Raw genomic sequence first — 57,671 nt, forward strand, 5'->3', positions numbered from 1 at the left:
AGTGTGTAGTGGGCGAAGACGGGAGTAGGTTAACCAAGGTGTATTGAAGTTTAGCTCTGGCCAGACTAGCTGAGCAGCTATCAATACGCCCAACGCCATACCGACGATACCCCAAATAATGGTCATGACAGTAAACTGCCGAACGACCTTCATATTATATTCGATCGGTTGTTGTGGAATTGTTTGACTCATCTTTTAAATCCGCAGTGATTAAGATCAGGAAAAAGGTGACTTTTACCAGACACGATCCATGTAAAAGTACGTGCATTTTACGTCTTGTGACTCAAAAGGTACAGGGTAGATTACTATTGTCCCTAGTCTTTTTAAGGTTATTTTGTTTTAAACCGGCTCACAAGTTGACTTAGATCAATGCTGTTTTTACTGAGATCCCTGCTTACTTCAGATACCCGCGTATTTGCGTCCTGGTTAGCATGGGAAAGGTCTGAAATACCCGTGATATTTTCATTCAAATCTTTAGTGACCCGACTTTGTTCATCGGTTGCTGATGCAATTTGGATGTTCATACTGGAAATATTGGCAACCGCTTCCTGAATTTGGCTGATTGCCCGTTCAGCTTTCAATGCCTCTTCGTTGGTTGATGCTGAGCGGTGCTCCACATCATTGATAATTTGACTAACCTCTTTAATTGCTCCCTGAATGCTTTCCACAATAGAGGATATTTCATCGGTTGAATGTTGGGTTCGGGTTGCTAAGGTTCTGACTTCATCAGCAACTACAGCAAACCCACGTCCGGCATCACCGGCCCGTGCCGCCTCAATAGCGGCATTTAACGCAAGTAAATTCGTTTGTTCAGCGATGGCAACAATAACACCGAGTATATTCCCAATCTTATCTGAACCGTCCTGTAATAACCGGGCTTTGTCGCCGGCTTTACCCAGTTCAGAGGTTAGTGCCTCAATATTATTGACCGATTCGCGAACAATAATTGCTGAACGACCAGCTTCTTCATCAGCGGTATTCGCTGAATCGGCGGCCTGACGAGCATGGTCGGCAACTTCCGAAGCCGATGAAGATAATTCAGTGATTGCTGTAGCGATGGAGCTTGTTTGAGAACTTAGTTCATCACTCTGTCGACTGCTCGTAGCCGATAAATCAGTGAGTTGACTAGCAGCTTCGCTTTCATGTTTAGCACTTTCCTGAACGCTTTGTACGAGTTGCTGTATTTTGTGTACAAAAGTATTGAAAGAGGTCGCTAATTTAGCGAGTTCATCAGAGCCAGAGTCATCAAGCCGCCGGGTTAAATCACCTTCACCTTCAGCAATATCAAACATGGCGTTACTAATCGTTTTCAAGGGGCGAGTAATACTGCGTATGATCAACACAAACAAAAGCAGGAGAGGCACAGCAAGAAACAGAGCCAACCCAGCTAACTTAAAGAACTCCTGCCACAACATGCTGGTAATATTATCGGTGTACTGACCTGTCCCCATAATAAGGTTCCAGGGTTCAAATACTCTTATTCTGCTAATTTTAGGGACCAGATTGTTGGCATCACTGCCTTTTTGCCATATGTATTCCACGGTAGCGCGGTCAGCTGAACGTGCTTTCTGGACCATTTCCTGAAACAGTCGAGTGCCTTCCGGATCTTCGTAGCTGGTTACATCTTTGCCGACTAATTGTTTAGAGAAAGGGTGTTGTACTAAAACACCGTCACGACTTAGCGTAAATATGTACTCCACGCCTTCGTAGCGAATGTTATCAAGGCGAGCATAAGCTTCCGTTCTGGCTTCAGATTCGCTGAGGTTACCATCCTGATATTGCTGGTGATAATGGCTGACTATGGTATGAGCTGCGTCAAGTACGGCGTTGAGTTTACGTTTTTCTTCCTCAACCAACAGGTTATTCAAAATGAACATCATAAACGCGACCATTAGTGCAGTACCTAAAGCGGCAATTCCCAGTAGTGAAACCAGTCTCTGCGTAATACTTAACTGCTGTATGATCTTCATTGATGATCCTTAGTCAACCGACGGAAAGCTTACTTAATAAGCTATCGGCAGTTTACAAAATATTTACAGTAAAAAAATAGAGCAAAGATCAATATTTTGTCTAAGAATTCACCCCTCGTTTTTTTAGTACCAGCGCAGATAGTGCAGGCAAAGTGAAAATAGTAACAAGCGCAGCACCTATGAGACCAAACATCACAATAGCCCCAACCCCGCGGTAAAGCTCTGTACCAGCGCCTGGAATAAAGACCAGGGGAGCAATACCACACAGTGTTGTTAAAGTGGTAATAGTAATAGGTCTGACCCGCGACAATAGACCTTCCTGAACGGCTCTCTTGATAGGGTAGTTTTCTTTATCACGTAGGTAGATTGCACGCTCCACAACCAAAATAGGGTTGTTGATTACCGTTCCCATAAGAATAAGAAAGCCCAGCATAGTGATCATATCGAACGGTTGATTTAGCGGTTGTAACCCAAAGACTGGCAATAGCTGACCAACACCATTCATCAGAGCCAAGCCGGCAATACCTGCACTGATCCCCATGGGAATAGTCGCCATAATAAGCAGGGGGTAACCCCAGTGAGCAAAAATAGCCACCATCAGCAGATAAATAATAGCTATTGAGATAACGTAGTTTTCGCTTAATGCTGCCTGCGTTTCTGCCAGTTGATCGGCAGCTCCCGATAACTGAGTGGAGATGTCTGCTGCTATAACGCCTTGCTCTCTTAAGTGCTGCAGCACTTGGGTTCGCACCATTTCAACACCGGACTCAAGAGCCACCGATTCTGGAGGTATAATATTCAAGGTTACGGTACGTCTACTGTCTACCCGGCGAACCGTACTGGTATCAACTATTTGGCGCACTTCGCTAATGGCGTTTAGTGATACCGGGCGGCCATTTACGTTAAGAACGGGTAAGTCATCCAGCATTTCCGGGGTTACTTCGGTACCTTTTTCGCTATAAAGATACATATCAATTTTATCGTCGCCCTGGAAATACTCACCGACAAAGGCACCGTCTGTCAGCGCAGAAACCGCATAACCAAAACTGTCTGCATCTAAACCTAACTCACTCATACGCTCCCAGTCGGGTCGTATTTCTAATAAAGGCTGTGCCAATGTGAGTGAATTAGGCGTTGACTGTATTCTTGGGTTATCGAAAACCTCCTGCGACCGGTTATATATTGCACGCGCAGCAGCATAAACTTCATTAAGCTCCCGACCACCAACATCAACATTAATGCTGCGGGTGCCGCCGTCATTACTGCTAATAATTGATCCTTTAGCGGCAAAAGCCCTCATACCCGGGTAACGTTCGTAAACCTCTGTTATCACGCTCATTAATTCGTCAATTCGGTTTTTATCACGAGTTTCGGCAATAATACGAATGTTTGACGGTGCCACACTAAGGCTCATTGTCTGAAGCGCAGGAATAGTGACGCCTGAGCGTGTTACTTCTGTCTCTTCTGTCATTAAAGCCGGATCAAAAATAGCTCTAATTTCGTCACCAATAGATGACATGGTTTTTAAGTTGTAGCCCGGCGGCGCACTCATTGTGGCGAAGGTTTTTGCTTCTTCACCCTCTGGCAGATACTCCGCGGGCGGCGTTAGAAACCACCAAATACCTACAACCGCAACGAAAGTAACGCCCACAGTGGTTAACTTGGAGTTCTTTGAAGCCAGTAACTTTTGACTCGCAGAGTCAATACGGTTAGTTAATTTGTCGGTGACCTTTGTTTTGGCTTCAGCAGGGAAGTAGGCCGCTAACAAAGGTACTAAAGTTACGGCGACAAACATGGATGCAATAATCGATGCAGAAATGGCAATAGCAATATCGGAATAGAGTTGACCGGCTTCCTGAACGATAAAGAGTATAGGAAGAAAAACCATCACAGTCGTAAGTGTTGACGTGAGTACCGCAGTCCAGACCCTCTTTACTCCCTCAATAGCCGCTTCTTTAGGATTTAACCCTTTACGTCGCTCCAGCTCGATACTTTCCAGCACAACAATCGTGTTATCCAGTGTCATGCCAATGGCAAAGGCAATACCGGCTAAAGAAATAACATTAATGGTTCTATCGAGTAACAGCAGCCCTAAAAAGCCGGCAAGGGTACAAATGGGGATACCAATTACGGCAATAAGCGTCGCGCGCCCAGAGCGCATCAGACCATACATGACTAAAGTTGCAAATAGGGCGCCCAGTAATAGGTTAAAGAGCACATTTTGGACTGAATTTTCTACATAGCGAACATCGTCCGAGTTTAATGTAATTTCCATTCCGGCAGGGCGAAGTAACTCCTCATTGATGCGTTCGACTTCGTCCATCATGGCATACTTAATATCAATGACATTAGAGCCAAGCTCACGTTGAACCTGCAAGCTAAGAACCTGCTGGCCTTTGAACCAGGACTCGCTGTTAAGCTCAAAGTGATTAAAATCGATGTCAGCCACGTCTTTAAGCCTAACGAGGCTGTCACCGGTCCGGCGGATAATTGTGTTTTCAATTTCTTCAAGTGACTCGAACCGACCAACGGTTCGCAGTAAAAAACGGCGTTTACCTTGCTCCAGTTCACCTGCCGAGGTGTCGCGGTTGCGACTACTAATTGCAGAGCGAACCTCGTTAACCGACACGTTGTATTGAATGAGAGCGTCTTTGTCCATCAAAATACGAACTTGTCGCTGAGCACCGCCGCTAACGTTTACCTGAGATACTCCTGCAACCGATGACATTCGCGGTCGTACATTATCCTCAATGTAATCTCGCATCATAACCATATCGATATTCTTCGGATTATCCTCAATAGGAGCGACGCGAAAGTACATGAAAGCATTACTTGAAAAAGACGCAGAGAAAATTCGAGGCTCATCGACATTCTCGGGGTAATCCGGAACCTGACTTAACGCATTGTTAACCAGGATTAATGTTTCGGTAACATCAACACCGAAAGGAAAGTCCAGTTCTATACTCGCCTCGCCATTACTTGCACTGCTTTCCATGCGCTGTAAGTTAGGTACCGTACGAAGAAACTCTTCCTGCTCTATAAGAATTTCTTTCTCTATGTCCTGAGGCGTAGCACCGGGCCATTGCGTCTGAACAGAAATGGTTCGAACTTCTAAATCCGGTATCATTTGTACGGGAATACGGAGCGCCGCAGTAATGCCCAGCAGGCAGAGGATCAAGATAGAGACTATCGTAACGTGCTTATGCTTAATAACCGCTTCAATCATAGTCAGCAGACTCCGTCAGTTCCAGTGTCTGCCCATCGGTCAGAGCCTCATTACCCCGCACTATCACGCGCTCACCATTATCGAGGCCTTTTTCTATTTCCACATAGCCGTTAAACCTCAGGCCAAGTTCCACCGGTCTTTCAATTGCCTGCCAATTATCATTCTCTTTTTGGGCGACCCAAACCGATGTACGGCCATCGCTGTAGCGCACTATAGCGTCCTGCGGCACGGCGGTTTGTCTGCGTTTTGTATCAATTTCAAAGGTTGCAGTTAAAGGTATGCCTACAACCCAGTCGTTCGGATAGTCGCCCGCTATGCGGACCCGAAAAGAGCGATCATTTCCGTCCACATAGGGCACAACTCTTTTAATACTAGCGCTAATAGAAGTTTCTTTGTGACTGAGTTTCACCAATGTGTCAGAGTCAATAGAAGGGTAATAAGACTGCGACAGAAAAACATCGGCGTAGCGGTCTTTGTCGGCAACTAACTGAAAAACATTCTGATCGACACCCAGCCATTCACCAAGGTCAGCGCTTCGGTTTGTGATAACACCATCATAAGGCGCTTTAAGTTCATGATATTCTTGGTTTACTTCGGTTTCTTTCAACAAAGCTCTGCTTTCAGCCAGTTGTGACTCTGCCACTTGAACCCTGGTACGCGAACGTCGTAAGTCACTTGCTGGTACAAAGTCCGTTTCAGCAAGTGCGTCTAATTCATTCAGTTGTTGTTTTTCATCTTCCAGAGTCGCCTGAGCACTTTGTACCTGCGCTTGCAAAGACTCTATCCGGGAGTTTATCTGACGCACATCTAACGTGGCCAAAACATCTCCCTTACTGACCGAGTCGCCGGTATCCTTTTGAAGCTCTAATAGTTTCCCTTCAACCGCAAAACCAAGCTGCGAGTTATTCATGGCTGAAAGGGTGGTTGGTACTTTAACTGTGTTTACTATCGGTTTTTTATTCGCCTCGATATACTCAACGGGTGTTTGAGCCTGCGTTGTACTAGCGACCAATAACGACGTTACTATTAAGGATTGTTTTAACCACGATGTCATCATTCGCACTCAGCCGGTTATTTAAATTGAATATTTTATAAGCTACGCAAAAGTTCAAAGACTCGATTACTATTGTAGACCAGAGCTTTAATTTAAGGTGCCTGCTATGAGTCTTACCGATCCAAAAACATTTGAGTGTCCTTATTGCATGACAATTAACGATATTGAAGTGGACTGGTTAAATGATATTGGGCAACAGCAGATTGTCGATTGCCAGGTCTGCTGTCAGCCAATAGAAATAGAAGTAATACAATTAGGCGATGAGATACAAATAAAAGCGCACCGCGATGACGAATAGGGTGGGCTTTATGAAGTTATATAGCAGCGATTTCTTTAGAGGCTTGCTCGAACCCTTGTTGACGGGGTTCATCGCCCATATTCATTCCTTCTGCACAAACTACAGTAACGTCAGTAATTCCGATAAAAGAAAGTGCCTGCTTTAAGTAACTTTCCTGATGATCCAATGCCTGCATATCACCCTCAGAATAAATGCCCCCACGGCCTGAAGCGATATAAACTTTCTTGTCCTTAACTAAGCCCTGTGGACCTTGTTCCGTATATTTGAAAGTTACTCCGGCCTGCAGCACCCGATCAATCCAGGCTTTCAACTGCGTAGGGATAGTAAAGTTGTACATGGGCGCACCAATAATAATGGTATCTGCATCAAAAAGTTCTTGTACCAACTCATTAATCAAAGGTTTATCTTCGGCTAAAAGCTCTTCAGCCGTAAGGTGATCAACCGGGTTGGCAACCAAGTCGCGGTACACAACCGTTGTTTCTTGGTTATTTTTAAGCTGAGAGAGAATGTCGCGAGTTAATTGGCGACTAACTGACTGATCAATAAAGATACCCGAATCTAAATGTAAGACTTTCATACAAACCTCATTATTCTCTTTTTTAAGATAGGCACAGTATAATTCGTTCCAAATACTTTAATAAGAAGCTAAAATGAGAACTTACGTTCCATTAACGGAACCTTGAGGTTTTTATGTCTTTTCCCGATGTCACAAATTACTATCTATTTGCCCAAGTTATCGCCTCCGGCAGTATTAGCGCTGCCTCAAGGGATTTAAGTCTGCCAAAATCAACCATAAGCCGGAAAATGACTCAATTGGAGGAGGAACAGGGCACAAGACTTTTTCACAGAAGTCGAAGCGGCCTTAAACTAACTGATGTTGGCCGTGAGTTTCTGGTGCATTGTGAACGCCTTGTCAGTGCTGCGGAGTCAGCTCAACAAGTCACTCAGCGTCTACTGGATAAGCCGCGAGGAAAAGTTGAAGTTAGCGCGCCTTATGCAATCAGTCAGAGTTTGTTAGTTCAGGTGTTACCAGAATTCATGAGTTTGTACCCGGAGGTCGAAATCCAGCTCGTGGTTACTAACCGTCCAGTGAATCTGGTTGAAGAGGGCATTGATGTTGCCTTGCGGGTTAGACCCACCATAGAAGACTCCAGCCTGATTGCCAGACCAATTAGCCAGGCACCTCAGACACTTTACATTGCGCCCGGCTTAATTCAGGACAAAGCCATTCTGAAACCCGAAGATTTACTAAAATTCGAGCATCTCAGTATGCACTACACAAACGGCCGCTATGGCTATGAACTGATTCACAGTTCGGGCCAGCAAAAGAATATCAGAATAAAACCACGGCTTATTACCGACGACATGATTGTGTTAAGAGAAGCCGCAATCAAACAATTAGGGATTGCCGCTTTACCTAATTACCTCTGTAACGAAGCGGTCAATAATGGCGACTTAGTTCCGGTATTAACCGACTGGCATTTGCCAATCGGAATTATGCATATGACGTACTCACACCGACGGGGAATTCTTCCCGCTGTACGTGTTTTTATCGACTTTCTTGCCGAAAAGCTTCCAGATCTAGCTCAGCAGCAGTTTTAAAAAGTAAGCACTTCGTAGGGCTGTTATACTGATATAGTTATGATTTAACATAATATACATTATACGCAATTATGTATTTGAAGCAGATACCTTCAAATTCCGCTATTTCTTTAGAAGGTTCTTCGGTGGTTCCCCGGTTGGCGTTGCCAAGGAATAAAGTACGCACCACCAATACAAGAAATTGAACTCTGGCATTGGTTATTTCTGGCGTCGTGACAAGATGACAAAACGACAACGTTACCGCCTAAGTTGTACATTTAGCTCTTAATCTGTCTAAAGCCTGTTGTCGACTTGCAGGCTGCATTGTTCTTCTCCGTTTTTTATTACCACAGCAAAACGCTCTCAATTAGCCATTTCTGTTATCATGTCTTTATTGCTAGTTAAGGAAGAACAATTCAATGAAATTAGATAATTTCGCATTGCAGCCACAAACAAATGAATGGCTGAATGAGCTGCCGGCCGAACTTAAAGAAGATGCATTAGTTGGACAAAGACGAGCTGTTAATGCATTGAACAACGCCTTGCGCCAACAAGGCACTTATTCAAATATCTATGCGTTGTTTCCTACAGGGCTTTTGAAGCGCGATCTTCTCGACTCATATTTTAACGACAACCATTGGGAATTTACGCAGTGGTATGACTGGATTTACCTGGCAAACCCAACAGATCCACTAAGGCCATTATGCGTGAATTTACCCTCAGGTAGCGCTGATGCCGCTATCAAAGCTATCTGGGGGTTTCTGCAACGTCCACTAGACCAGCGCGACGAGGCCTACAAAGCGATAATTGAGCAGTTTGATACCCATAATTTGCGTGATTATATGCAGCAGATTAGAGATAAAAAAGCCGAGGAAATTCAGGGTGAAAGTCTGGCTTCTGTTCTTGTAGGACATGAACACCCTGCCCCTTATTATTATTGCGACCGCGTAACCGAAGAGCGTTTGTTCGGACATATTGGGGTTCAATCCATTGAAGGCACGGTTAGCTCAGAGCTTCACCTTATTGAAGCGGGCTTACTGCACAAAGCAAATGGCGGTGTATTGGCCATTGAAGTTGCGCAATTGCTGGAAAATATCAAGCTCTGGAAACGTTTAAAAGACGTTATAGAAGGCGGTGAATTTGAATGGCCAAGACAGTCGCCTGATTCAGGTGCTGCTTTTTTCTATCGGCCTGAGTCAGTCCCTGTGAGCATAAAAATTGTTTTACTCGGCTCTCGCAACGAGTACGCGCAACTGCGCGAATACGACGAAGACTTCGACCATTTTTTCCCGTTTCTTGCGGACTTTCATGGTCATTACGCGACACAAAACGAGCCAGTAGCGCCCTACTTCAACTATTTACAGTATGTATGGCAACTGGCTGACGTGTTGCCCTTGAGCACCGACGGTTATTCTGCCTTGCTGCGGGTTTGTGCCAGATATACCGATTACCAGCAAGAATTGACACTTAATACAGTCAGTCTGCTCCAGCTTCTTCGGGAAGCCAATGATTGCGCGTTGCAGAATCAACACGCAAAAATTGATAAAGCAGCGATAGATTTAGCGCTTCAGCAACAACGCGATCGCGAAGGTAACCTTGCCGAACTCAGTCGACGCAGCATTCTTGAGCAGCAGGTTCGAATTGATACGCACGGCACCGCCGTTGGTCAATTGAACGGTTTGACCGTTGTGACTATGGGCGGCAGTGAGTTCGGCGAACCTTCCCGAATTACCGCGACCATTCACTACGGTGACGGCGACATTATCGATATAGAGCGTAAATCTGATCTCTCCGGTAATATTCATACCAAAGGCGTCATGATTCTAAGTGCTTATTTGGCTAATCAATTTGCCCGCCATGAACCTTTGTCAGTCTCAGCAACCGTTGTGTTTGAGCAATCTTACTACGAAGTTGATGGAGACAGCGCGTCACTTGGCGAGCTTTGCTGCTTAATTTCAGCCTTGGCAGAACAGCCCGTTAAACAGTCTCTTGCCATTACCGGCGCGGTTGACCAATTTGGCAATGTTCAGTCAATTGGTGCGGTCAATGAAAAAATTGAGGGTTACTATGCGCTTTGTGCACACCGGGGACTTAACGGTGAGCAAGGTGTCATTATTCCGCAGTCAAACAAACATCAACTCAACCTTAATGACGAAATCGTTGAAGCCGTAAAAAATGGGCAGTTTCACGTTTATACTGTTGAACATGTCGAGGAAGCCTTAGAGCTATTAACCGAAATACCAATTAAGACCCTTTTCCAGCACGTGCGAGACCGTACATTGGATAGTTCTGACAATGATCAACCTCGCAGCTTTTGGCGCCGTATTTTTAGCTAAGAAAGAACTTGTCGGATTTGTTTGGCGTACAGTTGTACGCTAAACTGCGCCCTAGTTTTTGAATAACTAAATTAGGGTATTTATGAATCAGTCGAGCTTTACTCGCGAAGAACTTCTGGCCTGCAGTCGCGGGGAAATGTTTGGTCCTGGCAACAGCAAGCTGCCAGCCCCCAATATGCTAATGATGGATCGCATCATTGAAATTAATGAAGACGGCGGTTCGGCCGGCAAAGGTTTTATCCATGCTGAGCTCGATATCCATCCTGATCTTTGGTTCTTTGATTGCCATTTTAAAGGTGACCCTGTCATGCCTGGTTGTCTTGGCCTTGATGCTATGTGGCAATTACTTGGTTTTCACCTGGCATGGTCTGGTGGACCAGGCCGCGGACGTGCATTAGGTGTTGGTGAAGTGAAGTTCACCGGGCAAATACTCCCTGAACATAAAAAAGTAAGCTACTACATTGATATGACGCGAGTCATTAAGCGCAAATTGTTCATGGGTGTGGGCAATGGACGCGTGGAAGTAGACGGCCGCGAGATCTATACCGCCAAAGACTTAAAAGTGGGTCTATTTACAGATACTTCTACTTTCTAAAACTCGTCTTAAACGAAAAAACGCCGATGCTTTTTTATATTTAAGCATCGGCGTTTAAATTATCTATCTATTTACTTCTGACACTTAGCGGAATAAGCCGGTATTTCTGGCCTCCATTGCATCTCGCCAACCTCCCAGCCAGTGGGATCTAAAATCATCTTGAGTTTGATAAGGACAGTGGTCTTTTGAGCGGCCATGCAAACCAGCTTTAAAGCCTTGAGTATGTGCTCTTTCAAAGCGATCACGCTTTTGTCTTTTCATAAATCTATCCCTCGCCTGTTATTCACAGATTATTATTTAGAGAGTTGAGGCGTTTTTTTGTTGCCTCATTACTATTGATAGACTTATTTCAGGAGAGTTCAATCGTAAAAGCAGCACAGTATCCATTGACTTTTTTTAACGGATTGAAACTGTGCTACTTTTTATTTTCTAAACGATTATGATTTTTTGGTCTTAAGGAAGGCTCTTCTGCGTATTGCGGTAATAAGCAAACCAAGTGAGCCTAAAGTAAGCAGTGAAAACAGGCCGGTTGACGCACCTTCACGCTCAATTTGATTCTCTTCCTGGCGGCAGTTATTCAGTTCACCATCAACAGGATCAAGCTTGATTGTTACTGCGACTTCCCGCGTTTGAGTCTCACCCGATTCGTCCTGATACTCTTGCTGTTTAAGGGCTGTAGCAAGGATAACACCGTTATCATTTATGCTATTGGCTTCTACTATATCGTAAGGACTATCACAGCTAATCGCGTCGTTTAAGTTAATAAACTCTGCAGCCTCATCGGTACTGTCATAAGCAAAACCAACGCGTTGACGAACGTTAGACAACGTTGCTTCAATCTCGCCTGTACCTACTGCCATGCCATTGTTGTTAATTGAATGAATAATGGTTGAGGATCCAGTGAAGAACCCGGGTACCATCGTCAATTCATCGAGATCAACATCATAAATGAAAGCTGTGTTTCTTAAGGTACCAGACAAGTTTTCAACTAAATAACCAGCCGCCTGGTTATTATCATTGATGTCTTTTGCTGACCCCCAGAAATATTTTTCATCTTCTGTCACAGGTACTGCTTCACCGTCGACAAAAATGGCAGGCATACGAATGGCGCCGCGCTGAGGATGGTAAGTCCAACTCTGGCCGACAGCAATACTGTTATTGTTGACAGCAAAAGCATAACTTGAGAAATCTCGATCATCTTCCTCGTTTCTTGGAACTAATGTCCCAAGCTCTTGCTGGCTAATAACTTCGCCACTAGCATCAAGCTGCCACAAGAAACCTCTAACATCATAAATTGAACGTCGTGCAGAAAAGCTAGATCTGCCTCCGCCAAAGCGAGGATTATAAAAAGGCTCTATATTTGACGCGCCGGTGCTTTTTGTCTCAAACCAGATGTTCCAGGCGCAAACCTGAAGTGGAGCAGAAACGATATCATCCTCATCTTCTGGTTCGCAGTTAGCTATGCGCTCTTCGGATCTTGGGCTTACACCTACACTGGCGTATCCCGCCGCTAGTCCACTATCGTTAATATCGAAAAGAGCACTTTCACCACCAAGATAATCCGTTGCTGGAGGCGTTATTGAAGTCGTTTCACCGTTGTTATACCAAACGCCCCGAGTAATGAAGTCTGAAACAAAAAATTCAGAAGTTTGCTCCTCACCTTCACCATCTGTATATGTGTATTCAATTAAACCAAACGGAGCGCTGCTGTAACCCACTGCCGAATTCTGATTATTTATTGAATAAAAATAGCTGTCGGTGCTGTCTTCTAACTGATCTTCGTTTGCGGGAAACGGAACAATGGACTGAACAGTCGTATCAAAATAATAAGAACGGTTAATGCCGACCCTTTGCTGCTGAGGTTCAGAGTTTCGCTCATTGGCTATTTGCTGAATTATGTATTCTCGTTGTTCCGGCGTTAAGGTATCAACCTCCTCTATGTCGGCGATTCCCGCATTCTGCAAAATAGCTGGAGATATCTTAGTCAGATCAAGTTCAACATCGGTCGGTAGGCGCGAAACACCGACAACAAACTCCTGAGCATTGATATCCTTCGCAAAACTGTGGCGAAAATTATCAGCGGTTGGAATTTCTTCAATTTCATATTTATCTGCTACAGCAGAGAAAGATATTGTCGACACTATCGCGACTGTGAGTGTTTTCAGCGTAAATGATTTCATTATTAACTAACTACTCTGTTCTGATAAGTTTTCCAGTTCTTCCCAGCGCTCCAGGTCCTGCATCAATTGCTCTTCAATACTGGCAATTTCAGTCATCACTGGTTCCGTTTTATCTAGTGGCTGTTCAAAGAACCCCGGTTCATTCATTATTTTTTGTAATTCTTCAAGTTTTGCTTCTTTGTCAGCAATAACCTTTGGTAACTGTTCTAGTTCGCGCTGCAGTTTATAGGATAACTTCTTCTTAGGCTTGTCTGAACCTTTGTCGGCCGTTTTCTGCTTATTTTGCGAACTTTTGTTGCTGTCTGACTCTTTTGACGATGCTTTGGTTCCGCTATTTGAAAATGAATTTTCAGCCTTAGCGGCTAAATAATGGTTTAGCTCAGTAAAACCACCAATTATTTCAGTAATAACGCCCTCGCCTTCAAAATACAAAACGCTAGTGGCGGTGTTATCGACAAACTCCCTATCGTGGCTGACTAACAGAACAGTCCCCTGATAATTTGCAACAATTTGCTCCAGTAACTCTAAAGTTTCGATATCAAGGTCGTTGGTCGGCTCATCCAGTACCAAAATATTGCTGGGTTTCAGCAAGATCTTAGCTAACAGAGCTCGGTTTCTCTCACCACCAGATAAGGCACGAACGGGAGTCCGGGATTGTTTAGGGCTAAACAGAAAGTCCTGTAAGTAACTAAGAATATGACGGCTACGTCCCTGAAATTCGATATCCTGCTTACCATCACCGACGTTATCCATCACGGTTTGTTCAGGATCAAGTTGCGATCGATGTTGATCAAAATAAGCAACTTCAAGGTTTGTACCCAGTTGAACTTTTCCGCTGTCAACGTCCTGCATGCCCAGAATAACCTTGATTAAGGTACTTTTGCCGCAACCATTCGGACCGACAAAAGCGACTTTGTCGCCGCGCATTAGCAATAAGTCCAAATCATTAATAATCGGTTTTTCACCAAAACGTAAGGACAGATCTTCCCCTTCAAAAACTTTTTTGCCTGAACGAGATGACTCATTAACAGACAGGTTCGCTTTGCCCTGAAGTTCTCGACGTTGCTGTCGTTGTTTGCGCAAATCCTGGAGTGCACGCACCCGACCTTCGTTGCGAGTTCGTCGAGCCTTTATTCCTTGTCGAATCCAGGTTTCCTCAGCAGCTAACTTTTTATCAAACTCGGCATTGTGAGTTGCTTCGACTTCCAGCGCTTCTTGCTTCTTTTGCAAATAGGTATCGTAATTTCCGGGGTAACTGGTCAAATGCCCACGATCAAGATCGATAATTCGGGTGGCCAGACGACGAATAAATGCCCTGTCGTGGCTAATAAATAGCACAGCACCAGAAAAATTAACGATTTGCTCTTCCAGCCAACGCACCATTTCAATATCCAAATGGTTGGTCGGTTCGTCCAGCAACAAAATGTCGGGATCAACAACCAAGGCACGAGCCAAAGCTACACGGCGTAGCCAACCACCAGAAAGTGAAGCCATGGTCTCATCGGCCGGCAATTGCAGTTTCGTTAAGACCTGCTCTATTCGCGTATTCACCTGCCACCCGTTAATGGCGTCCAATTGATTCTGCAATTTATCCATTTCATCAAGTGTGGCACTGCTTGGCGAGTCAGTAAGGCTGGCTGAGAGTTCATGATAACGAGCCAACGCTTTACCCGATTCCGCGAGGGCTTCGGCAACGTAGTCAAATACTCTCTGCTCTGACTGTTTGGGCGGGTCCTGAGGTAAGCGTGTTACCTTAGTATCTCCAACCCACTGTATTTGTCCCGAGTCCAGAACCACTTCACTGTCGATAGCTTTCAGTAAAGTTGATTTGCCCGCACCATTTCGGCCAACTAAACAAACCCTTTCACCCGCTTCAATAGTAAAATCAACACCGTCTAAAATGGCATCGGCGCCAAAGGCCAGGTGCGCATCCTGTACACGTAATAAACTCATTGCTCTACAAACTCCAGCAATTGATTAGCATCGAAAGGCCAACGCAGCTCGGCGTCGTCTTTTCCCCGAATAAATACTGGTACTAACCAGCCATACTCTTCTTGCAGCTCCTGCTGTTCGGCAATGTCGACTACTCCAAGTTCAACCGGCTCTTCCAGGTCAAGCGAATGCAATAACTGAATAGCCTGAGTACAAAGCGGACAGTTTGGTTTCGTAAGCAAATAAAACGCAGACATTAATTAAGCCCGTGAAATAATATAATAATGATGAATACCTTTATGGCGTTTGAAGTCCTCGGGTATTGAGGCCTGGGTCTGATCATTTACTTCAAGACCGGCTTTATCCAGGCCTTCGGTGTCGATGCGGAATTTCTTTCTATTGTTAGAGAATAGAATCACGCCATCCTCTTTCAACATTCCCGTGGCGGTTTTTATCAAACCGACGTGGTCACGTTGTATATCCAGAGTTCCGCTCATACGTTTTGAGTTACTAAAAGTGGGCGGATCAAGGAAAATAACGTCAAACAGTTGCTTGCCACGTTGTTCCCGCATCCAGCTAAAGCAGTCAGCCTGAATAAACTGGTAGTCGCCTCGTAAACGGTTTAAGGCAAAGTTACGCTCGCCCCACTTCAGGTAAGTTTTCGACATATCAACGGAAACCACTCGTGCGGCTCCGGCTCTGGCCGCCTGAACAGAGGCGGTGCAGGTGTAGGCAAATAAATTCAGCACATCCAATTCTTCGCATTTATCCAGTAGCTCTTTACGCACCAGTCTGTGGTCCATAAATAAGCCGGTATCCAGGTAGTCGGTTAAATTCACCTCAAACTTGGCGCCGTATTCATTAACCGTTAACACCGTGCTGTCCTGCGATTGTTTTTCGTATTGCTGTTTACCGCTTTGGCGCTGACGGCGTTTTAGAATAATTTTGTCTTCTGACACTGGCAAAGCTGAACTTAAGGACTCCAGCATGAACCACAAACGGTCATTGGCAACACCTTCCGGAATGTCTTTTGGAGCTGCGTATTCCTGTACAACGACGTAATCCTGGTAGATATCGATAGCGGCGTTGTACTCAGGAATGTCGGCATCATAAACACGCCAGCAATCCAGTCCTTCCTTGTCTGCCCATTTACTTAGTTTCGCGTAGTTCTTCTTAACCCTATTAACCAAGTCGTCTGCTTGACTCTCTGCGAAGTCAGGTTGCTCTTTAGTTAAGTCGTAAAGCGCCAGATTAACCGGAATTGCACCATTTAACAGCGGGTATTTCTTATGACTACGCAGTTTCAGACGTTTCAATAACTGCTCGTCTCCCGCCAGTACGGCTATATGCCAATTATGGAAAGTGTCTTTTAATTGACGACCAAAACGTCGGTACAAGAGTAAGGTTTCAACGGCCTCACCCAGACGTTCCCCGTAGGGAGGATTACAGACTAACAGGCCACTTTCCGCCGGTGCTTCACAGTTTGTCGCATCTGCAACTTCAAACTCTATCACTTCATGTAATAACACTCGCTTGGCGTTATCTTTAGCTTTAGCGACCAGGTGTGGGTTGTTGTCAGAGCCTTTTAACTGGCCTTTGAAGTTCTTCTTCCCTTCTTTAAAGCGTTGTTCTGCCTGCTCGAGTACGTCATGCCATAATTGCGGAGAATGCTCATGCCAATACAAAAAGCCCCAATGCGCGCGGCTCAAGCCTGGCGCGTGATCCATAGCCATCATGGCAGCTTCTATTACTAAGGTGCCTGAACCACAAAACGGGTCCAAAATAACAGGTTCATCTTTTTCTAATTCATTTTTGATGCCCGCACGAACTAATATGGCGGCGGCTAAGGTTTCCCGCAACGGCGCTTCCCCCTGCTGCAGGCGGTATCCCCTTTTGTGCATACCATCGCCGGTAAAGTCTAAAGACCAGGTTAGCTTGTCTTTATGCACTCTTACCGCAATACGAATGTCCGGGTCCTGCTTATCAATACTGGGGCGTTCGAACCCGTTATTCCGAAAGTTGTCGACAATGCAGTCTTTAACTAACTGTGCGCCAAACTGGGTATGGCGAATGTCGTCATTACCGCCGGAAAAATCAACCACGAAAGTTCTGTTCGCATCGAAAACCTTGCTCCAGGAGAATTGAGTCAATGCCAGTTTAATCTCATCCAGGCTGGAAACTTCCTTTTCACCCAGTTGTAATAGCATGCGGCTTGCTAACCTGGACCACATAGCCACGGTATAAGCCTGCTGCAAATCAGCCTCGACATAGCAGCCCGCAAGGGTTTGCTTAACATGACTTAAGTTGAATTCTTGCAGCTCATCAAATAAAAGCCCTTCAAGACCTTTGGAGCACGCAATAAAAAAACGATACATAGAAACTTCGCCTAAAAAATTAAGAGGACAATTATAACGGAGAGCTTAGTGGCTGTCTGTAATTGCAGCAGAAATAAGGGCATTACGCAGCGCAACGGCTAATAAAACAGCAGTTAAACCCTGTTTGTTTAAATACTATTCAATTGGGTCAAATAAAGCTTGCGTGATGCAAACTATGACTATACTATGCGCTCTCAATCGGACGCGGGGTGGAGCAGTCTGGTAGCTCGTCGGGCTCATAACCCGAAGGTCGTAGGTTCAAATCCTGCCCCCGCAACCAACGTCCGGACAGGAATACCCTTGTATTAATTCCCCAGAACACATCTGTACTTTCTGTACTTCCCTGAAAAAATTAATAAATAAACTTACTAAGCCAGCTGTTGGCTCCAGTTAGACTGCGCTGACATTGCTAAGTCGACTGTCGCAGGTAAAAGTCGATTTAATGTGACTTTTATAACGTAAAACTGTTTTAACGACTTAATTGCCGAAAGCTGCATTCCATCGCTTAATAATAAGCAGGTTGCAAATTCATCATCTGCATCAAGAATTAAAAATAACCCTTGGTCGAAGCCTGAATTTAACTCGCATAAGGTGCGCTCTGCCGGCCATTCATTAATGTCGGACTTTTGGAAATGCCAGCTTTGAGGCATTTGAGGACGACCAAAACGACTCCATGCAGTTGCATTGAGTGCCGCACTACATGGGGTACAGGGGATTTTATCTGAAGGATAAGACTCTAAAACCTCACTAACCTTTTGGAAGGTTGTAGCATCCTCAATATCCATTAGCTGTTCACTAAAGTGAATATTGACTAATTGACTCGGTTTGTAAGGTGTTTCAAAGACGCTGTCTTCGTTCAGCTTAATGCTGAGCTTGCCAGTTTCTGCATTGAACAACCATAGCCAATGGGATTCCGATTCCACAGTGTTAGCCTTTATAATTAGAAGAATTTAAGCCTTGCGATAAGATACTAAACTCGCACGGCTATTACAAGCGGTTAACAATTGAGCGAATAAGCCCCGGCCCCTGATAAATAAACCCTGTATAAATTTGCACCAGGCTAGCTCCAGCCCTGAATTTGGCCTGCGCCGCCTCGGGTGAATCTATGCCACCAACACCAATTACTGGTATCTGCCTTTGCAAAGTTTTACATAAGAGCTCTATCACTCGAGTACTTTTATCCTGTAGTGGTTTACCGCTTAAGCCCCCTGCTTCCTTAGCCTTATCATCACGCAAACCATCTCGCGAAAGTGTCGTGTTTGTGGCAATCACACCATCCATTTTATTTCGCAACAAAGACTGAGCCATGACTTCAACTTCGCTTTCTTCAAGATCCGGAGCTATTTTCACAACCAGCGGAACATAACGATCATATTTATTCGCCAGTTCAAGTTGCGACTCCTTAAGCCCGGAAAGCAAAGCATCAAGACTTGAACCATGTTGAAGATCTCTTAAACCAGGTGTATTAGGTGATGAAATATTAATTGTCACGTAACCGGCGTAAGGGTAAACCTTTTCCAGGCACGCAAGATAATCATCAAGGGCTCGCTCTTCCGCGGTGTTTTTATTCTTACCGATATTGATGCCCAGCACACCTTTATAAGATGAAGCCTTTACGTTTTCGAGCAATACATCCACACCGTGGTTGTTGAACCCCATGCGGTTGATAATTGCTTCATCTTCAACCAGTCGAAATAAACGCGGTTTATCATTTCCTGGCTGTGCTAAAGGCGTAACTGTACCAACTTCAATAAATCCAAAGCCCATTTGTGCAAAGGCATCGATACACTCAGCATTTTTATCAAGCCCCGCCGCTAAGCCTACCGGGTTAGGAAAGTCTATCCCCATAACCCGGACAGGTTTACTTGGTAGGTTTTGCTTCCAAAGCAAAGACAACAGAGTCCGATGCCATTTACTTAAGATCCCGAGCGTAAGCTCGTGCGTTTTCTCGGGATCTTGTTTAAACAACCATGGTCGAATCAGCTTATACATTAATTGACTACTTTCGGTGCACAGTTGTGGCTTAACAGCATCAGCTCTCTCAGAGCAACCGAGAACTTAGCAAACTCATGGCTCTTCGTTGTACGGAAATCCGATAACATCTGCTGCCAGCGGGAAAGCAAGACTTCATTTTGCTCTATCCACTCACTGATCATTTTCTCAGGATCGCTAACATCCGGTGTGGAACGCAGCACAACCTGAGTCAAAGACCGTTGCTGCCAATCCAGCTCTTCCCGGAACGCAGCTCGTGCCAGTGCCTGCCAGTGATTTGCAACAGGTTGATTATTAATTTGAGTTAAGAACCAGTGCAGGTTTATCTCTGCGCCCAAACGGAAATACAATGTGCCGACAGTCTTAAACGATTGGCCTGTTTCATTAGCCACTTCCGCTAAGTCCATAGCAGAGAACACCGTGCTCAGGCTGGCAACCTGCTTAGCAAGGTTAGCCGGGAAGCCATGTTCTTTGTACTTCTCAATGCTTTGCTCAATGACTTTCGCTTCCTCTTCCACCATGTACTTAAGGCTATTTTTGCGCAAGTCATCGAAGGCGCCCATATAGAAGTCCAGGTGTTCCTGCACACCACTTAATGCAGGGTTACGATGGCGCAAGAACCAACGCGTTGCCCGGCGTACCATACGACGAAGCTGGAATAGAACATCATTCTGAACTTCAGCCGGAACTTTGTTATTCAAAGCTTCAATTTGTTCCCAAAGCTCTTCGACTTTAAAACATTCACGTGCAACCACATAAGCTGATGCAATTTCTGCATACGATGCGCCGGTAGCTTCTTGCTTACGGAATACGAAGTTAGGTCCCATATCGTTAACGATATTATTAGCCAACTTAGTAGCAATAATCTGACCTTTTAGCGGATGTGATGTCATGCTATCCGCAAAGCTCTCACGCAATGCTTCCGGGAAAGAATCAAATAATTCGCGCATGTGATACGGATCTTCAGTAATTTCATCCGTAATCAGTTGCTCTTTCAGAACCATTTTCCCATAAGCCGTTATGGTGGCTAATTCTGGGCGTGTCAGGCCTTGGTTAGCTGCCTGACGTTCGACCAGTTCGTCATCATCGGGTAAAAACTCAAGCTGACGGTTTAATGCATGCTCCCGCTCGAGATGATGAATGAAGCGCTGGTATTCTTTAACCTGATCGGTACCGCGCAATGCCGTTACAGAAATAGATTGTGTTTGTCTGTTACAGTCATCAAGCACAATCTTTGCAACGTCGTCGGTCATATCATAAAGCAGCTTATCGCGTTGCTTCTTAGTAAGGTCGCCATTATTGACCAAACCGTTTAGCAAAATTTTGATATTAACTTCGTTATCCGAACAGTCGACACCACCAACGTTGTCGACGAAGTCCGTATTGACTCGACCGCCCTTCTGGGCAAATTCGATACGTCCTAACTGAGTAAAGCCTAAATTACCGCCTTCTCCAATAATTTTAGCGTTTAGCTCCCGGCCATTTACGCGTAATGCGTCGTTAGCGCGGTCGCCAACATCACTGTCCGTTTCGGCCTTACCTTTAACATAGGTACCAATGCCGCCGTTCCAGATAAGATCGACTTCCATTGTTAAGCAGGCTTTTATTAACTCGTTAGGGGTCATTGATTTTTTCTGGGTGCCCAGCATTTTCTTAATTTCAGGCGTTAGCTCAATAGCTTTCGCGCTTCTTGAGAATATGCCACCACCTTTTGAAATTAAGTCGCGATTGTAGTCGTCCCAGCTTGAACGAGGCATTTTAAACAAGCGATCTCGTTCTTCCCATGACTTCGCTGCATTCGGTTCAGGGTCAATGAAAATGTGCAAGTGGTTAAATGCCGCCTGCAAGCGAGTGTGTTTGGACAGCAGCATACCGTTACCGAAAACATCCCCGCCCATATCGCCTACAGCGACGCAGGTAAAATCGGTTGTTTGGCAATCGATACCCATTTCCCGGAAGTGACGTTTTACAGACTCCCAGGCGCCGCGAGCGGTGATACCCATTTTCTTGTGGTCATAGCCAACGGAACCGCCTGATGCGAAAGCATCACCGAGCCAAAAGTTGTACTCAGCAGAAATGCCGTTAGCAATGTCAGAGAAAGTAGCGGTACCTTTATCAGCTGCAACCACTAAATAAGAGTCATCTTCGTCGTGACGAACCACATCTTTAGGTGGAACAATCTCACCTTCAACAATGTTATCTGTGATATCCAGCAAAGCACGGATAAAGGTTTTATAGCACTCTTTGCCTTCGATCATCATGCCTTCACGGTCTTCTGGTAACGCTTTGCAAATAAAGCCACCTTTAGCACCAACAGGAACGATCACTGTGTTTTTAACCTGCTGCGCTTTAACCAATCCAAGCACTTCAGTACGGAAGTCTTCCCGACGGTCAGACCAACGCAAACCACCACGCGCTACTTTTCCACCACGAAGGTGCACACCTTCCACTCTCGGGGAATAAACAAAGATTTCGAACTTAGGCAACGGCAATGGCATTTCCGGAACAAGTTCAGGTAAGAACTTAACCGAAATATAGGGTTTATCGTTACCTTGTTCATCCTGTTGGAAGAAGTTAGTGCGTAACGCGGCATCAATGAGCTCAACATAGCGACGAATAATACGATCGTCATCAAGGTTTGCTACGTTATCCAGTTCCGTATTGATACGAGTATGAAGCGCTTCGATTTTCTTCTCTGCGCCTTTTGTTCCCGGCTCAAACTTGCTGTAGAACATTTTCACAACCAGCTTGGCCAACAGCGGATACTTACTGAATGTGCTCTCTATGTAACTCTGACTGAATGTCGTTCCAATTTGGCGCATATATTTGGCGAACATGCGCAAAATAGTTGCCTGGCGACCATTCATGCCGGCACCTAACACCAGACGGTTGAATCCATCATCTTCTAATTTACCATTCCAGACGAGTGCAAACGCTTCCTGGAAAGTTTCACGACTTTCTTCCAGGTTTAGTGAACCTGCGGTATGCAACATATGAAAGTCCAGCACCCAGTACACATCACCGTCGGCAGTTTTTATCTGATACGGACTCTCACCTATGACGCGCAGACCAAAGTTTTCCAACATCGGCAACACATCTGACAGATGAATCGGTTCATCTTTATGGAATAACTTCAGGTGTAAATGTTTGCTGTCGTCTTTTTCTTCCTGCGCACGGTATAAAACCATACCCAACTTATGTTCGTCATTTAGCGACTCAAGCTGCTTAATGTCTGATATAGCAACTGAGGGAAGTACGTCTTCTTTATAAGCTCGTGGGAACGCGGTGGAATAACGTTTGTTTAAACGCGTTGCATTGGCTTCCCCAAAGGTCGACTGCAAAATACGTTCGAAGTTATCTTCCCATGTGCGGGCCGCTTCAATTAAATTCTGTTCTAATTCTTTCACGTTCACATCCTGATGATCTTGGCTCAAACGCACTGTGTAATGTGTTCTCGCTAATGAAGACTCGGAGAAGTAAGTGGTAAAGTCCACGTCATATTCAGTTTTTAATGTACGGGCTAAAACGCTTTGAGTTCTCTGACGCAATAGCGTGTTATAACGCTCTTTTGGCACGTAAACCATGCAGGACATAAAGCGGCCGAAGATATCACGGCGCAGAAAAGCGCGGGTCATGTCACGCTCTTGCATTTGTAAAACGCCCAGGCCAACAGTCAGCAAGTCATCTTCTTCAGCCTGAACAATTTCATCTCGCGGATACGTTTCTAAAATGTTCAATAACGCTTTTGCGGCGTGGGACTGTGGAGCAAAACCTGACATCTCTAACACACGAGAGATTTTTTCGCTGACAAGCGGAATATCACGGGCGCTGTTATTGTAGAAGTTTGCTGAATAAAGACCGATAAAACGATCCTCGCCCACCACTTCGCCTTTCTCGTTAAATCGCTTAACACCGATATAGTCAGAATATGCCGGGCGATGCACCCGCGATTTAGAATTCGTTTTTGTTAATAACAACAAACGATCGTTTTGGGTTATTTCGCGAGCATCTTCGGGTAAACTTGAAACCAGACGGCCTTTGTCGCTGATGGAGTTTTTCATCAGACCCAGGCTCGAATCTTTCACTTGTTTAAGTTCGTAGTCCCCTTTTACCGGGGTTAACTCATACGAGCGATAGCCTGTTAACGTAAAATTATCGTTTGCCAGCCACTGTAAAAAACGCTGAATTTCTTTTTTCTCTTTTTTAGAGCCTGGGTAATAATCATTACTCAATTGTTCTGAAACCGCTTGTAGACGGCTGCGCATCGATTGCCAATCTTGCACCGCAAGACTGATCTCTTCCATGACAGAAACCAGTTCATTTTTTAAAGTCTTAATCTCTTTCTGGCTTGTCTGACGGTCTATTTCAATCAAAAACACCGTATCTACATAGTTGTCATCGCTACGTGTGCCCGGCTTTTGCAGTTCATTAACTTGACCTTTACTATCGCGTTTATGGCTTAAAGGCATATGCAACAACAAGTGAGAGGTGATCCCTAGCCTAGCCAACGCCATCCGTACAGAGTCGACCATAAAAGGCATGTCACTCTGAATGATTTCAATAATGGTATGCGGTGACTCCCAGCCATCGGTTGGAACTTCAGGGTTGTATACTTTAATCAGCGCTTTATCACCGGACTTATATTCATTAAAACTGTGCCACAGGCCTAAAACCGCACCATACATATCGCTGTCGTGGCGGTTAGTTAAGTCATCACTGGCAATATTACGATATAGGCGCTTGGCAAAATCTGCTACTAAGTGCGCCTGAGAGGAAGGAACTTTCTTATTTATCAATTCAACGACTTTTTCCAGTAAAACCGGAGATTGACTATCGACCAACGACATAATTACAGAGTCCTTGAGGTTGTTGGTGAAACGTCGTAGGCAAGCCCAAATGGGGCCCACGGCCAGAGAATATATGATTGATGTTATTGTCGGACATTTACGCGGGGGTTTCAACGCTTATTCTTGCTAAAAACAGGTGTTTAGACCAGATATGACGGGGAAGGAAATATAAGTATTTAGTTTAACTGAATGGACTCTATGTCAGACGCTTTAAACCCACAAATTTTTGCTGCTCATCAACCTGTAAAAGAAAGCGTCCGTGTATCCCCTGGGTGTCAATAAAAGGAATTAAACGACCCGCGGGAAGTGCCACCCGCGTGCCGTTTACCGTTGTAACAACGACTTGTTGATAACCCTTGCTGTAATAAACATCGCAGAATTCTTGATAGCTCATTCCCAGGTTAAAAACATATTCAATAATCACCGTCGCGTTATACCTTTAGATAATTATTCACTTAGACAACTTTCTATCTTTTCAAACAAATCACTCGCCAGGTTTGGCAGTTCTCGTAATGTCTCAAGCTCTTTACGCATAAGTTGCTGCCGGTTACTGTCATAACGTCGCCAGCTAACAAAGGCGGAAAGTAAACGCGAAGCAACCTGAGGGTTGCTGGTATTTAATTGCTGAATGACTGAGCCAATTAATTCGTACCCTGCTCCATCAGCTCTATGAAATTGCGACTGATTCTGCGTAAATGCTGCTAATAGAGAATATATACGGTTAGGATTTTTTAATGAAAAGTCCGGATGCGTCATTAAACTTTTAACTCGTTCAACCGTTTTTTCGTTGTTAGCAAGAGCCTGGGTGCTGAACCATTTATCCATAACCAGTTTTTCACCACGCCATTGTTCTTCAAACTGATTTAACAAAGGTTCCGCAACGACGTTATTCGCCCAGACAGCCGCCTGTAAAGCACCAAGCTGGTCGGTCAAATTATCAGCCTGGTTAAATTGTTGCTTTAAGCGATTAGAAGTTTTGTCACCAAGTTCAGCTAAGTAACTTAAACAAACCTGCTTCAATTGACGCTTAGCAATATCCTCGCCATTTAACTGGTAAGCTTTTTCAGAGACACAAACATCCAGAAGCTCTTTGAAGTCATCCTCTAAGGCTTCGGCCAACTGCAATTTTAACGACTTCAACTGAGCATTAATGGCTTCAACCGGAATAGTCTGATAACCATCAGCGATAGTTGATGCCGTTGGCAGAGTTAAGGCCAGTGCTTTTAAAGCCGGATCCGTATTTGCCTGAAGTAAGTTCCGGCACGCCTGAATGGTTTGTTCGGACAGTTCGGCGCTGCTATGAGTAGCAATGCCCTTTTCCACAATACGCGTAAACAGCGACTGGGCAGCATCCCAGCGGCTGAAGTCGTCTTCGCTATGAGCAAGTAATACTCTGAGCTCGCCATCGGTTAACGACCGTTTTACTTTTACCGGAGCCGAAAAGTTGTCAAATAAGGACAAAATCGGTTTCTCTGCAACATTGTCAAAAGCAAAAGTTGCTTCGGCATCTTTCAAGTGCAAGACGTCATCATCGCTTAATGACAAACGTTGACCCTGTTCGCTATAGGCGGACCACTTAACAGGAATATGGAACGGGGCCTTTTCCTCCTGGCCGGGAGTTGAAGCTGTTGACTGTTTTAATACTAACGTAAGACGTTTTTTGTTTTCGTCGTAAACTTCCTCAACGGTCACAACCGGTGTGCCAGCCTGCGAGTACCAGTTACGGAAAGTGGTGAAATCTTTACCGTTAGCATCTTCCATGGCTTTGACAAAGTCTTCGCAGGTAACTGCGTTGCCGTCATGACGCTCAAAATAAAGCTTCATGCCCTTCTGGAAACCTGCTTCGCCAAGCAGAGTGTGGATCATACGAATAACTTCAGCGCCCTTATTATAGACCGTTACCGTGTAGAAGTTGTTCATTTGAACCACTTTATCCGGTCTAATTGGGTGCGCCATAGGACCTGAATCTTCAGCAAATTGATGGCTGCGAATAACCCGAACATCCTGAATTCGGTTAACTGCGCGAGAGCCTAAATCTGAACTGAACTCTTGATCACGAAATACCGTTAAGCCTTCTTTTAAGCTCAGTTGAAACCAGTCACGACAAGTGACTCGGTTGCCGGTCCAGTTGTGAAAATACTCGTGCCCTATAACCGACTCAACATTGAGAAAGTCCTGATCGGTTGCGGTTTTTGGGTTCGCTAATACATACTTTGCGTTAAAAACATTCAGGCCTTTGTTTTCCATCGCACCCATGTTGAAGAAGTCCACAGCTACGACCATGTAGATATCAAGATCGTAAACCAGGTCAAAGCGCTCTTCATCCCACTTCATCGCGTTCTTAAGCGACAACATGGCATGATCAGCGCGATCAAGATTGCCCTTATCGACAAAGAGTTCTAAATCAACGGTTCGCCCTTCCCGGGTGGTAAACTCATCACGTAAAATATCAAAGTCGCCCGCAACCAGAGCGAATAAGTAACAAGGCTTAGGAAAAGGGTCTTGCCAGGTAGCCAAATGCTTACCGTTTTCAAGCTCAAGATGTTTGATCCGGTTACCATTTGATAGCAAGTACGGAAAGTCACTCTTATCGGCAATAACAGTCGTGGTGAATTTAGCTAAAACATCCGGGCGGTCAAGGTAGAAGGTTATTCTCCGAAAACCTTCCGCTTCACATTGTGTGCAGAACGTATTTTCTGCCAGGTATAAACCTTCGAGAGCTTCATTAGCCGTCGGGTTAACACGGTTCTCAATTTCTAAAGTAAAAGAGTTGAGAGGCGTTTTGAGGGTCAGACTATGCTCATCATGCTGGTATAAGTCTTCCGAAACCTCTTCCCCATCAACTTTGATACTCAGCAGAGTTAACTGTTCTCCATCAAGTACCAAAGGCTTTTCATGTTCGCCTTGTCGTACAACTTTTAAGACGCTCTTTACCCGAGTTTCAGTCGGATGAAGATCAAACGTTAAATCGACATCCGTTATTGTGAATTCAGGTTCTTGATAATCTTTACGATATTTAGCCTTTGGTAATTGTGTCATAGCTTCCTTCTGTATTGATTAAGCTTTCGCTGTCTCTTCTTTAGGGTTTAGATACAGTATCGTCCAACCCGTGTAAGCAAATACAATGGCAATAAGCGGTGTCAGATAGTTAAAGAACGCATAAATACCATATTCAAACGGGCTCACCGCAAGTACTGAGAACATATAAGCACCACAGGTGTTCCATGGAATAAGAGCCGAGGTGATCGTACCGCTGTCTTCCAGTGTTCGGGACAGAACGCGAGGGTCTAAATTACGGCGTTCATACTCTTCTTTAAACATACGCCCTGGCAATACAATGGCCATATACTGATCAGCCGTTAATACGTTTGCCCCAAAGCAAGTAAAAATGGTGCCTGTAATTAGCGAGCCAACACTTTTAGCCGACTTCAGCATGCCGCGGATAAAGCGTTCTAACAGGCCAACCTTTTCCATGATAGCGCCGAATGTCATGGCACTTAAGATAAGCCAAACCGTATTCAGCATTGACACCATTCCACCGCCACTTAGCAGTGAATCTAAATTGGCACTGCCGGTACTGACCTCCACACCGTCTGATAATGCTAACCAAACGACTTTAATGGCCGGCACCCAACCTTCTTCTCCGGCAATAAAACTGATCATTTCAGGCTGAAAAATAAGCGCCCAGGCACCGCCCAGTAATGCGCCAAAAAATACCGTTGGTAACGCAGGCTTTCGAGTTGCAGCCAAATAAAGCAATACAGCTAATGGAACTAACATCGGCCAACCGATATTAAAGGTACCCTGCAACTGTTCCTGCATAAGCTCCAGGCGCTGTAAACTCACATTAGTATCGGCATTAAGGCCAAGAATTAAAAACAGCACGACTGAAATAACAAACGCAGGGCCTGCGGTGTAGCCCATATAACGAATGTGTGCGAACAGTTCCGTCCCCGAAACCGCTGGCGCAAGGTTTGTGGTATCCGATAATGGCGACATTTTATCGCCAAAATAAGCCCCTGAAACAATAGCGCCCGCTGCAATGCCTGGCTCTAAACCCATTCCTGATGCTACGCCCATTAAAGCCACACCAATAGTCGCGGCGGTAGTCCAGGAGCTACCGATAGACAAGGCAACAACACCACAGATAATACAGCTAGCGGCATAGAATAAGCTCGGATTTAGCAGCTCAAGGCCAAAATAAATGAGTGTAGGGACGGTACCCGATAAGAGCCAGGTACCAATCAATGAGCCAACCGCAAGAATGATAAGCATTGCACCCAGAGCAACGGAAATGCCCTCGGTAATACCCTCTTCAATTTGCTGCCAGCTAAAACCATTTCGGAAGCCGATAATAACGGCAATGCCAGCCGCAACTAACAATGCTATCTGGTTCGGTCCGTAAGAAGAGTCTTCGCCAAACAAATAAACCGACGAAGACAACATAGCAATTAGCGCAATTAAAGGGATCAGCGCTTGTAATAAACTGGGTGCTTTTGTTTTATGACTCATTAATTATTCAACCTAAAGTTTTATAAAGCCAATTAGCTGTAAAAAAATAATAATGATGGCGACTGGAGAAATGTATTTAACACAAAGTAACCAGACATCGAAAATGCCTTTTTTGGTATCCAGTTCGTCTTTTGTGAATTCAGAACGCATCACCCAACCTGCTAATACCGCCAACAGTAAACCGCCTAGTGGTAGTAACAAGCTCGATGTTAAAACATCTATGATATCAAAGAGTGAATTAATTGGCTTACCAAACCATTCTCCGCTTAACTGCGCCCATTCAGACCCGGCAAAGGAATGGATCGTTAACTGCCCAAGAAGCCACAATACTCCGGCCGATACGATTGTTGCCGGCCAGCGACTTAAGGAAAATTTTTCAGCAACAAAAGCCACAGACGACTCAATCATCGCAATGGCCGATGTAAATGCTGCAATAACCAGCATGATAAAGAACACTGTTCCGACAAAACCACCCGCCGGCATCTCACTAAAGGCTAAAGGCAAGGTTGTGAAAATAAGCCCGGGGCCTTCACTTGGAGTTAAGCCATAACCAAAAACCAGCGGGAATATGGCCAGACCGGCAAGCAATGCTACAAAAGTATCTATAACAGCAATCCAGAGGCTGGTTTGCACAATTGAAGTTTCACGTGGAAGGTAGGCGCCATACATAATGACAACGCCAGAGGCCAGGCCTAAAGTAAAGAATGAATGGCCTAGTGCTATCATGACACCATTAACACTGAGCTTGCTAAAGTCAGGCTCAAACATAAAGCCTATTGCAGCAGAGAAATCGCCAATACTGCCGGAGTAGACCGCAATGACCACCAATAGAACAATCATGCAGGGCAGTAATAATCTAACCGACCTTTCAAGGCCATTTTTTACACCATTACCAACAACCAAAACTGTGGCTATGATCACCAGGCTGTGCCAAAGCATTAGCTCACCAGGAGATGCCAATAAACCTTCAAAGGTTTTTCCTATCTCTTCAGCTGAAGCCTGGGTAAATGCACCCTGTCCTGCTTTGAATACGTAAGCTAATGCCCAGCCTGCGATCACGGCATAGAAGCTTAAAACTAAGTAGCCGGTAAGCATGCCCAGCCATCCGGCCGATTGCCAGGCAGAGTGCTTACCGGATTCTAACGCAACTGATTTTGCGGCATACCCTGGAGAGTGGCGCCCACGCCGTCCTATAATGACCTCAGCCATCATAATGGGTATGCCAATAGCCAAAATACAAAGCAGATAAACAAGGACAAAAGCACCGCCCCCGTTTTCGCCCATTACATAAGGAAACTTCCAAATGTTACCTAAGCCAACAGCAGCGGCAGAAGAAGCCAATATAAAACTTAGCCGGCTTGACCACCGGCTCGAGATAGCTTGATTATTTGTTGTCATTATTATTAATCGTTTGTGTTTATTAACGCGCTATATGACCACAAAAATAGGGTCTATGACAAGTTCACAAAAAAATACCGCCGTAAAGGCGGTACTTTAAAAATTACACTCTTAATTCGAAGCAAGTTGCTTATCATCAATAAAATCGAATGCAACCAGAGCGGCCTGGTCAAGGTAAGGATCCACCTCAACAAAGTCTTCCGGCGCTTCTTCAATATCTTCAACAGGCTTTTTACCCGCACGCTTTAAACGTTCATTAACGCGCTCTAGCTGTATTGCTTTCTGCTTTTCCTGTTTCTCTTCACGCTCAGCTAAAACCAGGCTAACCCAGGTTTTATCACGTTCCTTTCTGAATCTTTCGATTTCCTCAAACACATAAGAAAATTCAGGATCATCCTCTATTCGTTGATTCAGCTGTTGTTGCAACTCTTTTACCTCTGCACTATTGATGTTGCCAACTGTGCTATATGTCGCTTTATCAATTTTATCCCAGGGCAAAGCATTGTCTTCTTTACTTTCACCCCACTCAGAAGCTTCAACAAAAGAAGGGAAAACAACGTCAGGCTGAACACCTTTCAGTTGGGTGCTACCACCGTCAATACGGTAAAACTTCGCAATCGTATACTGTACGCTTCCTAACGGATTATCGTAAAAGTCAAAGCGACGAGCCAGACCGCGATGCTGCTGTACAGTGCCCTTCCCAAAGGTGTTTTCACCAATAATAAGTGCCCGTTCATAATCTTGCATAGCTGCAGCAAAAATTTCAGAGGCTGATGCACTGTAACGGTCGACCATAACGAACAATGGTCCTTCATAATATGTCTTTCCGTCTTTATCTTCACTGACGTCAATTCGGCCACGCCCATCGCTCACCTGTACAACCGGCCCCTTATCAATGAATAAACCACTTAAGCTAATAGCCTCGGTTAACGCTCCGCCGCCGTTACCACGTAAATCTACGATAAGGCCTTCGACATCTTTGCTTTCTAAGTCTTCTATTAGCTTTTTAACATCAGCAGTTAAATTATTGTAGAACCCCGGGATTTCAATAACTCCCAAGCGTCGGCCTTTATAAAGGCCTTCTTCAAATTCTTTTACTTCAGCTTTGGCCGCGCGATCTTCCAGCTTAACTTTGTCACGGACAATCTCAACTTCGCTCGGCGTACCGCCAGCGCCCTGGCTAGCCTTTAAGACCTGTAAGCGAACCGTGGTTCCTTTTGGCCCTTTAATGAGTTCAACAACGTCATCCAACCGCATGCCAATAATATCAACGAAGTCTTCTTCATCTTCACCTTTACCCTGGCCAACAGCGATAATCTTATCTTCAGGTGAGAGCTCTCCAGTTTTGTCCGCCGGACCACCCGGAACCAGGCTGCGGATTACGGTGTAATCATATTCTGACTGCAAAACGGCACCGATACCTTCAAGTTCAAGGTTCATATTCTGCTGAAAACGTTCTGAATTAGAAGGAGATAAATAACTGGTATGCGCCTCAACCGAGCGAGCAAATGCATTCATCAAGGTTTGAAAAACGTCTTCACTTTTAGATTTGGTCAATCGGTTTAATGCGCTGTTATAACGCTTGCCTAAGGTTTCAACAATTTCCGGCCATTCTTTACCGGCAAGCTTCAAGTTAAGAGCGTCGTATTTAACCCGGCTTTGCCAAAGTTCATTGAGCTCTTCCAGAGACGATGCCCATTCTGCGTCTTCCCGGTCGTAGTAGTACTTGTCATCTTTTGCTGAGAAGTCCATAGGCTCCTCTTCATCAAGCAAAGACAAGGCATACTCATAACGCTGGAAACGGCGTTCCAGGCTTTTCTGATAGATATCGAAAGCGACATCCAACTCACCACGCTTCAGCATGTCATCGAATAAATGGCGATATTCATCTGCCGCTTCTACATCTTCTTTAAGCAAAAACATCTTGCTGTAATCAAGCAGCTCGAAATAGCGTTCATGAATCTTTTCAGACAGTTCATTATCAAGCGTCAGACTACTGAAATGATAGCGGGTAAAATAAGAGGTAATACGCTCACTGGCTGTATCGTGTTGAGCTTCTTGCTCTAATTCTGGTAACTCACTGATTTTGTGCTCTGGCGGTATAGCAACCGCAGCAGGAACAACACACATCAGTGCCAATGCACATTTTTTTACAGCCCAGTGTTTCATCGACTACTCCTACGCGCGCAGAAAAATTTTATCTGCTTTAACTTTCATGGTTAACCCGTTTTGCAACTGAACCTGAACATCATCTTTGTCCAGTTCCAAAATTGTTGCTGACATTGGGGTATTCCCTGCTTTTACCTGTACCTGTTGACCAACGGAAAGGTTATTGAGTTCCACATCGGCCAATTTAACTTCAGGTTTGTTAGCTTTTTTGGTGGGCTTAGACTTAGGTTTACCTGCGCCTTCCGCTTTCTTCTTAGCCGGCGCCTTCTTTGCATTAGCCTTAGCAGAAGCCTTATTCTTTTCAGCAACTTTCGCCTTTGACTCTTTTAATGTCTCCTGAGCGTGTTGCTGATGCTCTTCAGTAACCGCTTCAACTGATTTACCATCAAGATCCACGCGCTGACTACCAGCTTTAATACTGTGAAGGTAACGCCAACTGTTCGTATAATGACGTAACGCTGTTCTCAAGCGCGTTTTACTCACTTTGTCATCATTTTCCAGACGTTTCGCTAAGTCTTCAAAAATACCGATTTTTAATGGCTTAGCATCGCCTTTAATACTAAAACACTCAGGAAATTGCTCAGTTAAGTAGGCAATAACATCTTTGCTCTTCGTCAGCTTTTCAGGTTCACTCATTCCATTCTTCTTCCTGTTCGCGGACAACTTTCATTAAGTTTCGAACATAGTCGTCCATTTCATCAAATGACAAATCTAATAAGGCAGGCTCTTCGATCCAGTCGTACAGCGTACGACGAACCATTTCTTCAAGCTGCTCTGTTGTATCGTCATCCTCTCGTAATGCATTAATGTGATGAAGCATTTCGTTGATTCGGTCAGCGGCTTCTTCTTCCTGCTCTTCGAAAAAAACAACGTCCTGCTTCGTCACTAAATAGCTATGAATATCGAATTCAACAAACATATCAGCGCTGCAACCCTGACCAATCTAATGACTGGCAATATTCAGCAATCGCTTTAATACCCTTTTCATCTTCTTCGCTAAAACGGCCGATTGATGGGCTATCGATGTCCAGTACCGCAACCGTTTTTCCATTTACAACAATAGGTGCCACCACTTCGCTGTTTGATGCCGAGTCACACGCAATGTGTCCGGAAAACTGATGAACATCTTCGACTCGCTGGCACTCTTGTGACTGTGCCGCTACTCCGCAAACGCCTTTGCCAGAAGGTATCCGGACACAGGCAACTCGCCCCTGGAAAGGACCCAGCACTAATTCATCGTCTAAGCGGGTTAAATAAAAACCTAACCAGTTAACGTCATCAATATGTTCGTAAAGTAGCGCAGAAATATTCGCAAGGTTTGCAATTAAATCGGGCTCGGCCTCTGTTAATGCCCTGCTTTGGGCTAACAAATCTGAATACAGCTGAGAGCTCATAATTAGCCTTCTTGTCCATCGAGTTTAAAACGCGCAATTGATTCTTCGGGAGTGTCTTTAAACTGCTCTTTTAGCTCGCGTTTTGTTTTTGTCACCATCTCTCCATTAGCACCAATAGTAAAAGCCTCATCGGAGCTTGCATAGCGCGCCTGATAAGCCATAACTAATTGAATGGAGTTTTCACGTTGCTCGTCAGATAAACGGTTGCCGTCAGGCCATTTCCCCGTTTCAACAGCTTGTACCAGGCGTTCATAGACTTCCTGGTTCATACTTTTAATTAAATCGTCGAATTGCATAGGGGTTACCGCTTTTTCTTTTTTAAGAAGAGAAGCTGCACACGGTTGATTAAAAACCAGACGACTCCACCAACCATTGCACCAACAGCAATACCGTATTGCCAGGTATTAGGCATAGGCTGCTGCATGAACAAATAAGTAAAAGCAGCAATAGCAATAAGTAAGGCGAGCATTGAACGTGAAACCAGCTTATCAGACTTTTCTTGTTTAAGTCTTAGCCACTCACGTTCCATATCTTCCTTTGACTGACCGGCCAGCACAAACTGGCAATGCGGACATTCTTTTACTTTGCTTGAAATTCGTTTATTACACGAAGGACATTGTGTTAACGCCATATACAACCTATCTCTTATGCAGTCCTTGCAATATAAGGCTTTTGCTCTTAATTTCAAGCGTTACCCGGGAATAAAAGTAAAACGGCCAACTTATCGTTGGCCGCTTAGCTTCAGTTTATTGCAATAAATCACTTCTTCTTATCGGCATCACCAAAGTCTTTCCAGTACGACTTAACGGTCGATTTCATTTCGCGGTGAAGCAAAATCATGCCCAGTAAGTTGGGTAATGTCATTAAGACAATGGCAACGGCAGAGGCTGTCCAAACCAGCGTTGTATCGGCAAAAGACGCCCAGAAGAAGCCCGCCACATACAGTATGCGATAAGGCATGACCCCTTTCTGTCCAACCAGGTAGACAACCGCCCTGTCACCATAATAGGACCAGGCAATGGCCGTTGAAAATGCGAACATTAACAAGGTAATTGGAATAATATACTGACCGTAATCACCAAAGTAACCGTTTGCAAAAGCCAGTGAGGTAAGAGCAGCAGAGTGCACTAATGACTTACCAACAACCTGAATATCCTCTTTGATCAGATTACCGTTCTCAATTCTAACCTGACCGTTGTAGGCATCTTCTCCTGCAATAACGAAACGTACATCTTCAGCAACAGAACGCGCGTGTAAAATCGTGATTTCACCATTCGTCTGAGCCTGGCCATCTACAACTTGTAAAGTGCCCGAGTAACGCGTTATTTCAGTATCGCTAATGCCATTTAAGTACTTGTACAATTCTTGTCTGTCTTCGCTGTCAACGTCGTTGTATTCACCGACAACAAAATCCAGATCACTTCGGGCAAAATTGTTCTCAAACTTCTCAGTCCACACACCCGAAGACAAGATAACCAAACCGGTTAAAGTACAAATTAAAATGGTATCCAGAAACGGCTCAAGAATCGAAACCAAACCTTCAGCTACAGGGTCTTTCGCTTTTGCCGAGGCGTGTGCAATAGGAGCAGAACCCTGACCGGCCTCGTTCGAAAATAAACCACGGTTTACACCACGGTTAAAGGCATAAGCAAAGCTTGCACCAAGGAACCCGCCAGCCGCAGCTGAACCCGTGAAGGCGTCACTGAAAATGGAAACAAAGGACGAACCAATGTTATCGATATTGAAGAAAATAACGCTTAAAGAACCGATAACATAAACAATTCCCATAATAGGAACAATTTTTGAGGTAACCGCCGCTATTCGCTTGATACCACCAATAATAACCATAGCCAGTAAAATGGATAAAATAGCACCTGTCCAGATAGGATCAATTGCAAATGTCTGCTCCATTGACTGCGCTATGTTATTAATTTGGGGCATGTTTCCTGTGCCAAAAGAACTCACAATGGTTGCAATGGCAAAGATAACAGCTAGCCACTTCATATTAAGGCGGCGATCCATGTAATACATGGGACCACCGGCCATAGTGCCGTCTTCGGTTTTAACGCGGTACTTGTGCGACAGTGTGACTTCGACAAACTTCGTTGTCATACCCAAAAAGGCAGTCATCCACATCCAGAAAATAGCGGCCGGACCACCGAGGAATATTGCCAGCGCAACACCACCAATGTTACCTGTACCCACAGTTCCTGATAACGCCGTTGATAACGCCTGGAAATGACTGGTATCGCCTTGTGAGTCTTTGCGATCAAACTTCCCTGCTAACACTCTCCATGCATGTCTGAAATAGCGGACCTGAGGAAAGCCAAGGTACAAAGAGAAAAATAAGCCCACACCGAGCAAAATAAATGGGAAATAGGCTGCAGAGCCTAAAAACCCATCAATCCAAAGTAAAAAATTGTTGAGCGCTTCCAAGGAAGACCCCCTTTGTTGTTATTATTTTGTGATACAACTCTAGTTTTAACGTAATTTAGGTGAGACTGCCAACATTGCCGTTAAAACATCTTCCCCTAAACGCTGACAACGAGCGACAGACCAACCGAAATCTTCATCTGGTAAATTCGCGTTATCTTTAAACGGCATTTCAAGCGTGTAAGACAAACACTTGAAGCGCTCGCCGACTGCCGAATTAGCAACCGTCATGTTAGCTTTACCCGGCTCATCTCGTTCGTAGCCATATTCCGTCTGGAATTCAGGTGTTGCTGCTAAGAAGGCTGCTTTAAAGGTATCTTCCAGCTCTTTATGACGAGCATCGTAAGATGGAATACCTTCACAACCTGCAACGAAGTTATAAGGTAAGTCTTCGTCACCATGAACATCAAGGAACATGTCAACGCCCGTTTCCTGCATGCGTTTTAGCACGTAGAAAACTTCCGGACTTTTTTCCAGGCTAGGCTCAGCCCATTCACGGTTCAGGTTAGTACCTACGGCGTTGGTTCTCAGATGACCACGGACGCTGCCATCGGGGTTCATATTCGGCACGACATAAAATACGTTCTCATCAAGCAATTTGCGAGCTACGCCGTCTTCGTCGTCCAATAAGCGAGTAATAAAGCCTTCCATAAACCATTCGGCCATTGACTCACCCGGATGCTGACGAGCCGTTACCCAAATGGTATTTTTACTCTCATCCGGCTCGCCAATTACCAGTAGGTTCAACTCACGACCGTCGATGGTTTCACCCAGTAGCTCATGGTAGCAATCGATAGACTGCTGAGCAGATTGGATAAGATCCTGATGACGCTCATAAGAATACGGAATGAAGTAGGCGTAATAAACACTTTCCTGCTCAGGTGTATGACGAATAACCAGCTCTTTACCATTATACTCAGTCGGCACACGGAACCAGGTTTCACGATCATAGGAAGCTAACGCCTGATAACCTTTCCAACCGTCAGGGTAAGCTGAACCAGATGCGTTCTCTATTGTCATTACATGCTCTTCGCCTGCCTCAGCAAATAACTTAAAATGGAACCATTGGTAAAAGTCGGATTGGTGATCTTTTCTGATTGCCAGACGGATATCATCTGCATTATTTGCGCTGATAACCTGAATATTGCCACTGTCAAAGTTTGCAGTGATATGCATACGTCACCCTTTGCTTTGTTAAATAAGAAATACTAGAAAAAAAGCGCCTTAAAGGCGCTTTTTCAATTATTTTGGTAAATTAGGTACTTTTAGCCCAGCCATAGCTTCTGCTACACGTACAACCTGGCAACTGTAACCAAATTCGTTGTCATACCAAACATACAGTACAGCCCTGTCATCCTCTACGATGGTCGCCTGAGAGTCGACAACACCAGCATGACGTGAGCCCACTAAGTCCGACGAAACAATTTCAGTTGAGGCGGTATAGTCTATCTGATTAACCAACTCTGAATGCAACGCTACCTGACGCAGATAATCATTCAACTCATCACGGTTAGTCGATTTTTCAAAGTTCAAATTCATGATAGCCATTGAAACGTTCGGTGTTGGTACACGAATAGCGTTTCCTGTCAGCTTTCCTTCCATTTCAGGAAGTGCTTTTGCAACGGCCTTAGCAGCACCTGTAGAAGTAATAACCATGTTTAATGGCGCAGAGCGACCGCGACGGTCGGCTTTATGATAGTTATCAATCAAGTTTTGATCGTTTGTATACGAATGCACCGTTTCAACGTGACCGTTACGAATCCCATACTCATCATTCAAGGCTTTAAGAACAGGTGTAATCGCATTCGTTGTACAACTTGCAGCTGAAACGATGCTATCGCTGTCTTCAATCATATTGTCGTTAACACCGAATACGATATTCTTAATGTCACCTTTTGATGGTGCAGTCAGAAGAACTTTATTCACACCTTTTGACTTAAGGTGCAGACCTAACCCGGCTTCATCCTTCCAAATACCTGTGTTATCGATAACGATTGCGTTATCAATACCGTATTGGGTGTAGTCAACTTGATCAGGGCCGTCTGAGTAAATGACTTTAATATTAGTGCCGTTGGCTTTTATGCTCTGGTTTTCGTGATCGACGGTGATTGAACCGTTGAACAAACCATGAATAGAGTCACGACGTAATAAACTTGCCCGTTTCTCTAAGTCTCCGTCACGGCCACCACGAACAACAATTGCACGTAGGCGCATTTTATTGTTCGCACCGTTACGCTCAATAAGTAAACGCGCCAGCAAACGACCGATACGGCCAAAACCATATAGAACGACATCGCGCGGCTCAATGTTATCTTCCGAGTCGATGATGTCCGCTAATTCACGCTGAACATACTCAGTAACCGACAAGTTATCGCCTTTGCCACCAAACAAATAACCATAGGCAAGTTTACCCAAATCAACTCGGGCTGGTGACAGCTTCAGTTCTGCCATAGCCTGCAGGAAAGGAAAGCTTTCACGTAAGCGAACTTTCTGCCCTTCGTGACGAAGAATAAGACGATGTGCCTTAATGATATTGATAGTTGATACATTCAATAATGAACGTCCGTAAACTAAAATTTCGACACCGAAGTTTCGGTACAACTTACCAAGCAACGGTTGCATTTGCTCGGCGAATTCCTGGCGTTCCTGCCAACTTGATAAGGTTGGATCTTGCTGGTTAGAGTTCATAGTGAGCCCTGTCCTCTATGCTAATGTCAGTGAGCTAATTAAAATGCTACGCTTTAAAAACCGCGATATTGTACTGAAAAGCTTGGCATGAAGCCAATTTTAAGAAACAATCGTATTTCACTAATTAAATGTTGAAGCCTATGTTAAAAAGAATCGCCATTACAAGTGCTGTCGTTGCCCTCGTCGGTTGTGTTGAAGGAAAACCAACTGTACGTGAAATTTGCCAGTCCAACCCCGCAATGTGCAGTGACTTAAATGACGATAACTGGTGTAACTCGGAGCGCCGACAACTTATATTCAGTCGTTACGAGCGACATCAGAAAGATACCAGTGAAAACCAGTACTTTTTAATGCGTGATCTGCAAGAGTACGCCCAATGTATGGAATTAGCTTCAACTATTGAGCACAAAAAGCTCAAACAAAAACAATCAAATCGTATTGAAGCCTACATCAACTCGCAAAAAAACATTAAAAAGTTAGCCGATAAAACGGCCAGTTCCGACCACCCGCTTTGGTTATATTGGCATTGGTCAAACCGAGGAAACGACCAGGCTTTACAAAAGCTCCTGTCACTAGAGGGTACTCCGCAAATGGAGACGCCTGAACTGAAGTTGGCCCTGGCCACTTACTATACAAAGCAGGACTCACAAAAAACATTCGAGCTTCTCTACAGTGCATTACGGCTATATACACCAGGTGAGCGTATTAACCCTGAAATACCGTCAACCTTAGTCTCCATGTACCTGAAAGAAGGTAACGGGTCTCAAGCCTATATATGGTCTCAGGTTGCCTGGCAGCTTGGTCAGGACAACCTGGAAAAGAACAGTATGAAGAACATTGTTAATGCCAGCGAAGAACAATACGAACAGTGGGACGAGCAAGCCGAAGACATTGTTGAAAAGATTAAAGAAGGAAACTTTCGCGGTGATTACTCATCGTCTTCGTGACGCATAGCAAGAGAGTTAACACAATAGCGCTGTCCCGTCTCAGTGGGCCCGTCATCAAACACGTGGCCCAGATGACCACCACAGCGGCTGCAGAGTATTTCAGTTCTTATCATCCCATGGCTTGCATCTTTTACGTAGTCAACTGAACCTTGTATTGCCTTATCGAAGCTTGGCCAACCGCAGTGTGCATCGAATTGGTGGTTCGCGTCGAAAAGTTTTTGCCCACAGCCCGCGCACCGGTATATGCCCTCTTTATCACAACTTAGATACTTACCGGAAAAAGGCCTTTCCGTGCCTTTTTCTCTTAAGACGTAATAGGCTTCATCGCCTAGCAATTCACGCCACTCCTGCTCGCTTTTGTCTTCCCAGTTATGCTCACTCATAAAGGACTAACCTCTTTATCTTTCAATTAAATTTCGTACTACTGTCATACTGCGTATGCTAAACTTAAGCTAACATTCATGGCTAATTTTTGCTGAGGTTTTGCATGCTTCGTCGTACCAAAATTGTGACCACTCTTGGACCGGCCACTGACTCTGAGGAAACTCTCAGAGAACTTATCAGAGCTGGTGCTAATGTCGTTCGCCTTAACTTCTCTCACGGTAATGCAGACGATCACAAACACCGAGCTTCAATGGTCAGAAAAATAGCACGCGAACTGGAAGCACATGTTGCCATCCTGGGAGATCTTCAAGGTCCCAAAATTCGCGTAGCACGTTTTCAACAAAGTAAAATTACGTTATCCGTCGGCGATAAGTTCATTTTAGATGCTGAGCTCGAAAAAGACAGTGGTGACCAAAATCGAGTCGGGCTGGACTATAAAGACCTACCTAATGACGTTAGCCCAGGCGATATTCTGTTACTTGACGACGGCCGTATTCAATTAAAAGTTGAAGAAATTAACGGCAATCAGGTAATGACAGAAGTGACCGTTGGAGGCCTTCTCTCCAACAATAAAGGCATCAACCGTCAGGGCGGTGGTTTATCAGCCGCGGCATTAACTGAAAAAGATTATGCCGATATAAAGTTGGCCGCAGAAATTGGTGTCGATTACCTCGCGGTTTCTTTCCCCCGCTCCGGAGACGACATAAATCAGGCACGTCACCTACTGCGAGAAGCTGGCGGGCAAGGCGTGTTGTGCGCAAAAATAGAACGCGCAGAAGCTGTCGCCAGCGAGCATGCTTTAGACGATATCATCAGAGCTTCTGATGCTGTTATGGTTGCCCGTGGTGACTTAGGTGTTGAAATTGGTGATGCACAATTAGTTGGTAAGCAAAAACAGATCATTTCTCGTGCTCGTCAATTAAATCGCGTTGTTATCACAGCGACTCAAATGATGGAGTCGATGATCGAAAACCCTATGCCAACTCGTGCTGAGGTAATGGATGTTGCCAACGCAGTATTAGATGGCACAGATGCCGTTATGTTGTCAGCTGAAACCGCTGCAGGAAAACACCCAATAGAAACCGTTAAAGCAATGGCGGATATTTGTCTCGGTGCTGAAACACACCCTTCAGCTCAACTGCGCCATCAGGATCTGGAAGAAATGTTTTCCAGTATCACTGAGGCTACAGCAATGTCTGCAATGTACGCTGCCACACATCTCAATGGTGTAACCGCTATTATTGCTCTGACAGAATCGGGCTTTACTGCCAAGTTAATGTCCCGTATTACATCGCACCTGCCAATATTCTCCTTATCGCGCCATTCTCACAGCCGCGATAAGTCAGCGCTTTATCGTGGTGTCTATCCTATAAACTTTGATTCCACCAGTGTAGAAAACCCAATCACTGAAGCTATCGAAGTGGTTAAAAAGAGTGGTCACATTAAAGCGGGTGATTTAGTCATACTCACTCATGGTGACGTTATGGAAACCGTAGGCTCAAGTAACACCTGTAAAATTATTGAAGTGCGCTAGTTACTAAAATCTTTAATTAACGAATCGAGAAGGTCGATATATTCATCGGCCTTTTTAATCACATTCTTACGCTGTTCCTGAGTCAAACTTTGATACATATCCCAAAGAAATTTATTTCGCAGTTCACTGCTTTCTTCTGATTTCTGTTGAAAAGACTCACTTCTGAGTTGTTTAGGATCAAGGATTAAAGACGACATCCTTTCTTCATCAACAGGCTGTTTCAGTAGCGCCTTTTCAAATTCGGTTATCCAGCTTGCACGGTAACTTAACCAAGGCTCCCGTAGCCGGGGTGAATCACTTACCCAACTACGCAATAACTTATCTTGCTCTGTTGTTAAGTCACCGAGGATATCCTCTAAATCTTCCTCAACGTCGGAAATGCGATCAAGACGTCGTAGTATGTCACTCTGTTCTTTATCTTCTTTCAAACGCTGATAGCGTTCTTCCTGAGCTTCCTCTAGTCGGCTTACCAGTTGCTGGCGCTGTTTTACAGAAAGTGTTGCGAGTAAGTCGGCTTCGGACTCAATTTTTATGAGTACGTTTTCCCAAAAAGCCCATAAAGTATCTTCAAAATCACCAATATCGTTTTGTGTTAACGACTTTTCTTTAACCTTATCGCGCAATGCTTTTAGTTCCTTGCGGTACAAAGGAAGCTGTGTCTGAGCATGCCACTGATGAAGTTCATCGACTTTTTCTGATAGCAGCTCTTGTTGTTCACCGTTCAAGTCAACGTAGTCCTTTACCTTCCACTCCACCAGAGTATCAGCAAACTGATAGCCTATATTAGCTGTACAACCAGCAATAAAAATAAGAACGGTAAGCACGCCTGTCAGTCGATACATGTTCAGCTCAGAATAAGTTGTTTAATACGGTCTTTATAACTACGGCTGACTTTCAGTTTTTGACCATTTTTTAATTGTAAATGATACTCACCATTTTGCTGGTTACACAACTTCTCCACCTGTTTTATATTGACGATAGCTGAGCGGTGAACCCGTTGAAATAACTTAGGGTTTAAGTCCTGTTCCAGCTCTTTCATGGTACGACGCAGTATGTGGGTCTCGTCTCCGGCATGTATGCACATGTAGTCACCTGCGGCATCAACCCACTTGATATCTTTAACCGCCACCCGAGTAATTTCGCCACTATCTTTTATTGCAATGTAATCCGGATATTCATCAGCAGTAATGTTCTCTCCTGCTGACAACCTTTCCAGCAAGGTGTCAGCGTCCTGCCCGGTCACCTCAGCTACAAGGCTGATTAATTTACTCTGCTGTTCGTCATTGACATTTTGATGCTCACTTATCACACGTTTAACGCATTCCGCTAAGCGAGCATCATCCACGGGCTTTAACAAGTAATCCAGTGCCCTGACTTCAAATGCCTTTATCGCATATTCATCATAAGCGGTTACAAAAACCACAATAGGCAAGTCCTGCCCTTGCTCCTTAACCGCTTTCAACACTTCAAATCCATTAAGGCCAGGCATTTGAATATCAAGAAAAATCAAATCGGGCTTTTCTTTTACAATAATTTCCACAGCCTCTCGACTGGTTTTACACTCGGGCATCAGCTCCAGTTGCTCAAATTCTTTTAAACGAATAGCCAAACCTTTTCTGGCAAGTGACTCATCGTCAACAACCAAGGTTTTCAATCGATTCATTATTGATTCTCCACCGTTTCGATCGGAATAGTAATGCGAACACAAAGACCACTTTCTTCACCTTTGAGCATCTCAAAACGATAATGCTTGCCGTATAAAGATTTTAATCGTTGTCGAGTGTTATTGAGTCCCACACCATCTTTACGGAAAAGCTTTTCAGGGTCTGTTTGTATTTCGGGACCGTTGTCACAAACTTCGAGTATCAAATTGCCATTATCAGCCCACGAGCGCACTCTTATTCGCCCAACACCCTCAACGTTAGAAATAGCGTACTTTATTGAGTTTTCAATCAAAGGCTGGCAAATCAAACTTGGAACCAACGCGTGTTTTGTCTCATCGGACAAATGAATATCAATTTCAAGCTGCTCGTCAAAACGCACTTTCTCGATATCCAGGTACAGCAACAGCGCATCAACTTCTTTTTCTAGCGTGACTTTTTTAATCGGCTCATTATCTAATGAAAAACGTAAGAAACGGCTAAGTTTATTCACCATTAAATTGGCTTTTTCATTGTCTTTTAGCAGAATCAGTGTCGATATCGCATTTAAGGTATTGAACAAGAAGTGTGGGTTTAACTGATACCTCAGCATTTTTAACTGTGCCTGATGCGCCATAGACGAGGCAAGCAACGCTTTTTGCTTTTCTTCTTGCAGCATCTGATAGTACTTAATGCCAAAGTACAATCCACTCCAGCTAAGAACAATGTAGAACTTAGCCAAACTGTTTTTTAAATAGAAAAAAGGACTGTCCGGCCGAAAGCCAAATTTGTAAATTTCCCAATAGGTTGCGTTATCAACAATGGCCCAGGCTACCGCTGTAATGTATGAGACACCAATTGCGATAAGAACCATCAAAGGTGGCGGCAGCTCCCATATTCTGCGATACAAATACCGCAGAGGGATTGTCATCAAAAAACCAGCATAGGCACCAAGAATAATGATCAAGGTGTATATGTCTCGCATTTCATGCATTAGTGAACCAATATAATTCACTAATGCGTAGCCTATCCAGCCACCAGCCTGCAGCAACCAGAAAAAGCGGTTACGATTGTCCATCAGTAACTGCCATTGTGTTTTTATCGGTTTTTTCATCGCGCTGAAGACTCTAATCTCGATAACTCATCAATATCAACTAAGCTACCGGAGAAAAGTGAGTTAACCTGTTCTTTTTGATTCCCCATAAACTGCACACCTAATTCAACCTGACCCTCAAGCACTTTTACTTGTCGGACTATTGCATTAAGGGTGAGATCACCATTTCTTTTTTGCTCTATATTCAGAACAATTTTACTGCCATTTTCCCATAGTTCTTCCAGCTTACCGTCCGGTTTTTCATGCTTTAACCGACAGCCACTCTCTGAGACATCTAACACATGGCCTTTAAACGACACTTCGTCACCGCTAACCGACTGTCCGGCTACCTCGGCAGGCAAAAGTGCGTCAAACCGACGCCCTTTTCGAATGACCCTGTGCTCTATCTGGTTAGGCCACAAAATGAAAAGCATTTTTGTTGGATGTGATATGACGTAACTTACCTCGCTACGAAAAGCACAGATCTCTCCATTTTCATTTTCGAGTACAAAACGAACAATAACTGGCGTTTTCTCTTGCAAAAAATCTCGAACATCCTTGTATTTGCGTACGTCCGGCATATTAATAATGACCCAGCGGTCATTAACTGCACCTATAAACTCTGAGAAAAAACGAGCCGGGACATTTGAGCTGGCTAATTGAACTTCTATTCTTTGACCGGTTACGAGCTCCGAAATTTTGCTTGTCATAGGGGTCTCTTTGAGATGAATCGATATGTTACTATGATCGCTAGTTGTCTGGCTGTGTCAAGCAAAGGAGAGTCCCTTGGTCGCTTACGATATAACCCCCATCGATTTACACGGGCATTTATTTAATGTCTCGCTCACTATTGAACGAGCGGTTGACGAACAAGAACTTTGGTTACCGAACTGGATCCCGGGCAGTTACTTAATACGAGACTTTAGTAAGCACATCATTGGGCTGCATGCTGAAAGTAACGGACAAGAGTTAACGATTGAGCAAATAGCAAAGAATCGTTGGCGTCTCGACAAATCAAACCACCCGATTACTGTCCATTATCAAGTCTACGCCTGGGACTTGTCTGTTCGCTCCGCATACCTTGATCAGTTCCAGGGGTTCTTTAACAACACAAGTTTATGTCTGGCAGTTGAAGGACAGACCGATCTTCCCTGTGAACTGCATCTTCACGCGCCACCTGAAGCACCTCAGTGGAAAGTGGCAACCGGTATGCCAAGAAAAAATGGACAAGCACACTCATGGGGAACATTTCAGGCGGAAAACTACGACGCTCTAATTGATTATCCGTTTTTAATCGGTGACTTGACCATTGAGGAATTTATCGCTCATGGGATAAAACATTCCTTTGTTTTAAGTGGCCGGCACTTCGCGGATACCTCAAGGATGACCGCTGATCTTGCTCGTATTTGTGAAACCCAATTGCAAATGTTCGACGAAGCCCCCTTCCAGTCTTATACATTTTTGACCATGGTTGTCGGTAACGGCTTCGGTGGACTCGAGCATAGAAACTCAACTGCCCTACTATGCAGTCGTAAAGATCTTATCAGTGCTCATCAATATGAAATGAATGACAACTATCAAACTTTTCTGAGCCTTTGTTGCCATGAGTACTTTCACAGTTGGAATATAAAAACCTTAAAGCCACGAGCGTTTCTGCCGTATCAATTGGATAAAGAGTCCTATACCGAGCAGCTCTGGTTCTACGAAGGAATGACGTCGTATTTTGATGACTATTTGCTTCATGCCAGCGGTATCATTGATGAAAAGCGCTATTTAAAAGTGCTTGGTGATACGCTCTCAAGAGTTGAACGAGGCGCGGGTCAGTATCAACAAAGTGTTACCGAGTCGAGTTTTCTGGCGTGGACTAAGTTTTATCAACAGAACGAAAATGCACCTAACAGCATTGTCAGTTATTACGCTAAAGGTGCATTAATTGCTTTAAGTCTGGATTTAATGTTACGCCTGCAATCTGAGCATAAGTTAACTCTGGGCAACGTCATGAAAGACCTGTGGCACGAATTCGGTAAAACCTCAATTGGCACAGCCGATGATACTGTTCTGAGTTGGCTCAATCATTATCCTGGCATTGATGTTTCCGACTTCTTAAAGGACGCGCTATACAATAAGGATTCCATACCTCTTATCGAGTTGCTGAAAAACTTCGGTATCGACGTTCAACGACAAGTACCAGTAGATGATAACAGCAGTGGAGGCAAGGCAGCCGATCAGCCAGCCAAAGTAAACTTCGGCGCGAAATATAAAGCATCTGCACAAGGGCTGGAAATCATCAATGTTTACCACGACGAGAGCGCCTATCATGCAGGGCTGTCAGCCGGAGACCGAATTATTGCGGTTGATCACTTGCAGGTAAATGAGCAGTCCATAAAAACCATTCTTGAACGCTACGTTCCCGGGGATACAGTAACGGTTCATGCATTCCGAAGAGATGAATTGATGACCCTGGAGCTTACCTGGCTGGAGCCCGCGAAAAGCAGTTACCTGTTAAGCGTGAAACAACCAGATAAGTTGAAAGGCTGGCTAACGCCTTCCGGTTAGTCTTGATAAAGCTGGGGAAGTAACGCTGGATCGAGTCGTTCATTTCCCCAGTTAACCCGCCAGTCAAGATGAGGCCCGGTTGCACGACCGGTAGCACCAATAGCACCGATTAACTCGCCCTGCTTAACCTTGTCGCCAACGTCCACGTTAAGTTCGCTCAAGTGCAAGTAAGTGGTCGTGACTTTATAGCCATGCTCAATAATAATTGTGCCGCCCGAATAGAATAAGTCGGGTTCAGCTAACACCACCTCACCTGGCCAAGGGGCTTTTACCGGAGTACCCGTCGGCCCTGCGATATCTTCACCATAATGCGGGTTACGAGGTTCTCCGTTAAAAACTCTCTGACTTCCGTAAACACCACTAATACGCCCCTTTGCAGGTTTAACGACTGGGGTTAGAAAGTCTGTTCTCTGCGTTTCTTTTTGCCGCGCTACCCAAACTTTCTCTGCTTCTTTTCTTGCCCTTTTAACCTGTGCGGGATCTGGTGTTACCGTCTTTTGAGGCACTCCGTCGACACGGTCAATTTTATATTCACGAGGCGTTAACGTGAGCTCTTTGGTTATTGTGCTGTCACCTTTCTTAACTATTAAGGTGTTTTCCAGCGGAGCTTTTCGTGCGAAACCAAAAACAATATAACCCTGCTCGGTAACTTGCAGAGGTTCGCCATTCAAAGTGGCAGTAACGCCGGGCTCAGATTTAGCCAAAATAAGCGCTCCCTGAGTCAATGGCCCTTTTATCTCCAGTTCAATAGGTTCGTCCGCCAATGCAGCGTTTATTGAGCAAAGCGACAAAATAAAAGCGGTAATTGTTCTACGCATAGGCAATGGCTCCCTTCCCAACCCCTTCAAACGCACGAACTTCGACTTTTTTATCAGGGTTTTGTGATTTTATTTCTTCAACTAAATAATCCGCGATACATTCAACGGTTGAGTCGGTATCAATAACGAAGTTTTCTGCATTAGGAACCACAAGTTCAAACAGGCCCTGATCAGCAGTATAGCTATAAAAGGTGTGGCTGGAATCAGAGCTCAAATCACTGGCAGCGCCAGATAGTTGAAGATTGCTACGAGTGCAAACATCTTCCGTTGTACCTAAATAAATATCCTGCCACTTATCTGACCACTCTTTTTCAAGTACCGGCTGTCGTATGTTATCCAGCTTAATCTGGATTTTTGAGCGATGGCCATGGGCTATACGTTGGCAATTTCCATCGTGCTTTTTCAGACCATGAGTGTAGTGGTAATAAAAACCATCAATATTCTCAGGCCGTAAAAACAAGCTAAGCCCTTCAACGTTGACCGGCAACTCTCTTTTAATGACGGCTTTAAGGTAGTCAGTAACCGTTTCAATGGAGACAACTTCCGCATCGATAAAAGCAAAGGCATCCGCAGGACAGAACAAATGGATAGAGCGCTGTTCCGGGCGCACAAAGTCAACCCAGTTAGCACTGTCGTCGGAGTTATGCGTGACTTTTGTGTATGGGTGTTCCGCCGGCACAACCAACTTATGATCAACCGAATTATCGATAATGGCTTTAACTTGCTTTTTCACACGACCAAAATCCAGCACCATAGATTGCTCATTTAACGCGCCATCCAGCACGATATCAACAATCCAGCTCTCACCGACTATTCCCCTCTCAGGGCATAAGTAAGAGCAATCAATAACGGTCAAATCATTCACAAATAACTGCATAGTGAGCTTTTCTCATCTCTTCTTTAAGAACTGCAACCAGTATAACCTGAAACGCCTTATCCGATAAGCTCAATCAGGTTGGCCCATTCCCACAATAACTTCAGTGAAAGCAAAATTAATGCAGCGCCCATGGTGCGATCTACCCAGTGGCTGTAGTGCCAGAGTGTTTTAAAAATACGGGGCTGAGTAAGTAGCCAGGTTAAAAACAAAAACCACAGCCCAGTTGCAACGATAAGGTACACGCCGTACCCAAATTGGATACTAAAAGGTGTTTCCGGCGCAATAATAGTAGTAAATAGGGTTAAGAAGAAAATTGTTGCCTTCACATTGAGACCATTGGTAATAAAACCAACGATAAAGGCTTTACGCTTACGTGGTTGAGTAGAGGCAAGCTCGCTGTCCGACATGTCTTTTCTTGGCTTGGCTTTAATTGCCTGAGTTCCGATAAAACCTAAGTACAATGCACCTGCACAAAGCAGGGTTTGATATAACCAGTCTGTCTGGTGAATGATGAGCGCAACGCCAACAAGTGAATAAGTCACATGAATGACAATTCCTGCGGCTATTCCAAGACTCACCCAGTAACCTGCCTTACGCCCAAAACTTAAGCTATAACGTGATACGACCGCAAAATCAGGGCCAGGGCTTGCAACCGCGAACAGATGAATCAAGGCAATGGTTGAAAACTCACTCCAGTAAGACAACACAAACTCCTTATTGCGTATTTACACTTTAACTGCCAGAATCAAAGTTACTTTTTATTAATTACAGATTACTATTAATCAATATGAAAAACACGAAACTCCCCTCATTAAATGCACTGAGAGTGTTTGATGTCGCAGCCAGAAGCGGCTCTTTTAAGCAAGCCTCCCAGGAGCTTGGCGTCACTCAGTCCGCGGTGACACGGCAAATACAAACTCTCGAAGAGCAACTTGAAGTTCGCTTATTTCAACGCGACAACCGAGTTCATTCACTGACTCCGGTCGGTCTTGAGCTTGCACCACAAATTGAGCAAATATTTGAACAACTGGAACGAACCATAGAGCGCACCCGGAACCTTAGTGACAATACAACAACACAGCTAACTGTCGCAATCAGTTCCGAGCGACTGCGTTTCTGGCTTGCCGGAAAGCTTGCAGACTTTCATTCGTTGTATCCTCACATACAACTGAGTTTTAGTCGTTGTAATGAGCACTTTGTTAATGAAAGTTCCGCGGAGATGGCGTCAGCAATACAGCATCAAAGCTGGGATCTCGCCATTGGGTATGGAAAGACAATGGACAAAAACATTCAGTCTGTTGCATTACAGAAAAACCAGCTGGTACCAGTTTCAGCTATTCAGACGAATGAAAGCCCGTTTCATTTACCCTGGTTAATCAACCCGGATAACCCGGATCATCAAGCTATGTTGAAAGCTTATAGCCAGCAACTAGGCTCTACACGCATGATCCACTGTAACGACGTACAAATGTCCCTGGACTTATCGGCAGCAGAGCAGGCCGTTGCACTTATCGACAGCAGCCTTATCACGCCCGGTCTGTCTAACTTAAAAGTGTATAATGATTTCGCCCGCCCCTGTCAGTACCCATTAAGTGTTTACTACCGTAAACGACAACGACAGCCTGTTGCCCTTGTTGCTTTTATAAAATGGTTGCAGCTAATCATTTCATAAATTAACGGTGACGCCCTTATTTACATACATTCATGTTTGTATGTAAAATATTACTCTTTTTTATTATTGGAGAGTGATATGTGGCGTATAGCATCACTGGTTGTACTGTTAATCTTAAATTTCCCATCGTTTGCTGACGAAATTCATTTTACCGGAGCTTATTCTGCGGATCAGCTAAGGGGCGTCAGGGCTGGTTACAGGGTAACAAACGTACCGGTCGAATTGCCGACATGGATTGGCTCACCAAAACTTCATGTCGAAGCGGCTTTAAACCACTGGCAGGACTCAAACAATACAGAAGATAATATAACGGCTTTTACTATCAGCCCGATTCTTTCCTGGCACATAGCAGGGGTTCAGCGACCGTTATTCATAGAAGCCGGTATAGGTGGCAGTTATTTCGACAAAACACAAATAAGTAATCGCCGCTTATCAACCCAATTTCAATTTGAGGACAGAATATCACTCTCCTGGCAATACAACCGCAGCTCTACTGCTCGTATCGCCTTGGGGTATACCCACTATTCAAACGCTGATATCAAACGGCCTAACGACGGACTCGACTTCTTTTGGTTAAGTTGGGCTTTACCGTTTTAACCTCCGGATGAATTAGCGTTATCTGTCTGAAGTTGCTACATTTAGTCTTAAGTTCTATTCAACTGGAGGTCAAATGAGAAAACAACTTCTTAAACTATCGGCTATTGCGGCTACGGGACTCTTTGTTTCAGCTTGCGGCAGTCCTGAATCAGGAATGACGCAGTGCACTATGGAGCCTAAAGAAAACTGGTTGGATCAGGAGCAGTTTCAGAGCTCGTTGAAAGAGCAAGGTTATGAAATAAACGAGTTTAAAGTAACCGATGGAAACTGTTATGAAATTTACGGGTTTAACCAGAATAAGCAGAAAGTTGAAATCTACTTTAATCCTGTAGATGGCAGTATTGTTAAGCAAGAAACTGAATAAAAGCAATAAAGGCAGTGCCAATGATCATTTGGGATAAGTTTATAAGAGCTTTTCATTGGTTATTGGTACTGTGCTTTTGTCTGAACTATTTTTTCCTCGAACATGGCAGCAGCATCCATCAGGCAGTAGGTTATACTGCCGCAGCTTTGGTTATGACTCGTATTGTCTGGGGCTTTATTGGGCCTCCTAATGCGCGCTTTAAAAGTTTTCTCCCCTCCTTTTCTGCTATAAAAAAACATCTTCATGAACTGAAAGAGGGAGAGGTTAAGCAGACTCAGGGCCATAATCCACTCGGTGGCCTTATGGTGTTTTCTATACTTGCTTTGTTTTTAGTTCAGGCTGTTACCGGTTTTCTTCGTGAAGAGGTGGATGCGCTATATGGAGACAGCTTTTTAACCTCATTGCACGGTATATCCGCCAACATCATTTTTGCGCTCGTAATTATTCACATTATTGCCGTATTTATTACCGCTTATTTGGGTAAAATAGAGCTTATCCGCCCTATGATTAACGGCAAACGCCGGGTAAAGCGCCATGACTGAGGAAAAAGCTTCCAGAGAACGTATATACCAGGTTTCCAGTAACCGTGAACGAGCATCTCATAAACTACGTTATGTCGAAGCCTCAGCCCCCATCGAGGAAGACTGTCGTTTGTGTGTCGGTTCGCTAGCAGCAACTGATCACAATGAGAATGAGTTCTCCATCGCCAAAACGGTTTATGATGACATTGCCAGAATGGCGTTTCTGGAAAAGCAGCTCTACTCAAACCAGGCCTACCCTCCTCTATTTTTTTATCAGGCTTTGCAACAGTGGCGCGACACATTTTTATCACTTAAAGTTGATGACAAAGTGGCTGGCTACAGCCTTATGGTCCCTCTGGCTGACAACGCTTTAGCACTTATGTCCTTGCTTATTGGAAAAAGCTTTCAGGGACAGGGATTGGGTAAGGAATTACTGCAGCAGTCTATTTTGCTTGCCCAGTCACTTCATTATAAACGCCTTGAATTGAGCGTTTCCCCGGAAAATAAATCCGCCGTTTGTTTATATGAAGGGTTTGGCTTTCAGGCGACTGATTCTATTAAAGATTACTTAGGACCTAGTGAAGATCGCATTCTAATGAGCTTATCTTTAGCAAAGACATAACATGACCTCTCTAGATTTATTCGGCAACCTGGGTTCTGAACCACTGCGTTCAAATATTAGTGAACAGGCAACGCTGTTTCATCAGTTTTTAGCTAAAAGTGACGATGCTTTGCTAACTGACGTTCGCGGTGTCTTAAAGAGCGCTCCCTTACGTCACTTACAAACGCCCGCCGGGCATAAAATGTCGGTTAAAAGCAGTAATTGCGGCGAGTATGGCTGGCTGAGCGATAGCCGGGGCTATCGGTACCAAAAGATTGACCCAGTCACCAAAGCACCCTGGCCCCAAATGCCCTCTCTCATTAAAACTAAAGCAATAGAAGCGGCAACACTTGCGGGGTTTGAAAATTTCAAACCAGACTCCTGCCTTATTAATGTTTATTTACCCGGCACAAAAATGGGCCTGCATCAGGATAAAGATGAGGCGGACTTTACAAAGCCTATCGTTTCTTTTTCCTTTGGCTTACCGGTTAACTTTTTATGGGGTGGTTTTAAGCGTTCGGAAAAATACCAGAAGTTTCAGCTTCAACACACGGATGCTTTAGTTTGGGGTGGGAGTGACAGACTCCGGTATCATGGGGTACAGCAGCTTAAAGACGGCATTCACCCCGTTACAGGGCGCTGCAGAGTTAACCTGACCATTCGTCAGGCAGAATAATTAAAAGCGCTTTAAGTTCTGCATATAGTGGTGGATATCATAGCTCTTAGCCTTCTCCATAAGCTCATTTCTTTTTTCAAAACACAGGCTTTCCGTCGCAACACTAAACTCTTCAAATAGCTGAAAGCTCTGCGACAGTAATGCTTGGTCTCTTTCATTAAAGACACCCTGATGCCTGCTGGCCCAGTAATGAGCATGATGAAAGAGCTGCTCTGAAATTCGGGCAAATACAATAGGGTTCAGTACTCGATAATGCCGGTACTGTTGAAAACGTTGGTAGTTAGTCTTGCCCTGCTCCGTTAAAAGGTCCATAGGCTCATCAATCAACATATACTTGTAAAGATAACTGTTATTGAATGCTGCAAGACGTTGCCAGTACTCACGCTCATCTTCATCTTCGCTACCGTCAATGCGGGCGCTTAAATCCGATATATCGTAAAACCGGAAATTGGTTAAAAGATGACTGCGCATGAACCGGACAAAAGATTCAGGTTGTTGCACTGAAAAATTTTCAAACACTTCAAATAACTCAAGTGTTACGTAATTAAACCGAGGCTTAAGTGCTTCGTACTTCCGTGAAAGCTGACGAAACCTTCGGGTTTTTCTAAGCCCCTGAAGGTCTTCATCTGCTAATAAACTGCCCATACCTGAATAACGGAAGTTAAGAGCTAACTCTATGCAATCGAGAGCATTCTCCTGCTCACCGGCTAACCAGTAAACACAGGCCGCATTATGCAGAACAGATGGGTTTAACCAACTGTAATGGGCCATACTTAAATAGAACTCAATTCCTGCATCCAAAAATGCTGTGTCCGCTTTTTGTTTATAAGCGTCGCAGCTAAGCGCCAGGTAGTATTGAATCAGGTTGTAAAATTCAGGGGTTTCTCTGTAGGCTTCCCATTTAGCTTCAAAGTCCGTACTAAACCATTCCTCTATCCTGGCTAACGATTTTATCGGAGACAATTGCTCGATGGTAGGAAGTGCCGGATGTTTACCCGGGCTATTATCATTAGAAGCATTTGCGACAGACACTTTACTTCTGGCTTTTTGAGCTTGTGTGACAGAACGAAATGCCTTATCACCGATAACAACGTAATGCTTATCGACCAATCCGTAAGGCTTAACTGTGGTAGTAGCAACATCGAGCTCAGTAAGGCAGGCACAACGACCTGTCGTATGGTTGTACGAATAGATGAAACAGCCATTAAAGAAATAACTGTACTGAGCATCATTTTCCAGCGGATTACTACTTCCCAGAAACGCTGGGCTATCCGGCGTCACATTGACTGCTGTATTGGTTATCGTGCTCACGGTCAGCTCCTGTCACAAGTTAATCAAAGCCATTACAGGTGAATTATTAGACAGCTCTCAGACTATCTTTGTCACTCAGCCTATAAAAGAGCCTTTACAGAACTTTAACCTTTGCTAGCAATTTCTGACTAGAAGCCAAAGAAAATAACGGGTAGACCTGAAGTCAGCGCAATTAATTATATAAACTTATGATAATTGGCACTTAGGAATAAGTGGTTCAACTATTTCTATAACAATAGAGTATACCCTCTTTATGAGCTGGTCAATTTTTATACAGAACGCTAACTTGTAGAGAACCCAAGTGCTGGTTATATTGATTAGACTACAATTGGAACTTAGCGTTTATCAAAGGGAATGATATCTGAATGAAGCTATGGCGCGTACTGCTTACAATATTAGTTATTGCATTCGCTATAGGTCTATTAGGTTATTCCTATTTGAATCAACAACTCAAATCGCTGGGTATCAGCGACTGGAGCATAGAGTTTGAACGCTTATCGATTAATCACATTGTTATTGAGCGGCTGGAGTTAACAATAGACTCATTACCAGAGTCCTCCGCAAGTCAGTCCTCAACCGTACTAAACCTAACACAGATACTCTCCGCCGAAGTGCCGGCCATAGTTCCGGAACGCTTTGATATCAAATCTCTGCGCGTAAAAGGAACATTATTACCAGAGCCAATTTCAGCGACTTTTAAGTTATTAAACCGAGAACCGCTCCAGCTAAAAGTTAACAGCCGGGAGCCTGTTACAGCCTCTCTGCAACTGACCCGAGAAAATGGCAGTCTTGATCTCTCCGCTCAACACGACAGTGCAACTTTGCAGGCAAATTACAACTATAGCTCAGGCCAGCTCACCGCCAACGCGAGCTACTTACTAGCAGCTCACCGCGTTGCAGAGAGTCTAAGCACCGGGCAAATTCCAATTAGTGCACAATGGCGAGGTAACTTTTCACCCAATACTGAATTCACAAGCCTTGAGAGCATTACATCCGCCCTTTCGGGTGAATTGTTGCTGTCGGTTAAAGATAACGCTGAAATAGTCGCGGCTGATAGCACCACCGCTGCATCGGGCAAGCTTCAGCTTAATTTGAGTAAAGGTATTATTAACTTCTATACACTTGAATTGAATGGCGAAACCAACAATCTAATGTCCTTAAACGTGCCTGAGTTGCCGGTACAATTAGAATCAGTAACCTGGCAGTTAAGTAGCAATGAGCAGCTTGCATTGCCACTGCTTAAAATTCAGCAGGCAGTAACTAAAACTCACTGGCCTGTTAGTGCCAAAGCCGTTGCTAAAGGTAAGAAAAACGAAACACTCAACCTCTCATCAGAGCTGTCCGTTGAGCAAAAACAGTGGCAATTTAACTCAGTTGATTTCGATCATTTAAACCTTCAGCTCCGCAACGTAGCGTTACCTGTCGCAGAGCAGTCATTGATTATTAATAAGCTTACAGCAGCATTCTCCGGCCAGGTTTCAAATGAGGCTGCCAAGCTCCAAAGCGTTGAGCCAACGCACATTGAGTTCTCTCACTTAAATAACGATGCTAATGCAGTCGTCAATTTCTCACATATCTTTTATCCATATTCAGAGCCTGACGACATTACCGCTGAGCTTGGTCTCAATATTCATGCCGACGCGCTTAGTTTTGATCAGCTACCTCAAATAAAGGCGGCTTTTAACAGTGACTTTAAATATCGACAGCAAAAGCTTATCGGTAACGGAGAACTTAGACTTGGCGAGCACATTCGTGTACAACATCACAGCGAAATTACAACCAACCGCTTACAAAGTAAGGTTAAAATTCACGACTTTAACTGGAAGCAAACACCACAACTCGATGCGCTACTCAAGCACTTCGCGCCTCAGGTTGTTATCAGTAAAGCGACTATTAATGGTCACGCAGACGTAAACTTCGACTGGAATGATAATCGCTGGCAGCTCGATAACGGTCAGGTCGATATTCAGCAAAGCGACTGGGTTGCGGATACTTTATCGGCGGTTGATAGTAGCCTCAACTTTCAGTTTAATGCCAATAACGAACAGCTCCATGTTAATAACGCTCAACTTTACATCGGTAGTGTGCAACAGGGATTTACGCTAGGCCCTGTAACGGCTAAGTTTGGGGCTCAAATACCCTTTTATAACCCCAAACGGTCCACGCTTAACTTAACCAGCCACAGCATAAAAGGCCTTGGCGGAAATATCAGTATTCCTAACCAAAGCTATTCTATGGCCAACAAGTTTGCACTGCCCGTTGTTTTCGAAGAAATTTCTCTGGGCGAGCTTATGCGCCAATACCCAAGTAATAAAGTCGCGATAGACGGTAATGTCTCCGGAACCATACCAGTGCACTGGGACTCTAACCAGTTTACAGTTGACCGAGGTTATTTAAATGCCCTGGCTCCCGGTGGTCACTTGCAGGTAGATTCATCGGCGTTAGTGTCGGTAGCCGGCAATAATCCCAGTTTACAGACTCTGGCCGGCGTTCTTAGTAACTTCTATTATCAGCAGCTGTCCACGGTGATCGACTATGATAAAAACGGTAAGTTGACCTTAGCCGTGAAATTAAAGGGCTCAAACCCTGAGGTAGAAAATGGACGCCCGGTAGAACTTAACGTAAATTTAGAAGAGGACTTACCTGCATTGATGAAAGGACTAACACTTAGTAACAGCTTGAACGAAGCCATTCGTAAGCGAGTACAACAGAAAATCAATTAATCAGGGGATGATATGAGACAATTGTTTTTACTAGTAAGCGTACCTTTTTTTATTTTGGGGTGTACCCCAACTGTTCAGGTAGCTGCGCCTAAAGAGCCCATTACTATCAACCTAAATGTTAAGATTGAACACCAAATTTACGTCAAAGTTGATAAAGCGCTCGACGATGTAATTTCTGAATCCAGTGGCTTATTTTAACGACAAAGGAATGCAACTATGAAATATTTACTGACGCTGCTATTAGTTACTTTTATTGGTTTATCAAGCCCGCTGGCGCAAGCACAACAGTTAGATTTGCAACAGGCAAAGGCACAATTAAGTGAAGCGAAGGAACAAGGCCTGGTGGGCGAAAAAGCTGACGGTTACCTGGGAGTAGT

Annotated in this window: 51 protein-coding genes and 1 tRNA gene (2 of these 52 only partly in view); 17 read left to right on the forward strand and 35 right to left on the reverse strand. The window is 44.4% G+C overall.

The features are described 5' to 3' along the window. From ccoN to BM359_RS02785, 4 genes are all read right to left on the reverse strand, one after another. Positions 1 to 192, reverse strand: the 5' end (the start) of a protein-coding gene (gene ccoN / locus BM359_RS02770; protein WP_054487734.1) for a cytochrome-c oxidase, cbb3-type subunit I. Its footprint begins 1,245 nt before the window's first position; only the first 192 of its 1,437 coding nucleotides appear in the window; the start codon lies at positions 190 to 192; its stop codon lies beyond the left edge, outside the window. A gap of 137 nt (positions 193 to 329) precedes the next feature. Continuing rightward, positions 330 to 1,970, reverse strand: a complete 1,641-nt coding sequence (locus BM359_RS02775) for a methyl-accepting chemotaxis protein (RefSeq protein WP_054487736.1) — start codon at positions 1,968 to 1,970, stop codon at positions 330 to 332. Between the two features lie 100 nt (positions 1,971 to 2,070). Further along, positions 2,071 to 5,196 (reverse strand): efflux RND transporter permease subunit, encoded by a 3,126-nt coding sequence (locus BM359_RS02780; RefSeq protein WP_054487739.1) that lies wholly within the window; start codon positions 5,194 to 5,196, stop codon positions 2,071 to 2,073. Continuing rightward, the gene (locus tag BM359_RS02785) at positions 5,189 to 6,253 is read right to left on the reverse strand and encodes an efflux RND transporter periplasmic adaptor subunit (RefSeq protein WP_054487740.1); all 1,065 of its coding nucleotides are present in this window, start codon (positions 6,251 to 6,253) and stop codon (positions 5,189 to 5,191) included. The genes BM359_RS02780 and BM359_RS02785 overlap by 8 nt, the downstream gene beginning before the upstream one ends. Positions 6,254 to 6,356: 103 nt before the next feature. Between BM359_RS02785 and BM359_RS02790 the strand changes: the two genes are divergently transcribed. Further along, positions 6,357 to 6,548, forward strand: coding sequence for a zinc ribbon domain-containing protein (locus BM359_RS02790; RefSeq protein ID WP_054487742.1), 192 nt, complete (start codon positions 6,357 to 6,359; stop codon positions 6,546 to 6,548). A 16-nt stretch (positions 6,549 to 6,564) separates the two neighbouring features. On the opposite strand, the gene BM359_RS02795 is transcribed toward BM359_RS02790, so the two are convergent. Then, positions 6,565 to 7,125, reverse strand: a complete 561-nt coding sequence (locus tag BM359_RS02795; protein WP_054487745.1) for an FMN-dependent NADH-azoreductase — start codon at positions 7,123 to 7,125, stop codon at positions 6,565 to 6,567. Positions 7,126 to 7,238: 113 nt separating this feature from the next. Between BM359_RS02795 and BM359_RS02800 the strand changes: the two genes are divergently transcribed. The 3 genes from BM359_RS02800 to fabA all read left to right on the forward strand — a co-directional run bounded on the left by BM359_RS02800 (position 7,239) and on the right by fabA (position 11,060). Next, positions 7,239 to 8,150 carry a LysR substrate-binding domain-containing protein gene (locus BM359_RS02800; RefSeq protein WP_054487747.1) on the forward strand — a complete coding sequence of 304 codons (912 nt, stop codon included), beginning with the start codon at positions 7,239 to 7,241 and terminating at the stop codon, positions 8,148 to 8,150. Between the two features lie 398 nt (positions 8,151 to 8,548). Continuing rightward, complete coding sequence (locus tag BM359_RS02805; protein WP_054487749.1) at positions 8,549 to 10,465, forward strand: AAA family ATPase; 1,917 nt, start codon at positions 8,549 to 8,551, stop codon at positions 10,463 to 10,465. 82 nt (positions 10,466 to 10,547) lie between these two features. Then, entirely contained in the window at positions 10,548 to 11,060 is a 513-nt protein-coding gene (gene fabA, locus BM359_RS02810) for a 3-hydroxyacyl-[acyl-carrier-protein] dehydratase FabA (RefSeq protein WP_054487751.1), read from the forward strand. An 84-nt stretch (positions 11,061 to 11,144) separates the two neighbouring features. On the opposite strand, the gene rmf is transcribed toward fabA, so the two are convergent. From rmf to rlmKL, 5 genes are all read right to left on the reverse strand, one after another. After that, positions 11,145 to 11,321 carry a ribosome modulation factor gene (rmf, locus tag BM359_RS02815; RefSeq protein WP_074930759.1) on the reverse strand — a complete coding sequence of 59 codons (177 nt, stop codon included), beginning with the start codon at positions 11,319 to 11,321 and terminating at the stop codon, positions 11,145 to 11,147. Between the two features lie 176 nt (positions 11,322 to 11,497). Further along, a complete protein-coding gene (locus BM359_RS02820) occupies positions 11,498 to 13,240 on the reverse strand; it encodes a DUF3466 family protein (RefSeq protein ID WP_054487753.1) in 1,743 nt (580 codons plus the stop codon). 6 nt (positions 13,241 to 13,246) lie between these two features. Next, the gene (gene uup / locus BM359_RS02825; protein WP_054487755.1) at positions 13,247 to 15,193 is read right to left on the reverse strand and encodes an ATP-binding cassette ATPase Uup; all 1,947 of its coding nucleotides are present in this window, start codon (positions 15,191 to 15,193) and stop codon (positions 13,247 to 13,249) included. Then, on the reverse strand, positions 15,190 to 15,429 hold the full coding sequence (locus BM359_RS02830; RefSeq protein ID WP_011234529.1) for a glutaredoxin family protein: 240 nt from the start codon (positions 15,427 to 15,429) through the stop codon (positions 15,190 to 15,192). Before BM359_RS02830 ends, uup begins: the two co-directional genes overlap by 4 nt. Before the next feature lie 3 nt (positions 15,430 to 15,432). Then, positions 15,433 to 17,547 (reverse strand): bifunctional 23S rRNA (guanine(2069)-N(7))-methyltransferase RlmK/23S rRNA (guanine(2445)-N(2))-methyltransferase RlmL, encoded by a 2,115-nt coding sequence (gene rlmKL, locus BM359_RS02835; protein WP_054487757.1) that lies wholly within the window; start codon positions 17,545 to 17,547, stop codon positions 15,433 to 15,435. 203 nt (positions 17,548 to 17,750) lie between these two features. Here rlmKL and BM359_RS02840 point away from each other — a divergent pair. Further along, a tRNA-Met gene (locus BM359_RS02840) sits at positions 17,751 to 17,827 on the forward strand. Between the two features lie 88 nt (positions 17,828 to 17,915). On the opposite strand, the gene BM359_RS02845 is transcribed toward BM359_RS02840, so the two are convergent. The 16 genes from BM359_RS02845 to BM359_RS02920 all read right to left on the reverse strand — a co-directional run bounded on the left by BM359_RS02845 (position 17,916) and on the right by BM359_RS02920 (position 38,980). After that, positions 17,916 to 18,470, reverse strand: coding sequence for a cell division protein ZapC domain-containing protein (locus BM359_RS02845; RefSeq protein ID WP_054487759.1), 555 nt, complete (start codon positions 18,468 to 18,470; stop codon positions 17,916 to 17,918). Positions 18,471 to 18,534: 64 nt separating this feature from the next. Next, a complete protein-coding gene (gene pyrD, locus BM359_RS02850; protein ID WP_054487761.1) occupies positions 18,535 to 19,539 on the reverse strand; it encodes a quinone-dependent dihydroorotate dehydrogenase in 1,005 nt (334 codons plus the stop codon). Continuing rightward, a complete protein-coding gene (locus BM359_RS02855) occupies positions 19,539 to 24,386 on the reverse strand; it encodes an NAD-glutamate dehydrogenase (RefSeq protein WP_054487763.1) in 4,848 nt (1,615 codons plus the stop codon). Before BM359_RS02855 ends, pyrD begins: the two co-directional genes overlap by 1 nt. Positions 24,387 to 24,582: 196 nt before the next feature. Beyond that, positions 24,583 to 24,810: a DUF2835 domain-containing protein gene (locus BM359_RS02860; RefSeq protein ID WP_054487765.1), complete on the reverse strand. Its 228-nt coding sequence runs from the start codon at positions 24,808 to 24,810 to the stop codon at positions 24,583 to 24,585. A gap of 23 nt (positions 24,811 to 24,833) precedes the next feature. Beyond that, positions 24,834 to 27,425, reverse strand: a complete 2,592-nt coding sequence (gene pepN / locus BM359_RS02865; RefSeq protein WP_054487768.1) for an aminopeptidase N — start codon at positions 27,423 to 27,425, stop codon at positions 24,834 to 24,836. 18 nt (positions 27,426 to 27,443) lie between these two features. Next, a complete protein-coding gene (gene nhaC / locus BM359_RS02870; protein WP_054487770.1) occupies positions 27,444 to 28,898 on the reverse strand; it encodes a Na+/H+ antiporter NhaC in 1,455 nt (484 codons plus the stop codon). A 12-nt stretch (positions 28,899 to 28,910) separates the two neighbouring features. Beyond that, positions 28,911 to 30,296: a sodium-dependent transporter gene (locus BM359_RS02875; RefSeq protein ID WP_054487772.1), complete on the reverse strand. Its 1,386-nt coding sequence runs from the start codon at positions 30,294 to 30,296 to the stop codon at positions 28,911 to 28,913. Between the two features lie 111 nt (positions 30,297 to 30,407). Next, a complete protein-coding gene (prc, locus tag BM359_RS02880) occupies positions 30,408 to 32,465 on the reverse strand; it encodes a carboxy terminal-processing peptidase (RefSeq protein WP_054487774.1) in 2,058 nt (685 codons plus the stop codon). Positions 32,466 to 32,474: 9 nt separating this feature from the next. Further along, entirely contained in the window at positions 32,475 to 33,101 is a 627-nt protein-coding gene (gene proQ, locus BM359_RS02885) for an RNA chaperone ProQ (RefSeq protein WP_054487776.1), read from the reverse strand. Next, positions 33,094 to 33,384 (reverse strand): hypothetical protein, encoded by a 291-nt coding sequence (locus BM359_RS02890; RefSeq protein ID WP_054487779.1) that lies wholly within the window; start codon positions 33,382 to 33,384, stop codon positions 33,094 to 33,096. Before BM359_RS02890 ends, proQ begins: the two co-directional genes overlap by 8 nt. A gap of 1 nt (position 33,385) precedes the next feature. Beyond that, entirely contained in the window at positions 33,386 to 33,859 is a 474-nt protein-coding gene (locus BM359_RS02895) for a GAF domain-containing protein (protein ID WP_054487781.1), read from the reverse strand. A gap of 2 nt (positions 33,860 to 33,861) precedes the next feature. Continuing rightward, the gene (locus tag BM359_RS02900) at positions 33,862 to 34,155 is read right to left on the reverse strand and encodes a YeaC family protein (RefSeq protein WP_054487783.1); all 294 of its coding nucleotides are present in this window, start codon (positions 34,153 to 34,155) and stop codon (positions 33,862 to 33,864) included. A 5-nt stretch (positions 34,156 to 34,160) separates the two neighbouring features. Then, positions 34,161 to 34,490, reverse strand: coding sequence for an eL43 family ribosomal protein (locus BM359_RS02905; RefSeq protein ID WP_054487785.1), 330 nt, complete (start codon positions 34,488 to 34,490; stop codon positions 34,161 to 34,163). 128 nt (positions 34,491 to 34,618) lie between these two features. Then, on the reverse strand, positions 34,619 to 36,295 hold the full coding sequence (locus BM359_RS02910; protein WP_054487787.1) for an alanine/glycine:cation symporter family protein: 1,677 nt from the start codon (positions 36,293 to 36,295) through the stop codon (positions 34,619 to 34,621). Between the two features lie 45 nt (positions 36,296 to 36,340). Next, positions 36,341 to 37,468 carry a M14 family metallopeptidase gene (locus BM359_RS02915; protein ID WP_054487789.1) on the reverse strand — a complete coding sequence of 376 codons (1,128 nt, stop codon included), beginning with the start codon at positions 37,466 to 37,468 and terminating at the stop codon, positions 36,341 to 36,343. Positions 37,469 to 37,534: 66 nt separating this feature from the next. After that, positions 37,535 to 38,980 (reverse strand): glyceraldehyde-3-phosphate dehydrogenase, encoded by a 1,446-nt coding sequence (locus BM359_RS02920; RefSeq protein WP_054487791.1) that lies wholly within the window; start codon positions 38,978 to 38,980, stop codon positions 37,535 to 37,537. 140 nt (positions 38,981 to 39,120) lie between these two features. Between BM359_RS02920 and BM359_RS02925 the strand changes: the two genes are divergently transcribed. Beyond that, on the forward strand, positions 39,121 to 39,927 hold the full coding sequence (locus tag BM359_RS02925; protein WP_233399252.1) for a DUF2989 domain-containing protein: 807 nt from the start codon (positions 39,121 to 39,123) through the stop codon (positions 39,925 to 39,927). On the opposite strand, the gene msrB is transcribed toward BM359_RS02925, so the two are convergent. Continuing rightward, positions 39,909 to 40,310, reverse strand: coding sequence for a peptide-methionine (R)-S-oxide reductase MsrB (gene msrB / locus BM359_RS02930; RefSeq protein ID WP_054487796.1), 402 nt, complete (start codon positions 40,308 to 40,310; stop codon positions 39,909 to 39,911). The two genes, BM359_RS02925 and msrB, sit on opposite strands and share 19 nt — an antisense overlap. A gap of 104 nt (positions 40,311 to 40,414) precedes the next feature. Here msrB and pyk point away from each other — a divergent pair, with 104 nt between their 5' ends. After that, complete coding sequence (gene pyk, locus BM359_RS02935) at positions 40,415 to 41,845, forward strand: pyruvate kinase (protein ID WP_054487798.1); 1,431 nt, start codon at positions 40,415 to 40,417, stop codon at positions 41,843 to 41,845. On the opposite strand, the gene BM359_RS02940 is transcribed toward pyk, so the two are convergent. The 4 genes from BM359_RS02940 to BM359_RS02955 are packed head-to-tail and all read right to left on the reverse strand — an operon-like array spanning position 41,842 to position 45,288. Then, complete coding sequence (locus BM359_RS02940) at positions 41,842 to 42,687, reverse strand: DUF6279 family lipoprotein (RefSeq protein WP_054487800.1); 846 nt, start codon at positions 42,685 to 42,687, stop codon at positions 41,842 to 41,844. The two genes, pyk and BM359_RS02940, sit on opposite strands and share 4 nt — an antisense overlap. A 2-nt stretch (positions 42,688 to 42,689) precedes the next feature. Continuing rightward, entirely contained in the window at positions 42,690 to 43,508 is an 819-nt protein-coding gene (locus BM359_RS02945; RefSeq protein ID WP_054487802.1) for a LytR/AlgR family response regulator transcription factor, read from the reverse strand. Then, complete coding sequence (locus BM359_RS02950) at positions 43,508 to 44,599, reverse strand: sensor histidine kinase (RefSeq protein WP_054487804.1); 1,092 nt, start codon at positions 44,597 to 44,599, stop codon at positions 43,508 to 43,510. Before BM359_RS02950 ends, BM359_RS02945 begins: the two co-directional genes overlap by 1 nt. After that, positions 44,596 to 45,288 carry a flagellar brake domain-containing protein gene (locus BM359_RS02955; protein WP_054487806.1) on the reverse strand — a complete coding sequence of 231 codons (693 nt, stop codon included), beginning with the start codon at positions 45,286 to 45,288 and terminating at the stop codon, positions 44,596 to 44,598. Before BM359_RS02955 ends, BM359_RS02950 begins: the two co-directional genes overlap by 4 nt. Before the next feature lie 76 nt (positions 45,289 to 45,364). On the opposite strand from BM359_RS02955, the gene BM359_RS02960 reads away from it, so the two are divergent. After that, a complete protein-coding gene (locus tag BM359_RS02960) occupies positions 45,365 to 47,134 on the forward strand; it encodes a M61 family metallopeptidase (RefSeq protein WP_054487808.1) in 1,770 nt (589 codons plus the stop codon). Here BM359_RS02960 and BM359_RS02965 read toward each other — a convergent pair. Genes BM359_RS02965 through BM359_RS02975 form a run of 3 tightly spaced genes read right to left on the reverse strand, consistent with a single transcriptional unit; the run spans position 47,131 to position 49,536 of the window. Continuing rightward, a complete protein-coding gene (locus tag BM359_RS02965) occupies positions 47,131 to 47,952 on the reverse strand; it encodes a M23 family metallopeptidase (RefSeq protein ID WP_054487810.1) in 822 nt (273 codons plus the stop codon). The genes BM359_RS02960 and BM359_RS02965 overlap by 4 nt on opposite strands. Next, positions 47,945 to 48,829 (reverse strand): 6-carboxytetrahydropterin synthase, encoded by an 885-nt coding sequence (locus BM359_RS02970; protein WP_054487812.1) that lies wholly within the window; start codon positions 48,827 to 48,829, stop codon positions 47,945 to 47,947. The genes BM359_RS02965 and BM359_RS02970 overlap by 8 nt, the downstream gene beginning before the upstream one ends. A gap of 56 nt (positions 48,830 to 48,885) precedes the next feature. Further along, entirely contained in the window at positions 48,886 to 49,536 is a 651-nt protein-coding gene (locus BM359_RS02975; RefSeq protein ID WP_327077521.1) for a LysE family translocator, read from the reverse strand. Positions 49,537 to 49,616: 80 nt separating this feature from the next. Here BM359_RS02975 and BM359_RS02980 point away from each other — a divergent pair, with 80 nt between their 5' ends. From BM359_RS02980 to alkB, 6 genes are all read left to right on the forward strand, one after another. Beyond that, positions 49,617 to 50,501 carry a LysR family transcriptional regulator gene (locus BM359_RS02980; RefSeq protein WP_234972454.1) on the forward strand — a complete coding sequence of 295 codons (885 nt, stop codon included), beginning with the start codon at positions 49,617 to 49,619 and terminating at the stop codon, positions 50,499 to 50,501. 78 nt (positions 50,502 to 50,579) lie between these two features. After that, positions 50,580 to 51,098, forward strand: coding sequence for an acyloxyacyl hydrolase (locus BM359_RS02985; RefSeq protein WP_054487819.1), 519 nt, complete (start codon positions 50,580 to 50,582; stop codon positions 51,096 to 51,098). Positions 51,099 to 51,171: 73 nt separating this feature from the next. Next, positions 51,172 to 51,462, forward strand: a complete 291-nt coding sequence (locus tag BM359_RS02990; RefSeq protein WP_054487821.1) for a PepSY domain-containing protein — start codon at positions 51,172 to 51,174, stop codon at positions 51,460 to 51,462. Positions 51,463 to 51,482: 20 nt separating this feature from the next. After that, positions 51,483 to 52,004 carry a cytochrome b/b6 domain-containing protein gene (locus tag BM359_RS02995; RefSeq protein WP_054487822.1) on the forward strand — a complete coding sequence of 174 codons (522 nt, stop codon included), beginning with the start codon at positions 51,483 to 51,485 and terminating at the stop codon, positions 52,002 to 52,004. Next, on the forward strand, positions 51,997 to 52,605 hold the full coding sequence (locus BM359_RS03000) for a GNAT family N-acetyltransferase (RefSeq protein WP_054487824.1): 609 nt from the start codon (positions 51,997 to 51,999) through the stop codon (positions 52,603 to 52,605). The genes BM359_RS02995 and BM359_RS03000 overlap by 8 nt, the downstream gene beginning before the upstream one ends. A 1-nt stretch (position 52,606) precedes the next feature. Beyond that, on the forward strand, positions 52,607 to 53,260 hold the full coding sequence (gene alkB / locus BM359_RS03005; RefSeq protein WP_054487826.1) for a DNA oxidative demethylase AlkB: 654 nt from the start codon (positions 52,607 to 52,609) through the stop codon (positions 53,258 to 53,260). Here alkB and BM359_RS03010 read toward each other — a convergent pair whose 3' ends face one another. Next, a complete protein-coding gene (locus tag BM359_RS03010; protein WP_054487829.1) occupies positions 53,261 to 54,571 on the reverse strand; it encodes a TPR end-of-group domain-containing protein in 1,311 nt (436 codons plus the stop codon). Positions 54,572 to 54,936: 365 nt separating this feature from the next. Between BM359_RS03010 and BM359_RS03015 the strand changes: the two genes are divergently transcribed. The 3 genes in view from BM359_RS03015 to BM359_RS03025 are tightly spaced (at most 18 nt apart) and all read left to right on the forward strand, a layout consistent with a single transcriptional unit that may run on beyond the window. Continuing rightward, complete coding sequence (locus BM359_RS03015; protein ID WP_054487831.1) at positions 54,937 to 57,294, forward strand: intermembrane phospholipid transport YdbH family protein; 2,358 nt, start codon at positions 54,937 to 54,939, stop codon at positions 57,292 to 57,294. A 12-nt stretch (positions 57,295 to 57,306) separates the two neighbouring features. Then, positions 57,307 to 57,492, forward strand: a complete 186-nt coding sequence (locus BM359_RS03020; RefSeq protein WP_054487833.1) for a YnbE family lipoprotein — start codon at positions 57,307 to 57,309, stop codon at positions 57,490 to 57,492. A gap of 18 nt (positions 57,493 to 57,510) precedes the next feature. Continuing rightward, positions 57,511 to 57,671: the beginning of a YdbL family probable chaperone protein gene (locus tag BM359_RS03025; RefSeq protein ID WP_054487835.1), read on the forward strand. It continues 193 nt past the right edge of the window; only the first 161 of its 354 coding nucleotides appear in the window; it begins with the start codon at positions 57,511 to 57,513; its stop codon lies off the right edge, out of view.

Origin of the sequence: Idiomarina abyssalis (assembly GCF_900116625.1) — a bacterium.
Lineage (GTDB): Bacteria > Pseudomonadota > Gammaproteobacteria > Enterobacterales > Alteromonadaceae > Idiomarina > Idiomarina abyssalis.

Coding starts and splice junctions, on each gene's coding strand:
- fabA (WP_054487751.1), top strand. CDS start 10,548: ATGAATCAGTCGAGCTTTACTCGCGAAGAACTTCTGGCCTGCAGTCGC.
- BM359_RS02830 (WP_011234529.1), bottom strand. CDS start 15,429: ATGTCTGCGTTTTATTTGCTTACGAAACCAAACTGTCCGCTTTGTACT.
- BM359_RS02805 (WP_054487749.1), top strand. CDS start 8,549: ATGAAATTAGATAATTTCGCATTGCAGCCACAAACAAATGAATGGCTG.
- BM359_RS02985 (WP_054487819.1), top strand. CDS start 50,580: ATGTGGCGTATAGCATCACTGGTTGTACTGTTAATCTTAAATTTCCCA.
- BM359_RS02940 (WP_054487800.1), bottom strand. CDS start 42,687: ATGTATCGACTGACAGGCGTGCTTACCGTTCTTATTTTTATTGCTGGT.
- BM359_RS02980 (WP_234972454.1), top strand. CDS start 49,617: ATGAAAAACACGAAACTCCCCTCATTAAATGCACTGAGAGTGTTTGAT.
- BM359_RS02925 (WP_233399252.1), top strand. CDS start 39,121: ATGTTAAAAAGAATCGCCATTACAAGTGCTGTCGTTGCCCTCGTCGGT.
- BM359_RS02795 (WP_054487745.1), bottom strand. CDS start 7,125: ATGAAAGTCTTACATTTAGATTCGGGTATCTTTATTGATCAGTCAGTT.
- BM359_RS02915 (WP_054487789.1), bottom strand. CDS start 37,468: ATGCATATCACTGCAAACTTTGACAGTGGCAATATTCAGGTTATCAGC.
- BM359_RS02990 (WP_054487821.1), top strand. CDS start 51,172: ATGAGAAAACAACTTCTTAAACTATCGGCTATTGCGGCTACGGGACTC.
- BM359_RS02785 (WP_054487740.1), bottom strand. CDS start 6,253: ATGATGACATCGTGGTTAAAACAATCCTTAATAGTAACGTCGTTATTG.
- BM359_RS02955 (WP_054487806.1), bottom strand. CDS start 45,288: ATGACAAGCAAAATTTCGGAGCTCGTAACCGGTCAAAGAATAGAAGTT.
- BM359_RS02790 (WP_054487742.1), top strand. CDS start 6,357: ATGAGTCTTACCGATCCAAAAACATTTGAGTGTCCTTATTGCATGACA.
- BM359_RS02945 (WP_054487802.1), bottom strand. CDS start 43,508: ATGAATCGATTGAAAACCTTGGTTGTTGACGATGAGTCACTTGCCAGA.
- BM359_RS03015 (WP_054487831.1), top strand. CDS start 54,937: ATGAAGCTATGGCGCGTACTGCTTACAATATTAGTTATTGCATTCGCT.
- BM359_RS02905 (WP_054487785.1), bottom strand. CDS start 34,490: ATGGCGTTAACACAATGTCCTTCGTGTAATAAACGAATTTCAAGCAAA.
- alkB (WP_054487826.1), top strand. CDS start 52,607: ATGACCTCTCTAGATTTATTCGGCAACCTGGGTTCTGAACCACTGCGT.
- BM359_RS03000 (WP_054487824.1), top strand. CDS start 51,997: ATGACTGAGGAAAAAGCTTCCAGAGAACGTATATACCAGGTTTCCAGT.
- BM359_RS02895 (WP_054487781.1), bottom strand. CDS start 33,859: ATGAGCTCTCAGCTGTATTCAGATTTGTTAGCCCAAAGCAGGGCATTA.
- BM359_RS02995 (WP_054487822.1), top strand. CDS start 51,483: ATGATCATTTGGGATAAGTTTATAAGAGCTTTTCATTGGTTATTGGTA.
- BM359_RS02950 (WP_054487804.1), bottom strand. CDS start 44,599: ATGAAAAAACCGATAAAAACACAATGGCAGTTACTGATGGACAATCGT.
- BM359_RS02900 (WP_054487783.1), bottom strand. CDS start 34,155: ATGCAATTCGACGATTTAATTAAAAGTATGAACCAGGAAGTCTATGAA.
- uup (WP_054487755.1), bottom strand. CDS start 15,193: ATGAGTTTATTACGTGTACAGGATGCGCACCTGGCCTTTGGCGCCGAT.
- prc (WP_054487774.1), bottom strand. CDS start 32,465: ATGAAACACTGGGCTGTAAAAAAATGTGCATTGGCACTGATGTGTGTT.
- BM359_RS02780 (WP_054487739.1), bottom strand. CDS start 5,196: ATGATTGAAGCGGTTATTAAGCATAAGCACGTTACGATAGTCTCTATC.
- BM359_RS02855 (WP_054487763.1), bottom strand. CDS start 24,386: ATGTCGTTGGTCGATAGTCAATCTCCGGTTTTACTGGAAAAAGTCGTT.
- BM359_RS02965 (WP_054487810.1), bottom strand. CDS start 47,952: ATGCGTAGAACAATTACCGCTTTTATTTTGTCGCTTTGCTCAATAAAC.
- BM359_RS02800 (WP_054487747.1), top strand. CDS start 7,239: ATGTCTTTTCCCGATGTCACAAATTACTATCTATTTGCCCAAGTTATC.
- BM359_RS02775 (WP_054487736.1), bottom strand. CDS start 1,970: ATGAAGATCATACAGCAGTTAAGTATTACGCAGAGACTGGTTTCACTA.
- rmf (WP_074930759.1), bottom strand. CDS start 11,321: ATGAAAAGACAAAAGCGTGATCGCTTTGAAAGAGCACATACTCAAGGC.
- nhaC (WP_054487770.1), bottom strand. CDS start 28,898: ATGAGTCATAAAACAAAAGCACCCAGTTTATTACAAGCGCTGATCCCT.
- pyk (WP_054487798.1), top strand. CDS start 40,415: ATGCTTCGTCGTACCAAAATTGTGACCACTCTTGGACCGGCCACTGAC.
- pepN (WP_054487768.1), bottom strand. CDS start 27,425: ATGACACAATTACCAAAGGCTAAATATCGTAAAGATTATCAAGAACCT.
- msrB (WP_054487796.1), bottom strand. CDS start 40,310: ATGAGTGAGCATAACTGGGAAGACAAAAGCGAGCAGGAGTGGCGTGAA.
- BM359_RS02890 (WP_054487779.1), bottom strand. CDS start 33,384: ATGTTTGTTGAATTCGATATTCATAGCTATTTAGTGACGAAGCAGGAC.
- proQ (WP_054487776.1), bottom strand. CDS start 33,101: ATGAGTGAACCTGAAAAGCTGACGAAGAGCAAAGATGTTATTGCCTAC.
- BM359_RS03020 (WP_054487833.1), top strand. CDS start 57,307: ATGAGACAATTGTTTTTACTAGTAAGCGTACCTTTTTTTATTTTGGGG.
- pyrD (WP_054487761.1), bottom strand. CDS start 19,539: ATGTATAAGCTGATTCGACCATGGTTGTTTAAACAAGATCCCGAGAAA.
- BM359_RS02970 (WP_054487812.1), bottom strand. CDS start 48,829: ATGCAGTTATTTGTGAATGATTTGACCGTTATTGATTGCTCTTACTTA.
- BM359_RS02920 (WP_054487791.1), bottom strand. CDS start 38,980: ATGAACTCTAACCAGCAAGATCCAACCTTATCAAGTTGGCAGGAACGC.
- BM359_RS02875 (WP_054487772.1), bottom strand. CDS start 30,296: ATGACAACAAATAATCAAGCTATCTCGAGCCGGTGGTCAAGCCGGCTA.
- BM359_RS02820 (WP_054487753.1), bottom strand. CDS start 13,240: ATGAAATCATTTACGCTGAAAACACTCACAGTCGCGATAGTGTCGACA.
- rlmKL (WP_054487757.1), bottom strand. CDS start 17,547: ATGTATCGTTTTTTTATTGCGTGCTCCAAAGGTCTTGAAGGGCTTTTA.